This is a genomic window from Azospirillum mesophilum, from assembly GCF_053470405.2.
The window spans coordinates 1-56,887 of the sequence record NZ_JBPXMQ020000002.1; the positions used below are offsets into that span (position 1 = coordinate 1).

Annotated in this window: 50 protein-coding genes and 1 tRNA gene; 31 read left to right on the forward strand and 20 right to left on the reverse strand. The window is 69.3% G+C overall.

Going from position 1 to position 56,887, the window contains the following annotated elements; translation table 11 throughout:
• Positions 1-313 precede the first annotated feature (313 nt).
• The 3 genes from secA (at position 314) to ACSVC7_RS02130 (ending at position 5,394) form a co-directional block, all read left to right on the forward strand.
• Positions 314-3,049, forward strand: coding sequence for a preprotein translocase subunit SecA (secA, locus tag ACSVC7_RS02120; protein ID WP_448202824.1), 2,736 nt, complete (start codon positions 314-316; stop codon positions 3,047-3,049).
• 199 nt (positions 3,050-3,248) lie between these two features.
• A complete protein-coding gene (locus tag ACSVC7_RS02125; protein ID WP_448202823.1) occupies positions 3,249-3,539 on the forward strand; it encodes a hypothetical protein in 291 nt (96 codons plus the stop codon).
• A 349-nt stretch (positions 3,540-3,888) separates the two neighbouring features.
• Positions 3,889-5,394 (forward strand): DEAD/DEAH box helicase, encoded by a 1,506-nt coding sequence (locus ACSVC7_RS02130; RefSeq protein ID WP_448202822.1) that lies wholly within the window; start codon positions 3,889-3,891, stop codon positions 5,392-5,394.
• A gap of 186 nt (positions 5,395-5,580) precedes the next feature.
• Here ACSVC7_RS02130 and ACSVC7_RS02135 read toward each other — a convergent pair whose 3' ends face one another.
• The gene (locus tag ACSVC7_RS02135; protein ID WP_448202821.1) at positions 5,581-6,546 is read right to left on the reverse strand and encodes a cobalamin biosynthesis protein; all 966 of its coding nucleotides are present in this window, start codon (positions 6,544-6,546) and stop codon (positions 5,581-5,583) included.
• 64 nt (positions 6,547-6,610) lie between these two features.
• On the reverse strand, positions 6,611-7,183 hold the full coding sequence (locus tag ACSVC7_RS02140) for an ankyrin repeat domain-containing protein (protein ID WP_448202820.1): 573 nt from the start codon (positions 7,181-7,183) through the stop codon (positions 6,611-6,613).
• A 127-nt stretch (positions 7,184-7,310) separates the two neighbouring features.
• Between ACSVC7_RS02140 and ACSVC7_RS02145 the strand changes: the two genes are divergently transcribed.
• The 3 genes from ACSVC7_RS02145 to ACSVC7_RS02155 all read left to right on the forward strand — a co-directional run bounded on the left by ACSVC7_RS02145 (position 7,311) and on the right by ACSVC7_RS02155 (position 9,164).
• Complete coding sequence (locus ACSVC7_RS02145; protein WP_448202819.1) at positions 7,311-7,460, forward strand: hypothetical protein; 150 nt, start codon at positions 7,311-7,313, stop codon at positions 7,458-7,460.
• A 57-nt stretch (positions 7,461-7,517) separates the two neighbouring features.
• Positions 7,518-8,135: a general stress protein gene (locus tag ACSVC7_RS02150; RefSeq protein WP_448202818.1), complete on the forward strand. Its 618-nt coding sequence runs from the start codon at positions 7,518-7,520 to the stop codon at positions 8,133-8,135.
• Between the two features lie 258 nt (positions 8,136-8,393).
• Entirely contained in the window at positions 8,394-9,164 is a 771-nt protein-coding gene (locus ACSVC7_RS02155; RefSeq protein ID WP_448202817.1) for a sulfite exporter TauE/SafE family protein, read from the forward strand.
• A gap of 136 nt (positions 9,165-9,300) precedes the next feature.
• On the opposite strand, the gene ACSVC7_RS02160 is transcribed toward ACSVC7_RS02155, so the two are convergent.
• Positions 9,301-10,191 carry a methyltransferase domain-containing protein gene (locus tag ACSVC7_RS02160; RefSeq protein ID WP_448202816.1) on the reverse strand — a complete coding sequence of 297 codons (891 nt, stop codon included), beginning with the start codon at positions 10,189-10,191 and terminating at the stop codon, positions 9,301-9,303.
• A gap of 95 nt (positions 10,192-10,286) precedes the next feature.
• Between ACSVC7_RS02160 and ACSVC7_RS02165 the strand changes: the two genes are divergently transcribed.
• The 4 genes from ACSVC7_RS02165 (at position 10,287) to ACSVC7_RS02180 (ending at position 12,488) form a co-directional block, all read left to right on the forward strand.
• Positions 10,287-10,553, forward strand: coding sequence for a flagellar biosynthetic protein FliQ (locus ACSVC7_RS02165; protein ID WP_448202815.1), 267 nt, complete (start codon positions 10,287-10,289; stop codon positions 10,551-10,553).
• Between the two features lie 10 nt (positions 10,554-10,563).
• Positions 10,564-11,301, forward strand: coding sequence for a double zinc ribbon domain-containing protein (locus ACSVC7_RS02170; protein WP_448202814.1), 738 nt, complete (start codon positions 10,564-10,566; stop codon positions 11,299-11,301).
• 90 nt (positions 11,302-11,391) lie between these two features.
• Positions 11,392-11,655, forward strand: a complete 264-nt coding sequence (grxC, locus tag ACSVC7_RS02175) for a glutaredoxin 3 (protein ID WP_448202813.1) — start codon at positions 11,392-11,394, stop codon at positions 11,653-11,655.
• Positions 11,652-12,488 carry a carbon-nitrogen hydrolase family protein gene (locus ACSVC7_RS02180; RefSeq protein ID WP_448202812.1) on the forward strand — a complete coding sequence of 279 codons (837 nt, stop codon included), beginning with the start codon at positions 11,652-11,654 and terminating at the stop codon, positions 12,486-12,488. Before grxC ends, ACSVC7_RS02180 begins: the two co-directional genes overlap by 4 nt.
• A 157-nt stretch (positions 12,489-12,645) precedes the next feature.
• Here ACSVC7_RS02180 and ACSVC7_RS02185 read toward each other — a convergent pair whose 3' ends face one another.
• Positions 12,646-13,251, reverse strand: a complete 606-nt coding sequence (locus ACSVC7_RS02185; protein ID WP_448202811.1) for a class I SAM-dependent methyltransferase — start codon at positions 13,249-13,251, stop codon at positions 12,646-12,648.
• Between the two features lie 153 nt (positions 13,252-13,404).
• Between ACSVC7_RS02185 and ACSVC7_RS02190 the strand changes: the two genes are divergently transcribed.
• From ACSVC7_RS02190 to ACSVC7_RS02210, 5 genes are all read left to right on the forward strand, one after another.
• Entirely contained in the window at positions 13,405-13,938 is a 534-nt protein-coding gene (locus ACSVC7_RS02190; RefSeq protein WP_448202810.1) for a DUF1178 family protein, read from the forward strand.
• Between the two features lie 220 nt (positions 13,939-14,158).
• Positions 14,159-14,461 (forward strand): DUF485 domain-containing protein, encoded by a 303-nt coding sequence (locus tag ACSVC7_RS02195; RefSeq protein ID WP_448202809.1) that lies wholly within the window; start codon positions 14,159-14,161, stop codon positions 14,459-14,461.
• Positions 14,461-16,173: a cation acetate symporter gene (locus ACSVC7_RS02200; RefSeq protein WP_448202808.1), complete on the forward strand. Its 1,713-nt coding sequence runs from the start codon at positions 14,461-14,463 to the stop codon at positions 16,171-16,173. The genes ACSVC7_RS02195 and ACSVC7_RS02200 overlap by 1 nt, the downstream gene beginning before the upstream one ends.
• 121 nt (positions 16,174-16,294) lie before the next feature.
• Complete coding sequence (locus ACSVC7_RS02205) at positions 16,295-18,100, forward strand: putative nucleotidyltransferase substrate binding domain-containing protein (RefSeq protein WP_448202807.1); 1,806 nt, start codon at positions 16,295-16,297, stop codon at positions 18,098-18,100.
• 28 nt (positions 18,101-18,128) lie between these two features.
• Positions 18,129-18,671 carry a 3'-5' exonuclease family protein gene (locus ACSVC7_RS02210; protein WP_448202806.1) on the forward strand — a complete coding sequence of 181 codons (543 nt, stop codon included), beginning with the start codon at positions 18,129-18,131 and terminating at the stop codon, positions 18,669-18,671.
• 19 nt (positions 18,672-18,690) lie between these two features.
• On the opposite strand, the gene ACSVC7_RS02215 is transcribed toward ACSVC7_RS02210, so the two are convergent.
• On the reverse strand, positions 18,691-20,337 hold the full coding sequence (locus ACSVC7_RS02215) for a sensor histidine kinase (RefSeq protein WP_448202805.1): 1,647 nt from the start codon (positions 20,335-20,337) through the stop codon (positions 18,691-18,693).
• Positions 20,338-20,491: 154 nt separating this feature from the next.
• On the opposite strand from ACSVC7_RS02215, the gene mtnA reads away from it, so the two are divergent.
• Positions 20,492-21,595, forward strand: coding sequence for an S-methyl-5-thioribose-1-phosphate isomerase (gene mtnA, locus ACSVC7_RS02220; RefSeq protein ID WP_448202804.1), 1,104 nt, complete (start codon positions 20,492-20,494; stop codon positions 21,593-21,595).
• Between the two features lie 117 nt (positions 21,596-21,712).
• Here mtnA and ACSVC7_RS02225 read toward each other — a convergent pair whose 3' ends face one another.
• Positions 21,713-22,333, reverse strand: a complete 621-nt coding sequence (locus tag ACSVC7_RS02225; RefSeq protein WP_448202803.1) for a 3'-5' exonuclease — start codon at positions 22,331-22,333, stop codon at positions 21,713-21,715.
• A gap of 26 nt (positions 22,334-22,359) precedes the next feature.
• Positions 22,360-22,950, reverse strand: a complete 591-nt coding sequence (locus ACSVC7_RS02230) for an NUDIX domain-containing protein (protein ID WP_448202802.1) — start codon at positions 22,948-22,950, stop codon at positions 22,360-22,362.
• A 308-nt stretch (positions 22,951-23,258) separates the two neighbouring features.
• Here ACSVC7_RS02230 and ACSVC7_RS02235 point away from each other — a divergent pair, with 308 nt between their 5' ends.
• Entirely contained in the window at positions 23,259-24,302 is a 1,044-nt protein-coding gene (locus ACSVC7_RS02235) for a class I SAM-dependent methyltransferase (protein ID WP_448202801.1), read from the forward strand.
• A 51-nt stretch (positions 24,303-24,353) separates the two neighbouring features.
• On the opposite strand, the gene ACSVC7_RS02240 is transcribed toward ACSVC7_RS02235, so the two are convergent.
• Complete coding sequence (locus ACSVC7_RS02240; RefSeq protein ID WP_448202800.1) at positions 24,354-25,691, reverse strand: ABC transporter substrate-binding protein; 1,338 nt, start codon at positions 25,689-25,691, stop codon at positions 24,354-24,356.
• Between the two features lie 222 nt (positions 25,692-25,913).
• Between ACSVC7_RS02240 and acnA the strand changes: the two genes are divergently transcribed.
• From acnA to ACSVC7_RS02255, 3 genes are all read left to right on the forward strand, one after another.
• Positions 25,914-28,604 carry an aconitate hydratase AcnA gene (acnA, locus tag ACSVC7_RS02245; protein ID WP_448202799.1) on the forward strand — a complete coding sequence of 897 codons (2,691 nt, stop codon included), beginning with the start codon at positions 25,914-25,916 and terminating at the stop codon, positions 28,602-28,604.
• Positions 28,605-28,668: 64 nt separating this feature from the next.
• Entirely contained in the window at positions 28,669-28,926 is a 258-nt protein-coding gene (locus ACSVC7_RS02250) for a type II toxin-antitoxin system CcdA family antitoxin (protein WP_448202798.1), read from the forward strand.
• Entirely contained in the window at positions 28,926-29,225 is a 300-nt protein-coding gene (locus tag ACSVC7_RS02255; RefSeq protein WP_448202797.1) for a CcdB family protein, read from the forward strand. The genes ACSVC7_RS02250 and ACSVC7_RS02255 overlap by 1 nt, the downstream gene beginning before the upstream one ends.
• An 11-nt stretch (positions 29,226-29,236) precedes the next feature.
• Here ACSVC7_RS02255 and ACSVC7_RS02260 read toward each other — a convergent pair whose 3' ends face one another.
• The 7 genes from ACSVC7_RS02260 to ACSVC7_RS02290 all read right to left on the reverse strand — a co-directional run bounded on the left by ACSVC7_RS02260 (position 29,237) and on the right by ACSVC7_RS02290 (position 34,356).
• Positions 29,237-30,097, reverse strand: coding sequence for a LytTR family DNA-binding domain-containing protein (locus ACSVC7_RS02260; RefSeq protein WP_448202796.1), 861 nt, complete (start codon positions 30,095-30,097; stop codon positions 29,237-29,239).
• Positions 30,085-30,579 carry a VOC family protein gene (locus tag ACSVC7_RS02265; protein WP_448202795.1) on the reverse strand — a complete coding sequence of 165 codons (495 nt, stop codon included), beginning with the start codon at positions 30,577-30,579 and terminating at the stop codon, positions 30,085-30,087. The genes ACSVC7_RS02260 and ACSVC7_RS02265 overlap by 13 nt, the downstream gene beginning before the upstream one ends.
• A gap of 11 nt (positions 30,580-30,590) precedes the next feature.
• Entirely contained in the window at positions 30,591-31,679 is a 1,089-nt protein-coding gene (locus ACSVC7_RS02270; RefSeq protein ID WP_448202794.1) for a hypothetical protein, read from the reverse strand.
• A 207-nt stretch (positions 31,680-31,886) separates the two neighbouring features.
• The gene (locus ACSVC7_RS02275) at positions 31,887-32,138 is read right to left on the reverse strand and encodes a DUF1150 family protein (RefSeq protein ID WP_448202793.1); all 252 of its coding nucleotides are present in this window, start codon (positions 32,136-32,138) and stop codon (positions 31,887-31,889) included.
• 44 nt (positions 32,139-32,182) lie between these two features.
• A complete protein-coding gene (locus ACSVC7_RS02280; protein WP_448202792.1) occupies positions 32,183-32,662 on the reverse strand; it encodes an Hsp20 family protein in 480 nt (159 codons plus the stop codon).
• Positions 32,663-32,857: 195 nt separating this feature from the next.
• Positions 32,858-33,289 carry a GtrA family protein gene (locus ACSVC7_RS02285; protein WP_448202791.1) on the reverse strand — a complete coding sequence of 144 codons (432 nt, stop codon included), beginning with the start codon at positions 33,287-33,289 and terminating at the stop codon, positions 32,858-32,860.
• Positions 33,286-34,356, reverse strand: a complete 1,071-nt coding sequence (locus ACSVC7_RS02290; protein WP_448202790.1) for a glycosyltransferase family 2 protein — start codon at positions 34,354-34,356, stop codon at positions 33,286-33,288. Before ACSVC7_RS02290 ends, ACSVC7_RS02285 begins: the two co-directional genes overlap by 4 nt.
• Positions 34,357-35,017: 661 nt before the next feature.
• Between ACSVC7_RS02290 and ACSVC7_RS02295 the strand changes: the two genes are divergently transcribed.
• The 5 genes from ACSVC7_RS02295 (at position 35,018) to ACSVC7_RS02315 (ending at position 45,507) form a co-directional block, all read left to right on the forward strand.
• Positions 35,018-37,234: an ATP-binding protein gene (locus ACSVC7_RS02295; RefSeq protein ID WP_448202789.1), complete on the forward strand. Its 2,217-nt coding sequence runs from the start codon at positions 35,018-35,020 to the stop codon at positions 37,232-37,234.
• 162 nt (positions 37,235-37,396) lie between these two features.
• The gene (locus ACSVC7_RS02300; protein ID WP_448202788.1) at positions 37,397-41,158 is read left to right on the forward strand and encodes a response regulator; all 3,762 of its coding nucleotides are present in this window, start codon (positions 37,397-37,399) and stop codon (positions 41,156-41,158) included.
• A gap of 5 nt (positions 41,159-41,163) precedes the next feature.
• Positions 41,164-42,084 (forward strand): diguanylate cyclase, encoded by a 921-nt coding sequence (locus ACSVC7_RS02305; RefSeq protein ID WP_448202787.1) that lies wholly within the window; start codon positions 41,164-41,166, stop codon positions 42,082-42,084.
• Between the two features lie 28 nt (positions 42,085-42,112).
• The gene (locus tag ACSVC7_RS02310; protein WP_448202786.1) at positions 42,113-43,312 is read left to right on the forward strand and encodes a molybdopterin molybdotransferase MoeA; all 1,200 of its coding nucleotides are present in this window, start codon (positions 42,113-42,115) and stop codon (positions 43,310-43,312) included.
• 212 nt (positions 43,313-43,524) lie between these two features.
• The gene (locus ACSVC7_RS02315) at positions 43,525-45,507 is read left to right on the forward strand and encodes a molybdopterin biosynthesis protein (protein WP_448202785.1); all 1,983 of its coding nucleotides are present in this window, start codon (positions 43,525-43,527) and stop codon (positions 45,505-45,507) included.
• A gap of 4 nt (positions 45,508-45,511) precedes the next feature.
• Here the strand turns inward: ACSVC7_RS02315 and ACSVC7_RS02320 are convergent, their stop codons facing one another.
• The 4 genes from ACSVC7_RS02320 to ACSVC7_RS02335 form a co-directional block, all read right to left on the reverse strand.
• Positions 45,512-46,402 (reverse strand): pirin family protein, encoded by an 891-nt coding sequence (locus ACSVC7_RS02320; protein ID WP_448202784.1) that lies wholly within the window; start codon positions 46,400-46,402, stop codon positions 45,512-45,514.
• Positions 46,403-46,478: 76 nt separating this feature from the next.
• Positions 46,479-46,754 (reverse strand): hypothetical protein, encoded by a 276-nt coding sequence (locus ACSVC7_RS02325; protein WP_448202783.1) that lies wholly within the window; start codon positions 46,752-46,754, stop codon positions 46,479-46,481.
• A 178-nt stretch (positions 46,755-46,932) separates the two neighbouring features.
• Positions 46,933-47,008, reverse strand: a tRNA-Ala gene (locus ACSVC7_RS02330).
• A gap of 125 nt (positions 47,009-47,133) precedes the next feature.
• On the reverse strand, positions 47,134-47,529 hold the full coding sequence (locus ACSVC7_RS02335) for a TIGR02300 family protein (RefSeq protein WP_448202782.1): 396 nt from the start codon (positions 47,527-47,529) through the stop codon (positions 47,134-47,136).
• 199 nt (positions 47,530-47,728) lie between these two features.
• Between ACSVC7_RS02335 and ggt the strand changes: the two genes are divergently transcribed.
• From ggt to rpsA, 4 genes are all read left to right on the forward strand, one after another.
• Entirely contained in the window at positions 47,729-49,525 is a 1,797-nt protein-coding gene (gene ggt / locus ACSVC7_RS02340; RefSeq protein ID WP_448202781.1) for a gamma-glutamyltransferase, read from the forward strand.
• A 275-nt stretch (positions 49,526-49,800) separates the two neighbouring features.
• Positions 49,801-51,138 (forward strand): 3-phosphoshikimate 1-carboxyvinyltransferase, encoded by a 1,338-nt coding sequence (gene aroA / locus ACSVC7_RS02345; protein WP_448202780.1) that lies wholly within the window; start codon positions 49,801-49,803, stop codon positions 51,136-51,138.
• Between the two features lie 10 nt (positions 51,139-51,148).
• Positions 51,149-51,805: a (d)CMP kinase gene (cmk, locus tag ACSVC7_RS02350; protein ID WP_448202833.1), complete on the forward strand. Its 657-nt coding sequence runs from the start codon at positions 51,149-51,151 to the stop codon at positions 51,803-51,805.
• A 154-nt stretch (positions 51,806-51,959) separates the two neighbouring features.
• Positions 51,960-53,669 carry a 30S ribosomal protein S1 gene (gene rpsA / locus ACSVC7_RS02355; RefSeq protein WP_264654462.1) on the forward strand — a complete coding sequence of 570 codons (1,710 nt, stop codon included), beginning with the start codon at positions 51,960-51,962 and terminating at the stop codon, positions 53,667-53,669.
• Between the two features lie 310 nt (positions 53,670-53,979).
• Here the strand turns inward: rpsA and ACSVC7_RS02360 are convergent, their stop codons facing one another.
• Positions 53,980-55,671 carry a methyl-accepting chemotaxis protein gene (locus tag ACSVC7_RS02360; protein WP_448202779.1) on the reverse strand — a complete coding sequence of 564 codons (1,692 nt, stop codon included), beginning with the start codon at positions 55,669-55,671 and terminating at the stop codon, positions 53,980-53,982.
• A 264-nt stretch (positions 55,672-55,935) separates the two neighbouring features.
• Between ACSVC7_RS02360 and ihfB the strand changes: the two genes are divergently transcribed.
• Both ihfB and ACSVC7_RS02370 read left to right on the forward strand, forming a co-directional pair.
• Positions 55,936-56,220: an integration host factor subunit beta gene (gene ihfB, locus ACSVC7_RS02365; RefSeq protein WP_448202778.1), complete on the forward strand. Its 285-nt coding sequence runs from the start codon at positions 55,936-55,938 to the stop codon at positions 56,218-56,220.
• Positions 56,221-56,338: 118 nt separating this feature from the next.
• The gene (locus ACSVC7_RS02370; protein ID WP_448202777.1) at positions 56,339-56,719 is read left to right on the forward strand and encodes a lipopolysaccharide assembly protein LapA domain-containing protein; all 381 of its coding nucleotides are present in this window, start codon (positions 56,339-56,341) and stop codon (positions 56,717-56,719) included.
• Positions 56,720-56,887 lie beyond the last annotated feature (168 nt).

The following is a 56,887-nucleotide window of genomic DNA, read 5'->3' on the forward strand; positions in this document are numbered from 1 at the left end:
CGTCATCGCTCCGACTCTCCGGCTCGGTCCCTGCCGATAGCCTTGTGAATCAACTGACGACTCGCGTCACCCGAAATTCATCCACCTTCTCTGAATCGCCCTGACGCTCCGCACCGGCCTTAGCCATCAACCTTCGATGGGCGGCAGCGCGGCGAAACGGTGGAAAAACCGTGGCACGCCACAGCCCCGCGACGCGACCGGCCTTTCGTCGAACCGTTCAAAGGGGCGGGTCTCGTTGACAGAAACTTGCCGCGGGCCTATGTGAGACCGGTCAAAAAGCCGGCTCACACGACGTTCCACCCCCGAGGTTTTCATGTTCGGTGCTCTCGCCCGCAAGATTTTCGGCACCGCCAACTCGCGCACGGTCAAGGCGCTGCACAAGACCGTCCAGCAGATCAACGCGCTGGAGCCCGAGGTTCAGAAGCTCAGCGACGACGAACTGCGCGCCCGCACCGACTGGCTGCGCGGCCGCCTGCAGCAGGGCGAGACGCTGGACGACATCCTGCCCGACGCCTTCGCCACCGTGCGCGAGGCGGGCAAGCGCGTGCTCGGCCAGCGGCACTTCGACGTGCAGCTGATGGGCGGCATGGTGCTGCACCAGGGCAAGATCGCCGAGATGCGCACGGGCGAGGGCAAGACGCTGGTCGCCACGCTGGCCGTCTACCTGAACGCGCTGGAAGGCAAGGGCGTCCACGTCGTGACCGTGAACGACTACCTGGCCTCGCGCGACAGCGGGTGGATGGGCCGCATCTACCGGTTCCTGGGCCTGACCACCGGCTGCATCGTCCACGGGCTGGACGACGACGAGCGCCGCGCCGCCTACGCCGCCGACATCACCTACGGCACGAACAACGAGTTCGGCTTCGACTATCTGCGCGACAACATGAAGTTCCGGCTGGAGGACATGGTCCAGCGGGCCTTCAACTTCGCCATCGTGGACGAGGTCGACTCGATCCTGATCGACGAGGCGCGCACCCCGCTGATCATCTCCGGTCCCTCGACCGATTCGTCGGAAATGTACGTCCAGGTCGACCGCCTGATCCCGATGCTGACGCGGGACGACTACGAACTCGACGAGAAGAACCGCACCGTCAGCCTGTCCGAGGCCGGGCAGGAGCACATCGAGCAGCTTCTGGCCCAGGCGGGGCTGCTGAAGACGGGCGGTCTCTACGACATCCAGAACGTGGCGCTGGTCCACCACGCCCAGCAGGCGCTGCGCGCCCACACGCTGTTCCAGCGCGACAAGGACTACATCGTCAAGGATGACAAGGTCATCATCATCGACGAGTTCACCGGTCGCATGATGGAAGGCCGCCGTTATTCGGAAGGCCTGCATCAGGCGCTGGAGGCGAAGGAGAAGGTGTCGATCCAGCGCGAGAACCAGACGCTGGCCTCCATCACCTTCCAGAACTACTTCCGCCTCTACCCGAAGCTGGCCGGCATGACCGGCACCGCCATGACCGAGGCGGCGGAGTTCGCGGAGATCTACGGCCTGGAGGTCGTGGACATGCCGACGAACCTGCCAGTCCAGCGCAAGGACCACGACGACGAGGTCTATCGGAAGGCCGGCGAGAAGTACAACGCCATCACCGACCTGATCGAGGAGGCGCGCAAGCGCCAGCAGCCGGTGCTGGTCGGCACGACCTCCATCGAGAAGTCGGAGCTGATTTCCGAGCTGCTGAAGAAGCGCGGCATCCCGCACAACGTGCTGAACGCCCGCCACCACGAGCAGGAAGCCTACATCGTCGCCCAGGCCGGCCGTCCGGGCGCCGTCACCGTCGCCACCAACATGGCCGGCCGCGGCACCGACATCCAGCTCGGCGGCAACGTCGAGATGCGCGTGAAGATCGAGCTGGCCGACGTTCCCGAGGGTCCGGAGCGCGACGCCAGGATCAAGCAGATCGAGGCCGAGGTGGCCGAGGCGCGCGAGCTGGTGAAGCAGGCCGGCGGCCTCTACGTCATCGGCACGGAGCGGCACGAGAGCCGCCGCATCGACAACCAGCTGCGCGGCCGTTCGGGCCGCCAGGGCGATCCGGGCGCGTCGAAGTTCTTCCTGTCGCTGGAAGACGACCTGATGCGCATCTTCGGGTCGGAGCGCATGGACGGCATGCTCCAGCGCCTGGGCCTGAAGGACGGGGAGGCGATCATCCACCCCTGGATCAACAAGGCCCTGGAAAAGGCCCAGACCAAGGTCGAGGCGCACCACTTCGAGGTCCGCAAGAACCTGCTGAAATTCGACAACGTCATGAACGACCAGCGCAAGGTCGTCTATGAACAGCGTCGAGAGATCATGGACACCGAGGACATCGCCGACACCGTCCTGGAGATGCGCCATCAGGTGATCTCCAACATGGTCAACAAGGCGATCCCGGCCAACTCCTACGCCGAGGCCTGGGACATCGCCGGCCTGCACGAGGAGGTCAACCGCCTCCTCGGCATGGATCTGCCGGTGGCCGAGTGGGCCAAGGAAGAGGGCATCGCCGAGCCGGAGATCGAGGAGCGCGTGCGCGAGGCCGCCGACCGCAAATACGCGGAGAAGGTCGAGAGCTACGGCGCCGAGACCATGCGGCATGTGGAAAAGAGCCTGCTGCTCCAGATCGTGGATCAGGAGTGGAAGGATCACCTGCTGCAGCTCGACCACCTGCGCCAGGGCATTTCCTTGCGCGCCTACGCGCAGAAGGACCCGCTCAACGAGTACAAGCGCGAGGCGTTCGAGCTGTTTGAGACCATGCTGGGCACGCTGCGCGAGCAGGTGACCGCCGTGCTGATGCACGTCGAGGTCCGCATCGCCCCGCCGCCGGAAGAGCTGTACGCCCGTCCGTTCCAGGAGATGCACGAAGGCCGCGACGACCCGGCGCTGGCTCTCGCGGAGGCCGAGGCCGGCCTGCCGCCCGACGACGCCCCGCTGCCCGCCGGCATGGTCCGCCGCTCCGCCGCCGCGGGCGCCATCGCCGGGGCTGTGGACGAGTGGGCCAACACCCCGCGCAACGCCCCGTGCCCCTGCGGCTCCGGCCAGAAGTTCAAGCACTGCCACGGCAAGGTGGGGTAACCGCTGACGTGTCGTAGTGTCGTAGGTTGGGTTGAGCGCGAGCGAAACCCAACACACGGCGCGTTGCCGACGCGTTGGGTTTCGGCATTGCCTCAACCCAACCTACGCAAGGCGCGCTCCACAAGCGCGCGTTGCGTCATGTGTTCCACTCCCACGCGAACGTGTGCTAACCTCACCCAATCGGGCTCCGAGGTGTGCCATGGACGATCTGGATCGCATAGTCGCCGAGGTTTCCCATCTGGTGGCCCGTGTGAGGGAGGATGCTCCAGTGACGAGGCCTGCCGAACCGGCGCTCAGCCTTGATCAGAAGATCGACCGGATTTACGACGCCATCGGCGGTCTGGTGAACGTCACGGACCGTCTTTTGGCTGAGGTTTCCGACCTGAAGGACCGCGTCACGAAGCTGGAAATCCGGACCGACACCGGCTTCCAGGTGATCGCTGCAAGGCTGGACGAGCAGCGGCAGACCATCAACGCCATGATTCAATAGACTAAGATCCCCACGCGCATCGCCGCGGTTGGCAAGACCGACGCCGCCTAACGTCCACGCACGGCAGCCCTGCCTGTCCGCCATGGACCGCCTGCGAAGAATTCTCTTGGATTGCGGGCCGCAAGGCCCTATGTAAGCCTCCTTGATCGCTGGAGGCTCGCGCGTCTCTTGAGCGAGACGCGCTTTGATTTTGCCGGACGGCCCTCCCAAGGACCCGGTCGTCCGTTGCTTCGGATAGACGCCTCTCCCTCTTCCGACCTCCTCCCGGCGAAAACGCCGGCGTTCCACCGCTCACCATCCTGGTGCGGCGGACGTGCGCCGTCTTGGTCCTGAGGAAAGGTTCCGCTTCTTGTCGTCCACCGAAATCATCGCTGCCGAAATGACCGCTGTCGTCGAAACCACCGTTTCCGACGAAACCCCGGCCACCACTACGTCCACCAACGCCTTTGCGGATCTCGGCGTTCACCCGCTGGTCCTGAAGGCGCTGGAAGCTTTCGAGTACAACACCCCGACCCCGGTCCAGGCCGAGGCCATTCCGCCGGCGCTCGCCGGCCGTGACATCCTTGCCACCGCCGAGACCGGCACCGGCAAGACCGCCGCCTTCATGCTGCCGGCGCTGACCCGCACCGTGGATCTGCCGCGCCTGGGCGTCGCCGCTCCGCGCGTTCTGGTGCTGGCCCCGACCCGCGAGCTTGCCAAGCAGGTCACGGACGCCGCGCGCAAGTACGCGAAGTTCATGAAGTACAACATCGTGGACGTGGTCGGCGGCATGCCGTACCGCGACCAGCTCCGCCTGCTGTCCCGCGCCGTGGACGTGATGGTGGCCACGCCCGGCCGCCTGCTCGACCACGTGTCGCGCAACCGCATCGACCTCAGCGCCGTCGAGGTGCTGATCCTGGACGAGGCGGACCGCATGCTGGACATGGGCTTCCTCGACGACGTCGAGACCATCGCCAAGTGCTGCCCGGACAACCGCCAGACGCTGCTGTTCACCGCCACGCTGGACCGCCGCATGGCCCAGCTGGCCGGCAAGCTGCTGCGTGACCCGGTGCGCGTCGCCGTGGAAAGCTCGACCACCGCGGTGAACGTGGAGCAGCGCCTGCACCACGCCGACGATATGGACCACAAGCGCCGGCTGCTGAAGCACTTCGCGGACCAGCCGGAAGTCGGCAAGGCGATCATCTTCGCCGCCACCAAGCGTGATGCCGACGCCCTGGCCGAGGAGCTGGCCGACGCCGGCCACGCCGCCGCCGCCCTGCACGGCGACATGGACCAGTTCAAGCGCAACCGCACGCTCCAGCGCCTGCGCACCGGCCAGGTGCGTCTGCTGGTGGCGACCGACGTGGCGGCGCGCGGCATCGACGTGCGCGACATCACCCACGTCATCAACTTCGACCTGCCGCGTTCGGCGGAGGACTATGTCCACCGCATTGGCCGCACGGGCCGTGCGGGCGCTTCGGGCGTGGCGATTTCCTTCGCCGCGCGCGCCGACCGCGACGCCTTGTTCCGGATCGAGCGCTACACCGGCACCCGCCTGGACATCCATGTGGTGCCGGGGCTGGAGCCGCAGCGTCCGTTCCAGACTGGCGGCGGCGGTCGTCCGGCTGGCCGTTCGGGCCGTCCGGGCGGCGGCAACGGTGGCGGCTACGGCAACAAGAAGCCGTGGACCCGCAACGCCAACGGCGGCGAGGGCAAGCCGGCCGGCGGCTACCAGGGCCGTCCGAACCGGTCCGAGCATGGCCGCAACGAGCATGCCCCCCGTCCGGCCAACCGCTCGGAGCATGCCCGTCCGGACCACGCCCGCCGCGAGTCCCACGGCGGCAAGCCGGCGCACGCCCGCACGGCCAAGTGGTAAGCTCCGGTCGATGTGACTGAGTAAAGAAGGCGCGGTCCCCTTGGGGGCCGCGCCTTTTTTCTTGGGCTTCCAGTCGAGGGAGCGGAGGAGGGAGGCAAGCCGCGCTTTTCGAGCCGATCCAACGAACCGAGGAAACCAGGAGCCCGGAACCCAGGCGCCAGGATCAGGTGTAACCGAAAGCCGGCGTCAGATCCCTGCCACGCCCCACAGCAGCAGGGCGACCAGCAGGATCAGCATCAGCCCGGCGACGGCGCAGACGGCCAGGGCCCGGCCGATGTCGGCGGCGGTGGCGCGGGCACGGCCATCGCCGATCCAGGGCTCGGTGACCACCACACCGCCGTCGCGGTGCGGCCCGCCGAGCGCGAGGCCCAACGCGCCGGCGAGCGCGGCCGTCGGCCAGCCCATGTTGAAAGACGCGGCCTTGCGGCCGTCCCGCAGCATCGTCCGGAAGGCGCCGCCCAGCTTCGCCCCGGCGAAGGGGGCGGCCAGCGCCAGCAGCAGGGCGGCCAGCCGCGCGGGAATGGCGTTCAGCGCGTCGTCCAGCCGCGCGGCGGTCAGGCCGAAGCGCTCGTGCCGGACGCCGGGGTTGCCCAGCGCGGCGTCGGCCCCGTCCATGGCCGCCCAGACCAGCAGACCCGGCGTGCCCAGCAGGGCGTAGCCGAAGACCGGCGCCACCACCTTGCGTGCGAACGCCTTGGCGGCGGCCTCGATGGCGGCGCGGGCGATGCCGTGCTCGTCCAGGCCGAAGGCGTGGCGGCGGGTGAGGGGGACGATGGCCTCCTGCGCCGCGCCGGCGCCGCCCTTCTCCAGAGCCCGGCGCACCGCGCGCACCCGCGCCCAGGCGGCCCGGCCGCGCAGGGTGGCGAGCAGGACGACCAGTTCCAGCACCCAGCCGCGATTCTGCCCGGCAACCCAGTCCACCAGCAGGCCGGCGCCCACCGCCGCGACCAGAAGCGCCAGCACGACCAGCGCGCCGCGCAACAGCCGCGCGGTCTTGCCGCGCTCCACCCGGTTCAGCCGCTTGTCGGCCCAAGCGCAGAAGCGCCGCGACAGCCCCGCCGGGTCGGGCAGGACGCGGCCGATCCAATCGCCGGCTGCGGCGTCGATGGCCAGCGCCAGCAGGAGCAGGAACAGCGGACCGGGTCCGTTCAAGGCCGATCCAGTCAGGGGATGGGCGCCGAGCGCGGTCCCGACCATGGCGGCGCCGACCCCGCCCTCAGCGCGCGCCGGCCTGGCGCAGCATGGCGAGGACGCGCTGGTTGCGGCCGTCCTGCGCCCAGCTCAGCACCGTGCGGCCGGAAAAGTCGGCACGGTCGGCCTTGGCCCCGGCCTTCAGCAGCTTGTCCACCAGCTCCGGTCGGCCGATGCGCGCGGCGGCCATCAGGGGGGTGAGGCCGTCGCGGTTGTCCTGGTCGACCTTGGCGCCCTTCTTCAGGAGAAGGTCCAGGGTGCCGGGATCGTCGGCCTCCACCGCATAGTGCAGGGCGGTGTTGCCGGCCTTGTCGCCGCGGTTCGGGTTGGCCCCGCCGTCCACCAGCACGCGCACCATCTCCGCGTTGCTGGCGGCGATGGCGAGCTGCAGGGCCGTCTTGCCGTTGAGGTCCGTCTGGTTGGGGTTTTCGCCCTTCAGCATCTGCATGCGCACGGTCGGCAGGTCGTTGCTCGTGACCGCCTTCACCAGCGACGGGCCTTCCAGGATGTTGACCTGGGCGTGCGCGGGCATCGTCAGCGCGGGCACGCCCAGCCCCAGGCCCAAACCCAGCAGACACAGCAACAGCGGCCGTTTCATGGCGCTTCCTCTTGTGCGATCCGTCCTTTGGCCGGGATACTAGCCAGAATGGCACAGGCTTGACCAGTCGCGCCTTTGCGACCCGGCACTGCCGGGACGGCAGGGCACGCCCCCACAGGAGTTTCCCATGACCCGCAACCCGCTCGCCCGCCACATCGCGCTGTTCCTGCTGGTGAAGGTCGCGCTGATCGCGCTGGGCCTCTGGTGGTTCTTCGGTGCAATGCCGGAACCGCGCGGGACCGTCACGCCGGCGCCGGCCGCCTCCGCCCGTCCGTAAGCGCCGCCGGAACCTCTCTCCGCCGTCCGGGTTACTCGGGCAACAGCGGAGAGCATCATGTCTTTCGAAAGCGGTGTGAATTCGAACGGGGTGAATCAAAGCGGTGCGGGTGGCCCGCGCGGCAGGGTGCGGGAGGCGGTCGGCATCTTCTCCAGCCGCGACGCGCTGCAAAAGGCCATCGACGAGCTGTCGCTCGCCGGCTTCCAACGGCACGAGCTGAGCGTGCTCGCCAACGACCAGACCATCCGCGACCATTTGGGCCATGTCCCGGACCGGGTGGAGGACGTGGCGCACGACCCCGCCGCCCCGCGCCAGTCCTACGTCTCGCCGGAGGACACCGGCAGCGCCAAGGGCGTGGCGGTGGGCTTCCCCGCCTATGTGGGCGCGATCCTGGCCACGGGCGCCGTGCTGGCGACCGGCGGTACCGCGCTCGCGGCCGCCGCCGCAGCGGCTGCGGCGGGGGTGGGCGGCGGCGCGCTCGGCTCCGTCATGTCGAATTGGCTGACCGACAAGCGCAACGAGCCGATGCTCCAGCATCTCGACAAGGGCGGCATCCTGCTGTGGGTGAACCTCGCCGACGCGGAGCGCGAGCGGCTGGCCCAGGAGATCATGAACCGCCACGCCGCCCAGCCGGTGGAGGTGCACGAGGTGCCGCAGACGGGGTCGGGGGGCTGACGTTCTGCCCCCTCCCTCCCACGCTTTGCGGGAGAGGGGCGGATTTGCGGAGCGGCGGCAGTCCCCTCTCCCGCGAAGCTCTCGCGCAAACCTTCGGTTTGCGCTGACGCGGCAGGCGGACCTTCGGTCCGCCGAGAGCGGGGGAGGGTTAGGGAGGGGGCAAGCGGCCCCCCCCGGACTCAAGTCCCTTGACTCAAGTCATCGCCAAACACCCACCATCCCCTTATATACGGGCGGACGTCATCCTGGAGATCCGCCGTGGACGCCCATTCGGCCCTGACGCTGCTCGAAACCGGCCTGAACCAGTGCGCCGTGGTCGTCGACCGCGACGGCGGGCTGCTGTTCGCGCTGCTGACCGCGGGGCTGGTCGGGGGCGCCACCCATTGCGCGGGCATGTGCGGCCCCTTCGTGCTGGCGCAGGTCACGGCGCGACTTGAACAGGTGCCGGCCTCAAGGATGAGCGAGTTCCACCGGCTCGCCGGGGCGGCGGTGCTGCCCTACCATCTCGGGCGCGGGACGACCTACGCGCTGATCGGGGCGGTGGCGGCGACCGTGGCGGGCCATGTCGGGGCGCTACCGGGGCTGAAGTGGTTGTCGGTGGCGCTGCTGGCCTTCGCGGCGCTGTTCTTTCTCGGCTATGCGGTCAAAGGGCTGACGGCCTGGGTGCCGAAGCTGGACGGGACCTTCCAGCGCTGGTGGGGCGACCGGGTGTCGCGGCTGGCGCGGCCCCTGTTCGGCAATCCCACGGGCTGGCGCGGCTACGCGCTCGGGCTGGCGCTGGGCTTCATCCCCTGCGGGCTGCTCTACGGCGCGGTGGCCGTCGCGGCGGCGAGCGGCAGCGCGTTGACCGGTGCCATCGGCATGATGGCCTTCGCGCTGGGCACGATCCCCAGCCTGCTCGCGGTCGGCATCGCCGGCCACCTCGCCGGCCGCGCGTGGCGGGCGGCGGTGGCGCGGGCGGCCCCGGTGATCATGGTGGTGAACGCCGGGGTGCTCGGCTGGATGGCGTGGCGGCTCATCGCCACCTGACCCTTGCCTTCACTCGTGTGGCCAGCGCTCGTGTAGGTTGGGTTGAGCGCGAGCGAAACCCAACAGGCCTGTGATGCGGCGTGTGTTGGGTTTCGCGTGCGCTCAACCCAACCTACGGGGCCTGCGGGGCCGCGGATCAGTTGAACGTCTGTCCTTTCAGCGCCTCGGCCAGCGGGATCTGGCCGCAACCGGGCTTCAGCGGCTGCTGCTGGCTTTCGTGCGGCGACCAGCCGGCCATGTACAGGATCTGGAAGGTCGCGTGGATGCGCCCGTCCGGCTCGGCATACTGCTCCGCGTAGCGGCGGGCGGCTTCGAACAGAAGGGCGCGGGTGGCCGGCACCTTGCGGCGGGCGAGCACGGCGTTCGTCTCGCCCATGCCACGAAGGTCGCGCATCAGGCCGAAGGCGTCGGCGTAGGTGACCGTGATCGTGTCGCTGTCCACCACCGGCAACGCGAAGCCGGCGCGCTGCATCAGCCCGCCGACGTCGCGGATCTCCGCGAAGGGGGACACGCGCGGCGACACGCCCCCGGCGACCTCCATCTCCGCCTCGTAGAGGCAGCGGCGCAACTCCAGCAGGGTTTCACCGCCCAGCATGGCGGCGCAGAAGAAGCCGTCGGGCTTCAGCGCCTGCCGCACCTGCACCAGCGCGCCCGGCAGGTCGTTGACCCAGTGGAGGCTGAGGTTGCTGATCACGAGGTCGAAGGTCTCCGGCGCGAAGGGCAGAAGCTCCTCGTCCGCGGCGACGGCCAGCGGCCCGGCCCGGCGGGCGAAGCCCGGCGACAGGTCGCAGGCGAACAGCCGCTCGATCCCCTTGCGGCCCTTCAGGATGCGGCCCATCGTGCCGTCGTGGCTGCCGAGATCCAGGGCGGTGGGGAAGGGGCGGACGACGTCCTCCAGCCGGTCGGCGAGGCGGTCGCCCACCTCCTCGAACAGGAAGGCGTGCTCGGCGAAGGCGGGGACGGCGCGGTCGCGGCGGCGGCGGACGAGCGCGCGGTCGAAGACGGTCATGATGTCGGGCGTGGTCATGTCCGCAATATAGCCCAGCCCCGGAGGGCTACAACCATCGGCGAAAGCGCGGGCTTTGTGCTAGCTTTGCCCGAAACACCGTAGGAGCCTTGCGGATGGGCATCGAGGAAGCCATCGGCGTCAGTTACGAGGCGCTGATCGTCATCATCAAGATCACCACGCCCGCGCTGGTCATCACCACGGTGCTCGGCCTGCTGCTGACCATCTTCCAGCAGGTGACCAACATCAACGAATCGACGCTCCAGCAGGATCTGAAGATCTTCGGCACGCTGGCGATCCTGTTCGTCACCGGGCCGGCGATCTTCATCGCGCTGCGCGAGTACACGCTGCTGATCTTCGAGCGGATCACCGCCCTGCATTAGGAGCCGCCCGGTGGCCGTCCAAGCCCTTTCCCGCATTGCCGTGACCATCCTGGACGCGCTGCTGCCGCCGCGCTGCCTGTGCTGCGGCGGGTCGGTGGACCGGCAGGGCGGCTTGTGCGCGGGTTGCTGGGGCACGCTGACCTTCATCGCGGCCCCCGTCTGCGCCTGCTGCGGCGTGCCCTTCGAGTTCGCGGTGGCCGGGGAGACGCTGTGCGGCGCCTGCATGGCGGAGCCGCCGCCCTTCGGCCGCGCCCGCGCGGTTCTGGTCTACGACGACGGCAGCCGGCCGCTGGTGCTGGGCTTCAAGCACGGCGACCGCATCCACGCCGCCGACGCCTACGGCGCCTGGATGGCGCGGGCGGGGGCGGAGCTGCTGGCCGACGCCGACCTGCTGGCGCCGGTGCCGCTGCACCGCTGGCGGCTGTTCCGGCGCCGCTACAACCAGGCGGCCCTGCTGGCGCGGGCGACGGGGCGGCGCGCGGGCGTGCCGGTGGTGCCGGATCTGCTGCTGCGCCGCCGGGCCACGCCGTCGCAGGGCGGGCTGGATCGCAAGGGGCGCGCGAAGAACGTCAAGGGTGCCTTCCTGCTGCGGCCGGGTGTGAAGGCCCGCGTGGAGGGCAAGCGGGTTGTGCTGGTGGACGACGTGCTGACCACGGGCGCGACGCTGGCGGAATGCGCGCGGGTCCTGCGGCGGGCGGGGGCGGCGCGGGTGGATGTGCTGACGCTGGCGCGGGTGGTGAAGACGTAGGTGGTGAGGACGTGGAGGGGAAGACGTAACGTCTGGCGTGGGTTCGCCGTTGACTCTATAACCATTCCAGACAGACGAGGAGCCCCGCGCATGGCCGAAGTCGTTATCTACACCACGCCGTTCTGCCCCTACTGCTCCCGTGCCAAGCGGCTGCTGGACAGCAAGGGCGTGACCTACGAGGAAATCGACCTCTACATGCAGCCGGGCCGCCGCGACGAGATGGTGCAGCGGGCCGAGGGCCGCACCACCGTGCCGCAGATCTTCATCGACGGCGTGCCGGTCGGCGGGTCCGACGACATTCACGCGCTGGACCGCGCGGGCAAGCTGAACCCGATGCTGGGAATCGCGGGATGACCACCACGCTGAAAGCTGCGTGCGTTCAGGTGAACGCGGGCACGGAGATCCTCCCCAACCTCCAGGCGGCGGGCGACCTCGTCCGCCGCGCGCGCGACGCGGGCGCGGACTTCATCGCCATGCCCGAGAACGTCAGCATGATCGTCCAGGGCCGCGCCAAGGTGATGGAGCGCGTGCGGCCGGAGTCCGACCATCCCGGCGTGCCCTTCTTCGCCGATCTGGCGCGGGAGACGGGGGCCTGGCTGCTCGCCGGGTCGCTGGGCATCCTTCTGGACGAAGGGCGGGTGGCGAACCGCAGCTACCTGTTCGACGACCAGGGCCGGATCGTCGCCACCTACGACAAGATCCACATGTTCGACGTGGATCTGGCGGGTGGGGAGAGCTACCGCGAGTCCGCCACCTTCCGCCCCGGCGAGCGCGCGGTGGTCGCCAACACGCCCTGGGGCGGGATGGGGCTGACCATCTGCTACGACGTGCGCTTCGCCTACCTGCATCGGGCGCTGGCCCAGGCGGGGGCGCGGATCATCACCGTGCCGGCGGCCTTCACCGTGCCGACCGGCCGCGCCCACTGGCATGTGCTGCTGCGCGCCCGCGCCATCGAGACGGGCTGCTTCATCATCGCCCCGGCGCAGGTGGGCACCCACGACCAGGGGCGCCAGACCTACGGCCATTCCCTGATCGTCGCCCCCTGGGGCGAGATCCTGGCGGACGCGGGCGAAGAGGTCGGCATCGTCGTCGCGGACCTCGACATGGCCCGCGTGGACGAGGCGCGCCGCATGGTCCCCGCCCTGACCCACGACCGGCCGTTCGAGGTCGTGAAGGTCGGGTTTTAAGCAGGAACGTTCGGGACCGGGGACGCTTGCCCCCTCCCCAACCCTCCCCCGCCTTTGGCGGTGGAGGGAGCTGCCTCGGCGTCGACCAAGCTCCCTCCACCGCGCAGCGGGGGAGGGTTGGGGAGGGGGCATCCGTTCCCGACCAATGAACTCCTGCCTAACACACCGGCAGCGACCGTGGTTCCGGATCGCCGTCCAGGCCCTCGCCGGCGGCAAGGTCGTTGACGGCGCAGAGCCGCTGCACCACGGCGGCCTTGGGGGAGGCGACCTCGCCATGCTCGTAGGCGACGACCTGCAACCGGCCGCGCGCCACCTCCAGCAACTCGCCGCTGCGCAGCAGGAAGGACGGCGAGGTGGGGCGGCCGAAGCGCGCGTTCCCGATCGCGAAGGTCTCGTAGATCAGCACGCCGCCCGGCGCCAGCGCGCCAAGCAGTGCCGGGAACAGGGGGCGGTGCAGGTAGTTGGTCACCACGATTCCGGCGAAGCGCCGCCCGGCCAGCAGCGGCACCGGGGCGCCGCTTTCCAGGTCGGCCTCCACCAGCTCGACGCCGGGCGTGCCGGCCAGGTCGGACACGCCGCGCAGGTCGCGGTCCAGCCCGACCACCGGGTGGTTGCGGGCGTGGAACAGGCGCAGGTGGCGCCCCGACCCGCAGGCGAGGTCGAGCACCAGCCCCCCGGCCGGGACCAGCGGCGCGAAGCGGGCGACCCAGGGGGACGGCGGGCTCAGGGCGGCGTGCGGTGATTCGGGCGTCGTGTGCGTCACGGGCGGCAACTCCCCCAGGGCGAAAGGCCAACGCAATAGGCCAAATCAAATGGCCGGGACAAAAGGCGGGCGGTGTTTGACGATGACCGCGCGTCGTGCTGAATTAACGACCGACCCATCACCGTTCAACACCTTGGAGCATCCGACGGGGACATGATCCTCTTCGTTCTGAAATGCCCGGCGGACCATCGGTTCGAGGCATGGTTCCGCAACGGCGACGCCTACGAGGCGCAGGCCGCCGCGCATTCCATCGCCTGCCCGGTCTGCGGCGACACCGCCATCACCAAGGCCCCCATGGCGCCGCGCATCGCCAAGGGCCGGTCCAAGGACGCACCCCCGCCGCCGGAAGCCGCCGCGGCGCCCGGTCCGGCCGCGCCCGCACCCGCCGCCCAGGCGGTCATGCCGGCCCCGTCCCAGGCGCCATCTCCGGCCTCCTCTCCATCGGATGAGGCGCGCCAGCGCTTCGCCGCCGAGATGATGCGCGCGCTCACCGAGATGCGCCGGACGGTGGAGGACAACTGCGACTATGTCGGCGACCGCTTCGCCGAGGAAGCGCGGCGAATCCATTACGGCGAGGCCGATCCGCGCGGCATCTACGGCGAGGCGACGGACGCCGACGTGGAGGAATTGCGCGAAGAAGGTGTGGCATTTCAACGCATCCCCTGGCTGCCGCGCACGAATTCGTAAGGGGGTGCTCCGCGGTATTACCAGAACGCCTTTCGCGGGCCGAATTCCGTGGCCTTTTCAGTGGGTTGCCGGGAACGACTCCGCCGAGCTTCGTCAAGCCGCTTTTTCGTGGCTTGGTCGCATCAAAGATGTTGACGGGACAGGACATTACAAAGACCATATGGTCCGAGTGTCTAATATGACCGTCAAAAATCGCTCGGCACTCGCGAGGGGACGCACTATGAAAGAAAACGCTCAGAGGATTCTCGCGAATCCCAAATTCCAGGAGCTGGTGCAGAAGCGCAGCGCGTTCGCGTGGACGCTGTCGATCGCCATGCTCGTCATCTACTACGGCTTCGTCCTGCTGGTCGCGTTCGGCAAGGAGTTCCTCGGGACTCCGATCGGCAGCGGCGTGACCACCTGGGGTATCCCGATCGGCCTCTTCACCATCGTTTCGGCCTTCATTCTCACCGGCATCTACGTGAATCGTGCGAACGGCGAGTTCGACGAGCTGAACCGGCAGATCATGGAGGAGTCGAAGTGATGCGTTCGCTGGTTAATCGTCTGGGCGCCGCGGCCGCCGCGGCCGGTGCGCTCATCCCCGCGTCCGTGTACGCGGCGGCGGTCGAAGGTCAGATTCAGAAGCAGGCGACGAACTACGAAGCGATCGTCATGTTCCTGATCTTCGTGCTCTTGACGCTCGGCATCACCTTCTGGGCCGCGCGTCGCACGAAGTCGGCCAAGGACTTCTACGCCGCCGGCGGCGGCATCACCGGCTTCCAGAACGGCCTCGCCATCGCCGGCGACTACATGTCGGCCGCGTCGTTCCTGGGCATCGCCGGCCTCGTGTACACCTCGGGCTTCGACGGCCTGATCTATTCGGTGGGCTGGCTGGTCGGCTGGCCGATCATCCTGTTCCTGGTCGCGGAACGCCTGCGCAACCTCGGCAAGTACACCTTCGCCGACGTGGCCTCCTACCGCTTCCAGCAGACCCCGATCCGCACGCTGGCCGCCTGCGGCTCGCTGGCCACGGTGACCTTCTACCTGATCGCGCAGATGGTGGGTGCGGGCAAGCTGATCCAGCTGCTGTTCGGCCTGGACTACATCGTCGCGGTCGTGTTGGTCGGCGTGCTGATGATCGCCTACGTGACCTTCGGCGGCATGCTCGCCACCACCTGGGTGCAGATCATCAAGGCCGTGCTGCTGCTCTCCGGCGCCTCCTTCATGGCCTTCGCCGTGCTCGCCAAGTTCGGCTTCAGCCCCGAGGCCCTGTTCACCAAGGCCACGCAGGTCCATGCCAAGGGTCTGGCGATCATGTCGCCGGGCTCGCTGGTCACCGATCCGGTCTCGGCGATTTCGCTGGGCATGGCGCTGATGTTCGGCACCGCCGGCCTGCCGCACATCCTGATGCGCTTCTTCACGGTGTCGGACGCCAAGGAAGCCCGCAAGTCCGTGTTCTACGCGACCGGCTTCATCGGCTACTTCTACATCCTGACCTTCATCATCGGCTTCGGCGCCATCGTGCTGCTGCTGGCCCCGGACGCGAACGGCGCCTATCCGTTCCTGAAGGCGGCTCCGGAAGCCGGCAAGCTGGCCAACCCGGCCAACCTGATCGGCGGTTCCAACATGGCGGCCATCCACACCGCGAACGCGGTGGGCGGCAGCCTGTTCTACGGCTTCATCTCGGCCGTGGCCTTCGCCACCATCCTCGCGGTGGTCGCGGGCCTGACGCTGGCCGGCGCCTCGGCCGTGTCGCACGACCTCTACGCCTCGGTCATCGCCAAGGGCCGCGCCTCGGAGCATGACGAAATCCGCGTGTCGAAGATCACCACCGTGATCATCGGCATCGTCTCGATCTTCCTGGGCATCGCCTTCGAAAACCAGAACGTGGCCTTCATGGTCGGTCTCGCCTTCGTCATCGCGGCCTCGGCGAACTTCCCGATCCTGCTGATGTCGATGTTCTGGGGCAAGATGACCACCCGCGGCGCCGTTCTCGGCGGCTGGATCGGCCTGATCTCCTCGGTCACGCTGCTGGTCCTCGGCCCGACGGTGTGGAAGTCGGTGCTGGGCAACCCGGCCGCCATCTTCCCGTACGACAACCCGGGCATGTTCACCATCCCGCTGTCCTTCATCGCGATCTGGTTCTTCTCGATCACCGACAACAGCCAGACCGCCCAGGACGAGCGCAAGGCGTACGAGGCCCAGTACATCCGTTCCCAGACCGGTCTGGGCGCGGAAGGCGCCTCGGCCCACTAAGACCAACGCGAATGGTCGCACCCGTCTTTCGCGCATAGCGGAGCTGGTGTAATCTTCAGGCGCCCCAGGACACAGTCCTGGGGCGCCTTTTTATGTGTCCTTTTGCTCAGCGGAGCGGGTCTTGTCCGACGCTTTCGATTTCGCCATTCCTCCCTTCGATCGGCTGACCCCGGCCGAACAGCAACGCCTTGAAGCCTCGCTGGATCTTGGCGTCTACGCCAAGGACGGCGTGATCCTGAAGCCTGCGGAGGCGGCCGACTGCCTGTTCGTGGTGCTCCAGGGGCTGGTGCACGAGCGGCGCGGCGGCGAGGTTCTGGCGGTCCATGGCGTCCACGACAGCTTCGACCTTCAGGCGGCCTTCGGGGACGGGCACCCGCGCAGCTTCGTCGCGGCGGAAGACACGATCTGCCACCTGATCCCGCGTCCTGTGCTGCTGGAACTGGCGCGCGCGAACCCGGCCTTTGGGGAGCGCATCCACCAGGACTTCGCGGAAAAGCTCCAGGCGCTCGCCAACGAGCGGTCCAACCGCGAGATGGCCGCGCTGACCATGGCGCGCATCCGGCAGGCCTACCTGCACCCGCCGGTCTTCATGGAGGCGACCGCCACGCTGCGCGACGCCGCCGCCGCCATGAAGCAGAACCAGGCGAGCAGCGTTCTGGTCCGCGACGGCGGGGGCCGGGTCGGCATCCTGACCGGCACGGATCTCCGTGACCTCGTGGTGCTGGACGGGCGCCCGGTGGACAGCCCGGTCGGCCCGCTCGCCCGCTACGAGCTGCTGTCGCTGGACCGCGACGACCTGCTGTTCAACGCGCTGATCCTGATGACCAAGCATTCGGTGCGCCGTCTGGTCATCACCGAGCATGGGCAGGTCGCCGGCCTGCTGGAGCAGACCGACCTGCTGGCCGTGCTGTCCAACCATTCCCAGGTGATCGCGCTCCAGGTCGACCGCGCGACCTCGCCGGAGGACCTGAAGCAGGCCAGCCACGACATCGTCGGGCTGATCCGCACGCTGCACGGTACGGGCGTCAAGGTGCCCTTCATCGCCGACCTCGTGACCGAGCTGAACCGCAAGATCTTCCGCAAGCTGTTCGAACTGCTGGCCCCGCCGGACCTGCTGGCGAATTCCTGCCTGATCGTCATGGGCAGCGAGGGGCGCGGGGAGCAGTTGCTGAAGACCGACCAGGACAACGGCCTGATCCTGCGCGACGGCTACGAATGCCCGACCCTGAACCGGGTGACGGAGGCCTTCACCCGCCATCTGGTGGAGTTCGGCTATCCGCCGTGCCCCGGCAAGATCATGGTGTCGAACCCGGAATGGACGCGCCCGCTGGCCGAATACAAGGACGCGCTGTTCCATTGGATCCACCGGCCGGACGAGACGGCGCAGATGAACCTCGCCATCTTCTACGACGCGGCGGGGGTGGCCGGCGATCCGGAGCTGCTGGCCGAGGCCAAGGGCTACCTGCTCGGCCGGTTGCAGGACAACCAGATGTTCTTCACCGCCTTCGCCCGGCCCGCGCTGGCCTTCGACACGCCGTCGGGCCTGTTCGGCGGCCTGTTCGACCGTCGGCGCAGCGAGGCCGTGGACATCAAGAAGGCCAGCATCTTCCCCATCGTGCACGGCATCCGCGCGCTGGCGCTGGAAAAGCACATGGCGGAGACCAACACGACCGAGCGCATCTGGGCGCTGGCCGACAAGGCCGTGCTCGACCGCGCCTTCGCGGAGGAGCTGTCGGAGGCCTTCACCTTCCTGTCCACGCTGCGGCTGAAGGCGCGGGTGGACACCTCCGCCGCCGGCACGCAGACCGACAACCTCGTCCGGATGGAGGATCTGGGCAAGCTCGACCGCGACCAGTTCAAGGACTGCCTGTCGCTGGTGAAGAAGTTCAAGGAGTTCCTGGCCTACCACTTCCACCTGAACCACTGACAAGAATTCAAAAGGGGGGAATGGGGACATGCCGATCGACTTCACGGCCCGCGGAAAAGGGCAGGGGCTGACCGGCCCCGACTACGCCTTCCTCCTGTCTGGGGAGGACACGGGGGAGCGGGTGGCCATCCATTGCGAGGCGACCTCCTACGACCAGAGCACCGCGGACCTGCGCAGCGTGGCCGCCGTGCACATCCGGGGGGCGCGCATCCTGACCAGTTCGCACCTCGTCCTGTCCTTCTGGCCGACCGAACCGGCGGAACCGGCGCTGGCGCGCTTGCTGCACTTCATCGGCAACCGGCCGCTGGTGGGCTATTACCTGGACTTCACCGTGGCGATGATCGACCGCCTCGTGCAGCCGATGATCGGCATCCCGCTGCCCAACGAGCGGATTGAGGTCTCCAGCCTCTACTACGCTCGCAAATCGAAGATCCCCGGCAAGAACGCGGTCGACCTTCGGCTGGACAGCATCGTCCGCGACCTGGACCTGCCGGCGCGCGGCGGCGACGCCTACGCGACCGCGCTGGCCGCCGCCATGGTGTATCTGCGCCTGGAACCGCCGCAGCCCTGAACGGCAGCCCTAAGGGCGCTTACGCCGCCTTCGAACGGTGGGCGCCGCTGGCGGCGACGCTCAGGGTGAAGACCGTTCCCTGGCCCCGCTCCCCCTGGCCCCGGTCGATGTGCAGGGTGGCGTTGGCCTGCTGCGCCAGCGCCTGGACGAGCACCAGCCCCAACCCGGCGGTGCGGCGTTGCGGGGCGGGGATGCCGGGCGGCAGGCCGACGCCGTCGTCGCGCACGGTCAGCCGGTGCCCCTCCGCGCCCGGCAGCAGCTCCACGGTCACGGTGCCCGGATGGCCGCCGGGGAAGGCGTGCAGCAGGGCGTTGGACACCAGCTCGCTGGCGATCAGGGCGAGCGGGGTCGCCTGGTCCACGTCGATGGTCCAGGATTCCGCCTCCACCGTCAGGCGGGCGCCGGTGGGGTTGGTCGAGCGCACCAGGCCGTCGCAGAGCTGGCGCAGATAGTCGGCAAAGTCGATGTGCGCCGGCTGTTCGGAGCGGTAGAGCAGCTCCTGCATCAGGCTCATGCACTGGATGCGGCGCAGGCTCTCGTCGAAGGCGCGGCGGGCCGTCTCCTCGACGCGGGCGGACTGCAGGCGCAGCAGGCTGCAGATGACCTGAAGGTTGTTCTTCACCCGGTGCTGCACCTCCTTCAGCAGCACCTCCTTGTCGGTCAGCGCGGCTTCCAGCTGGGCGTTGGCCTGCTCCAGCTCGGCGGTGCGCTGGTGCACCCGCTCCTCCAGCGTGTCGTAGGCGTGCTGCAGCGCGTCCTCCGCCTGCCGTTCGCGGCGGGTGCGCTTGATGGCCAGCGCGCCGATCACCACCACCGCCAGCAGCGCCGCCAGCCCGTAGGACCCGTAGGTCCACAGCCGGCCGCGCCAGCGGGCGAGGACGTCCTCCATGGGAATCGCCACCTCCGCCATCAGGCTGGTGCCGTCCACGCGCCGCTCGGCGGCGATCTCCGGGCCGGAGGACGGCGCGCCGTCCGGGCTTTGTGCCTCCCCGGCTTCGCGCAGCAGCAGGGTGCCGTCGTCCTTGCGCAGCGTGATCGTGTGGGCGTAGCCGAGGTCGAAGGCCTTGTAGATGTCCCGGATGTAGCGGGGGGACACGGCCACCGCCGCCACGCCCCGGAACGCGCCCGATTCCGCCGCCACGGGGCGCAGCAGCAGGATCAGCGGTCGCTGGCTGACGCGGTTGGTCTCCAGCGGGGCGATGCCCAGCTCCCCGCCGCCGGTCTTCTGCGCCTGGAAATAGTCGCGGTCGCTGATGTCCAGGGTGGGGGCCGGGAACTCCCGCGTGCTCAGCACCGCCTTGCCGTTGGCGTCGATCAGCCAGACCGACAGCAGATAGGGCGTATTCTTGCCGAGGTCCACGTAACGTTCCCACGTCGCGCGGTCGTCGGGCAGGGGCGCGCCGGGCGGGCCGGCCAGCGCCACCGCCTGCCGCAGGATCAGGTCGCTGGTCTCCACCAGCCGGGCGGCGTGCTCGGCCACCAGAAGGCTGACGTTGGCGGCGACGTCGTGGGCGCGCCGGATCGTCGCCTCGCGGTCGCGCCAGGCGAACATGGCCGACAGCCCCAGCGTCAGCGCCACCGCGAAGGCGCAGATGATCAGCACCAGCGCCGTGCCCGGCAGCCGGTAGAGGAAGGAGGGGTGGGATCGCAGCGCGCGCAAGGGCATGGGGCCGCCATGTTGTGGACCGGTCCGGCGAGCCAACACCCTTGTGCAACGCAAGGTTCCCGGGCGACGGGGGTTGTACGCCGGTTGAACCCGCCCCGTTCCCCCCCTATTGTCGCCGGAACGACCGTGGCACCGAGCGCGAGGAGACGGCCCCATGAAGATCGACGGCGTTCCCTACCGGACCATCTGGCTGGCGAAGGACGGCTGGTCGGTGGAGATCATCGACCAGACCAAGCTGCCGCACGATTTCGCCGTCGCGCGCCTGACCAGCCTGGAGGAGGCCGCCCACGCCATCCGCGCCATGCTGGTGCGCGGCGCCCCGCTGATCGGCGCAACCGCCGCCTACGGCGTGGCGCTCGCCTTGCGGGCCGACGCCTCCGACGCGGCGCTGGAGAAGGCCTGCACGGTTCTGCTCGCCACCCGCCCGACCGCCGTGAACCTGCGCTGGGCGCTGGAGCGCATGCGCCGGCACCTCGCCCCGCTGCCGCCGGCCAAGCGCGTGGAGGCCGCCTACGCCGAGGCCTTGTCCGTCGCCGACGAGGACGTCGCCATCAACCGCAGCATCGGGGAGCATGGCGCTGCGCTGATCCGCGCCGCTGCCGCGAAGAAGAAGCCCGGCGAGACGGTCAATGTGCTGACCCACTGCAACGCCGGCTGGCTCGCCACCGTGGACTGGGGCACCGCGCTCGCCCCGATCTACGTGGCCTTCGAGGAGGGCATCAAGCTCCACGTCTGGGTGGACGAGACGCGTCCGCGCAACCAGGGCGCCAGCCTGACCGCGTGGGAGCTGAACCACCACGGCGTCCCGCACACGGTCGTCGTGGACAACGTCGGTGGCCACCTGATGCAGCACGGCATGGTGGACCTGTGCATCGTCGGCACCGACCGCACCACCGCGACCGGCGACGTCTGCAACAAGATCGGCACCTACCTGAAGGCGCTGGCCGCCCACGACAACGGCGTTCCCTTCTACGTCGCGCTGCCCTCGCCGACCATCGACTGGGGCATGGCCGACGGCGTGAAGGAAATCCCCATCGAGGAGCGCGACGCCCGCGAGGTGACCGACCTGACCGGCATCACGGCGGACGGCCGCATCGAGACGATCCGCGTCACCCCCGCCGGCAGCCCGGCCGCCAACTACGGCTTCGACGTGACCCCGGCGCGGCTGGTGAGCGGTCTGGTGACGGAGCGCGGCGTCTGCCCGGCGACGCGCGACGGCCTGCTGGGGCTGTTCCCGGAGCAGAAGGCCGTCGCTTAGCGCGCTGCGGCCCCCTCCCCAACCCTCCCCCTCTTCGAGGTGGAGGGGGCTTTCGCGAAGCGGCGGCAGTCCCCTCTCCCGCGAGAGCGGGGGAGGGTTAGGGAGGGGGCAAAGAACTTACACCACCGGCACCAGCCGCCTCCGCCGCGGCGGGTTGCCGCCCTTGCAGGGGGTATAGCCGTCGGGCGTCAGTTGGCCGAACGTGATCCCCGTTGCCCCCGCGATGTCGGCCAAGCGCTTCAGCCCCAGGGCGCGGGCGGCGGCCAGCGCGATGCGGCCGCAGGCCTCGGCGTCGCTGCCGGCACGGTGGTGGTCCAGCGCGATGCCCAGGAAGTCGGCCAGCACGTTCAGCTTGTGCGCCGACAGGTCCGGCCACGCCTTGCGCGCCAGCACCACCGTGCAGAGATAGCTGCAGGCCGGCCAGGCCAGCCCGTAGTCGGCCAGCGTGTGGCGCAGGACGCTGAGGTCGAAGGAGGCGTTGTGGGCCAGCACCAGCCGCCCGTCCAGCCGCCGGCCGAAGCGCGCCCAGATCTCCGGGAATTCCGGCGCGTCGGCGACGTCCTCCGGACGGATGCCGTGGACGGCGGTGTTGAAGGGGTTGAAGCGCATCTCCCGCGGGCGGATCAGATGCTCCTCCGTGCCGACCACCCGGCCGTTCTCGATCCAGGCGATGCCGATGGAGCAGGCGCTGGTGCGGGTCTCGTTGGCGGTCTCGAAGTCGATGGCGACGGCGTGCATGGGAGCTTTCACGTAAGTCCGGGGATTCAGCCCAGGATCAACCGGGTCACGTCCTCGGGCAACTCCCCTTCCAGGGCGAGCAGGCGGACCTTCATCAGGCAGGCGACGGCGATGGCGTCGGTGATGGTCCCGCGCCGGACCATATCATAGGCCTCCGCGAAGGGAACACGGCGGAGTTGCAGCACCTCCGTGTCGTCGGGATCCGCGGTGCCCTGTTCGAGCCCCCAGGCCAGGAAGCCGTAGGCGACCTCGTCGGTGATGCTGTTGGACAGCGACATGTGCAGGATCGGAAGCCAGTGGCGCGCCATCTGCCCCGTCTCCTCCTCCAGTTCGCGCTGGGCCGAAATCAGCGGGTCGACATCCTTCCTGCCGCCGCCCTCCGGAATTTCCCAGCTGTACTGGTGCAGGGCGAAGCGGTACTGGCCGACCAGGATCACGCAGCCGTCGTCGTCGATGGGCACGATCCCGGTCGCGACGCTTTTGGTGTGCATGACGCCGTAGATGCCGGGCTTCCCGTTCGGCTTCAGCACGTCGTACTCGACGACCTTCATCCAGGGGTTTTCGTACATCGGCTTGGTGGTCAGGACGGTCCAGGGATTGCCGGTATCGTGCGGCACGCCGAAGCTCCTCGCGGTGTGGGTTCCAGAACTATAGGGAGCGGGGATGGACGCTGCAATGCGGTGACGGATGCGCTTCCTCCCGCCGCTGCTGCCAAGGTGAAGTCGGCGGGCGCCGGCGAAGTCCTGAGGCAATGAAGAAAAATTTACGCAATTATTTCAGGAAATGCAGGGCATTTCGGTTAAGAATAGGTTTCTTGACACCTGCGTGTCTGTTGGATACCTCTATATTTCGAGTAGTCGATGTAATCCTTCGGTCCGTATCAGTATTTGCATAAAATACGACCGAAGTGCCGGGGAGCCTCGACGTGGACCTTCGGGAGCGGGAGCGCTGGCGGAATCCGGATTGGCGGACGAAGGTCGTCGCCTGGTGGGAAGGCTATGACCTGACCGCCCTGGCGACCGCGCCGCGCCCGTCCACCGCCACGTGGCGCCCGCAGGCCGGCCCGGTGAACAGCTTTGGGGCCGCCCCCGTCCTGCCGCCGGTGGTCACGTCCGCCCCGGACGGCTTGGCGTCGCCGCTTCCGAACCCCAGCACCAACCCGGAGCTGGACCGGCTGGAGAGCCTTCAGCTCGACCGGCACGGGGAACCCGTCTGGTCGGTGGCCCGGACGGAGGGCGCGCAGATGCTGTGGGGCGACGACTGCCTCGGCCCCTGCGACGCGCCCTGGATGGTGGACGCCGTGCGCTCCTTCGGGCTGAACCCGGCCAAGAGCGTGCTGGACCTGTCGGCGGGGCTCGGCGGGACGGCGCGGGGCATCGTCAACGGCTACGACACCTGGGTCACGGGGCTGGAGCCCTCGCCGCTGCTGGCCAAGCTGGGCATGGACCGGTCCAAGGCGCTGGGCGTGTCGAAGAAGGCGCCGATCACCCACTACGATCCGGACCATTTCAACCAGGGCGGCTCCTTCGACCTCGTGCTGGCCGACCGCATCATGCATCGGGTGCGCGACAAGGAGGTGTTCCTCGACCGCATCTGCGAGTGCGTCAAGCCGAAGGGCGGCGTGCTGCTGTTCGACTATGTGATCGAGGGCACGCCCGGCTCCTGGGACAGTTGGAACGGCTGGCGCGACGCCGAGCCGATGGAGGTCTATCCCTGGTCCTCCACCCGCATGGCGGACGAGCTGACCCAGCGCAACCTGGACCTCCGCATCACCGAGGACTTGACGCAACAGCACCGCCGTCAGGTGATCGACCGCGTCCGCCGCCTGGGCGAAGCGCTGAAGACCGCCGTGCCCGACGGCCGCGTCCTCAACGCGCTGGCGCGGGAACTGGCGCTCTGGTGGGCGCGCCTGCGCGTCCTGGGCAGCGGGCTGCGCTTCTGCCGCTACGTCGCCATGCGCCCGGCGTGATTTGCAACCAATTCCCCTCTCCCAGCGGAGCTGGGAGAGGGGAAACAGCCCTTACGAACAACTCCTCGGCTTGATCTTCTTGTCCGCGGCGAACTTGCGGGCGGAGTCCTCGACCATGCCGCGGATCAGGGCGCGGCGGGGTTCGATCCAGTCGGACACGAAGGTCCAGCGCCGGCCGTCCCACTGCTGAACGCGCAGCGGCGTCATGCCCTCGTGGTCGGCGCAGGTGGTGCGCAGGGGCTGCATGAAGCCCTCCAGCCCCAGCGCGGCCAGACGCTCCGCGGTCAGGTCCAGATGGTCGAAGCCCCAGGCGACCTGCTCGCCGGTCAGGGGCCGGATGCCGTGCTTCTCCTGGGCGGTGCGGATGGCCTCCACCAGCACGGCGGCGTTGAAGACGCCCCGGTTGTAGAGCACCGTGCCGACCTGCGCCGGATCGCCGGTGCCGAGCCCGCGGGCGTGGACATGCTCCCGGATGGCGCGGATGACGGCGTGGTCGGCGCCCGGCGCGTGGAAGGCCAGCGCCTTGTAGCCCTTCGCGGCGGCCCCGACGGAGACCACGTCCTGCTCCGACCCCGACCACCAGACGCCGATCATCCGGTCCACGGGATAGCCGGCCGCCGCCGCCTCGCGGATGGCGGTGGAGTTCTGTCCGCCCCAGCCCCACAGGATCGTGTAGTCGGGCCGGTGCTGGCGGGCGATCTGCATCCACAGGCCCTTCTGGTCCAGGCCCGGCGGCGCGACGGGGTAGGTGCGCATCTCAAAGCCGAACCGGGCGCGGAGCACCTCCAGCATCGGCAGCGGTTCCTTCCCGAAGGCGCTGTCGTGGTAGACGTAGGCGATCTTCCGGCCCCGCAGCCGCTCCGGCCCGCCCAACTGCTGCGCGATGTAGGTGACGGCGGCGTCGATGCCCGTCCAATAGCTGGCCGGCGCGTTGATGGCGTAGGGGAACACCCGCCCGTCCGAGGCGTCGGCCCGCCCGTAGCCGGAGGAGAAGACGGGGATGCGGTCGATGGCGCTGCGCTCGATCAGGGCGTAGGTGATGCCGGTGGACAGCGGCAGGACGGCGGCGGCCCCGGTCGGCCCCCTGGCCTTCAGCCGCTCGTAGCAGTCCACGCCCCGGTCGGTGTTGTAGCCGGTGTCGCACTCCTCGTAGCGGATGGGAACGCCGTTGATCCCGCCGTCGCGCTGGTTGATCAGCGCGATGTAGTCGGCCACCCCGTCCGCGAAGGGGATGCCGTTCGGCGCGTAAGGGCCGGTGCGGTAGACCAGATGCGGGAAGAACTGCGCGTTCGCCGGCTCCTCGGCCAGCGCGGGCGTGGCGAGCGCCTGGAGAGCCAGCAGCAGCCCGGCCACCCACACCCCGATCGAACGGCGCGCGCGCCTTGCCATCCTGATCCTCCCGCGCTGGTTTTCCCGGGGCGTTCCGGTGCCCTTTTGCCGGACAGTCTAATACGGATGGAGCATGGCCGCACCAGTCCGATCCCCGTGGTTTGAACGGCTTGGACACAGCACTACATCAGGCGGTTGAGACACGCGGTTTCCGACGGCCGCCGCCCGGTCGCCGCCGCCCAAACGAACCAAGTGCCAATAACGAGCCATGGAGGGGTAGCCGTGACGACGTTCACCGGTCAGGACACGCTGAAGACCCGCCGGTCGCTGTCCGTGGGGGGCAAGAGCTACGATTACTTCAGCATCAAGGCCGCGGAGGACTCCGGCCTCGGCGATCTGTCCCGCCTTCCCTATTCGATGAAGGTGCTGCTGGAAAACCTGCTGCGCTTCGAGGACGGGCGCACCGTCTCGGTCGACGACGTGAAGGCGGTGGCCCAGTGGCTTCAGGACAAGCGCTCGACCCGCGAGATCGCCTACCGCCCGGCGCGCGTGCTGATGCAGGACTTCACCGGCGTGCCCGCCGTCTGCGACCTCGCCGCGATGCGCGAGGCGATGGCGGCGCTGGGCGGCGACCCGAAGAAGATCAACCCGCTGGTGCCGGTCGATCTGGTCATCGACCATTCCGTGATGGTGGACTACTTCGGCAACCCCACGGCCTTCGAGAAGAACGTGGAGCTGGAGTTCGAACGCAACCTGGAGCGCTACGCCTTCCTGCGCTGGGGCCAGAAGGCCTTCGACAATTTCCGCGTCGTGCCGCCGGGCACCGGCATCTGCCATCAGGTGAACGTCGAATACTTGGCGCAGGGCGTGTGGACCGACACCGACCCGTCCGGCAAGCTGGTCGCCTATCCCGACACGCTGGTCGGCACCGACAGCCACACCACCATGGTCAATGGGCTGGGCGTGCTGGGCTGGGGCGTCGGCGGCATCGAGGCGGAGGCGGCGATGCTGGGCCAGCCCATCTCCATGCTGATCCCGGAGGTCATCGGCTTCAAGCTGACCGGCCGGCTGAAGGAGGGCACCACCGCGACCGACCTCGTGCTGACCGTCACGCAGATGCTGCGCAAGAAGGGCGTGGTCGGCAAGTTCGTGGAGTTCTACGGGCCGGGCCTGGACGGGCTGACGCTGGCCGACCGTGCCACCATCGGCAACATGGCCCCGGAATACGGTGCGACCTGCGGCATCTTCCCCATCGATGCGGAGACCATCAAGTACCTGACCTTCACCGGCCGCGACGCCGACCGCGTGGCGCTGGTGGAGGCCTACGCGCGGGCGCAGGGCATGTGGCGCGACAGCAACTCGCCCGACCCGGTCTTCAGCGACACGCTGGAACTGGACATCTCCACGGTCGAACCGTCGCTGGCCGGGCCGAAGCGCCCGCAGGACCGCGTGCCCCTGTCGCAAGCCGCGCAGAGCTTCACCAAGGACCTGACGGAGGCCTTCAAGGCCGACGACGCCAACCGCTCCGTCCCCGTGAAGGGTGCGGGCTACGGCCTGGACCAGGGGGCGGTGGTGATCGCCGCCATCACCTCCTGCACCAACACCTCCAACCCCGCCGTGCTGCTGGCCGCCGGCCTGCTGGCGCGCAAGGCGGTGGAGAAGGGGCTGACGACCAAGCCGTGGGTCAAGACCTCGCTGGCCCCCGGCTCCCAGGTGGTGACCGACTATCTGGCGAAGGCGGGCCTGCAGACCTACCTGGACCAGCTTGGCTTCAACATCGTCGGCTACGGCTGCACCACCTGCATCGGCAACAGCGGCCCGCTGCCCGACCCCATCGCCGCGGCGGTGGAGGAGGGCAACCTCGTGGTCGCCGCCGTGCTGTCGGGCAACCGCAACTTCGAAGGCCGCGTGAACCCGCACACGCGGGCGAACTATCTGGCTTCCCCGCCGCTGTGCGTCGCCTACGCGCTGGCAGGCAACATGAAGATCGACCTGACCAAGGACCCGATCGGCACCGGCAAGGACGGGCAGCCCGTGTACCTGCGCGACATCTGGCCGTCGAACCAGGAGGTGCAGGACGCCATCAACGCCAGCCTCTCGCCGGAGATGTTCCGCAGCCGCTACGGCAACGTGTTCGAGGGGCCGGCCCAGTGGCGCTCCATCGCCACGGCGGAGGGCCAGACCTACCAGTGGCAGGCCGGTTCGACCTACGTGAAGCTGCCGCCCTTCTTCTCCGACATGCCGAAGCAGCCCTTCCCGGTCAGCGACGTGACGGGCGCCAGGGCGCTGGCCGTGCTGGGCGACAGCATCACCACCGACCACATCTCCCCCGCCGGCTCCATCAAGCGGACGGCGCCGGCCGGCGAGTATCTGCTGAGCCATCAGGTGCGCCCGCAGGACTTCAACAGCTACGGCGCGCGGCGCGGCAATCACGAGGTGATGATGCGCGGCACCTTTGCCAACATCCGCATCCGGAACGAAATGCTGCCGGGCGTGGAAGGCGGCGAGACCAAGCACTTCCCCTCCGGCGAGCGCCTGCCGATCTACACCGCCGCCATGCGCTACGCCCAGGAAGGCGTGCCGCTGGTGGTGATCGCCGGCAAGGAATACGGCACCGGTTCCAGCCGCGACTGGGCCGCCAAGGGCACCAAGCTGCTGGGCATCCGCGCCGTCATCGCCGAAAGCTTCGAGCGCATCCACCGGTCCAATCTGGTCGGGATGGGCATCCTGCCGCTCCAGTTCAAGGACGGCATGACCCGCAACGACCTGAAGCTCGACGGTACGGAAACCTTCGACATCGCCGGCATCGAACAGGATCTGCGCCCGCGCAAGGACGTGACCCTGACCATCAAGCGCGCGAGCGGCGAAACGCGGGAGGTGCCGCTTCTGCTGAGAATCGATACGGTGGACGAGGTGGAATATTACAAGAACGGCGGCGTGCTGAACTATGTGCTGAGGAATTTGGCGGCGTAATCGCCGCTTGCCGGCTCAAACCGTATGCGCATATCTTATGCGCATACGGTTTGGAGGCAGCGTCATGCACCAAGGCTCTTTTCACCACGATGGGTCGTCCGCTCCGAAAAAGGCGACAAACGTTTCCCTGAACAGCGCGTTGCTGGAGGAAGCGAAAAGCCTTGGCGTGAACGTCTCTCGCGCTTGTGAGCGTGGGCTGGCCTTGCAAATTGCCGAAGTCCGCGCGCAACGCTGGTTGGAAGAGAATAAGGACGCGCTTGAGTCGTCCAACGCCTACGTTGAAAGGAACGGTCTTCCTTTGGCGCAATACCGCCAATTCTGATGGCAAAGTTCGACGTCTACAGGCGCACGAATGGTCCCGGCTATCTGCTGGACCTCCAAGCCAACATCCTGAGTGGGTTGAACACTCGCTTCGTCGCTCCGCTGCTGCCGCCAAGCCATGCGCCAATTCCAGCGGCCCGCTTGAACCCAATGTTCGATGTGATGGGGGAAAGGTGCGTGATGGTCACGCAGTTCGTGGGTGCCGTGCCGGTGAACGAGTTGGGGCCGTGTGTGGGCTCGCTGATGTCCGAGGATACGGCAGTTACCGGCGCGCTCGATATGCTCACCGGCGGGTATTAAACCAGTAACTCTCACACCCCCGCCTTCTCCACCCACCCTTTCGCCCGCACTTCCGCCGCATAACTCCGGCTGACCGGCACCCGTAGCCCGTTGCGGAGGATCAGCGTCAGCTTGCCGTCCGGTTTGCGTTCCACGCCGGTGACGGCGCTGGCGGCGACCCAGTGGGAGCGGTGGACTTGCAGTCCGTCGAGGCCGGACAGTTCGGCGATGGCGTCTCGCAGGCGCATCAGGATCAGGTCGCTGCCCTCGGCCGTGTGGACGCGGACGTAGTGGTCCTCCATCTCCAGCGCCAGCAGGTCGCGGCCGAGGCGGGCCGGGATGCGGGCGAGGAAGGCGGGCTCGCGCGGGGCTTCCGGGGCGGGTTCGGGCGCCGGCTCCGGAACCGGGGCGGGGGAGGGCGGGGAAAGCAGGCCGAGGTCGCGCAGTTCCAGCCACAGCGGTACGGCGGAGACCAGGGCGGTGATGACCGCGACGTAGACGAACAGCTCGGCGATGCCCAGCGGGTGCAGGAAGTCGCGGTCGCGCAGTGAGCGCTCCAGCAGGGCGACGATTGCCGTTTCCAGCACCGTCACTGTCAGCCCCACACCCGCCAGCATGGGCCGCCACGCGCTGGCCCGCTCCTTCAGCAGGCGGACGGAGGCGTGCATCAGCAGTTCGAAGGCGAGAAAGCCGAAGCCGATCAGGCCGCCCCAGTAGGCCAGCCGTTGCGGCAGGGGCAGCGCCTCGAAGGTGCCGAAGGGGCCGAGCACGGTCAGCACCGCGATTGTGGCCAGGAGCACCGGCAGGCGCTTGCGAAGCGCCCGGCGGCGGTAGGCGATGGGGGTCTGCCCGGCTCCGGGCTGTACCTGGGCCTCGCGGATCAGGGACAGCATGCCGCGGGTTCCGTGGGGCCGGTGTCGAGCTTCTGCGCCAGCTCCATCAGGATGCCGTCGGGGTCGCGCAGGTAGCACATCAGCTTGCCCTTCGGCAGGATGGAGCGGGGCACCTCCACCACATCCCCCATTGGCGTGGCGCCGCCGCGGATGGCGCGCTCCCGCACCGCGTGGATGTCGTCCACGGTGACGGCGAAATGGCCGATGCCGATGTCGTCCATGCCGTGCGGACCGGGCTGAGGATTGGCGGGCGTTCCGGGAAAGCACAGCATCTCCAGGCGCAGGCTGTGGTTCCCGTTGACCAGGATGGCGCAGTCGGCCACCGCGTCCTTTGTCCCGCGAATCGCGTTGAACCAGTCGCCGGACAGCGTCTTGCGCATCAGCAGCGTCAGGCCGAAGGTCTCGCCGTAGAAGCGGATCGCGCGGTCCAGGTCGCGGACGCTGATGTTCACATGGTCCAAAGTGGGATCGAAACCGGGCACGGGCGGCGTCCTCAGGCGGCGTTGGTGCGGGCGGACTGTTCCAGCGACTTGATGTGGGACAGGCCGGGCAGGATTTCGGACTTCACGAACTCCATGCGGCGGTTGGGGCCGCCGCCGCCGCGCGCGAAGCGGGCCTTCCACAGGTCCATCTTCACCGCCAGACCGCACAGCACGCCGCCGATGGTGACGTGGTGCGAGGCGATCAGCTCGCGAATCGACCGGAACGTGTCCGCGTTGATGTCCCGCCAGAAGTCCTTGGTGCGGTTGTCGAAGCTTTCGAACCGGCCGGTGATGGAGGTGGAGATGTCCGTCAGGTCGCGGTTGATCTCGTCCAGCATCTTGATCTGCCGGAAGTCGCGCTTGACCTCGGTGGAGTTGCGGATCTCGCCCATCCAGGTCAGGAACTTCTGGATTTCCGGAACGATGTCGTCCAGGCACTTGCGGAAATAGGCCAGCGATAGGAAGATGTCGCCGTATTCCTCCAGGAACTTCGGGATCTCGGTCAGCTCGATGTCCAGCCGGTCGGCCATCATGCGCAGGTTGCGCAGCGCCTCGTCCCGGTTGGGGTTGGCGAACATGCCGATGATGTCGTTCACGTCCTGGACCTGCATGTCCTCGGTCCCATAGACGTATTCGACCAGCGGGCGCGTGAAGACGCGCATGTAGTTGGTCAGTTCCTGCTTCTTGCGGTCGGACAGGGACAGCGACTGGACGTTGTTGACGTCGATGTTCAGCCGGCGCAGCTCGATGCGCGAGGTGTAGACGTCGAAGCTGGAGGCGGCGGCGATCTTCTCGATCTTAACCAGATCGCGCTCGACCTCGTCCTTGTAGGACTCGAAATAGGCGGCGACGTGGCGGGGGGCGACCTGTCCGCTGCCGGTCTGCACGTCGTGGAACATCTCGATGACGGTCTGCAGCCGGACGTTCTTGATCAGGCGCGCGTGCTGCAGGCCCGGCGTTTCCAGGGGAATGGCCGACAGCGGCATGATGTGCAGGGCGTCGCGGGCCTCGTCCTCCCACGCCTTGCGCTTGGCCGCGCCGCCTTTGGAACCGGCGGCCTTCTCCGCCCCAGCCTCGTCCGCCTCACGCCCCTCGTCCAAATCCCGTCTCCCCGAACCCGCCGTCCCGGCAAGCTAACCCTTTTGAGTGTCCCACCAACATAATTTCTTCGCTGGGCATGGCAAGGATGCAGGCGGGCTTCGGTGCGCTTGTCACGCAACGCAGAGTTTCGGAGGCTCGGGAAACGGAAAAGGGCCGGCCCACCGTCGGCGAACCGGCCCCTTCGGGCAACGTTCGGAGAGAGTGACTCAGTGGACGCTGAGCGGCTCCATGTCGTTCTGGCGGACGGTGGCGAAGGCCACGTCGCGTTCGGCCAGGACGGTCAGCGGGGTGCCGTCGGCGGCGTGCACCGAAAAGGCCGGGTTGCCGTCCACTTCGACGGGGCGGACATAGGCGACGTGGTCGACGCCGAAGGCCGCGAAGTCCTGGGGCGAGAGGAGGCGCAGGACCGCCGCCGCGTCGTTCAGGGTGGTGATCTTGCTGCTGCCGGGGGTGTTCATGGCTGTGTCCCTTCGGACGAAATGGTCAAAAAGCGGAAGTCGGATCAGCCCTCGAAGCGGTCGGGTGCGACGTCGATCGTCTGCGGCCCCGTGGTTCCGCTGGCGGACTGGGTGGGCTGTTCGATCTTGATGGTGCGGACCTTCGGTTCCGGCATCGGGCGCTTCAGGTCGATGTTGAGCAGCCCATTGTCGAGCGAGGCGCCCACCACCTCGATCCCCTCGGCCAGGACGAAGCTGCGCTGGAACTGGCGCGCGGCGATGCCGCGGTGCAGGTACATGCGTGACTTGTCGTCGGTCTGACGGCCGCGGATGACGAGCTGGTTGTCCTCGATCTGCACGGACAGGTCTTCGGAGGTGAAGCCGGCCACGGCGAGCGTGATGCGCAGTCCTTCGTCGCCGATCTGCTCGATGTTGTAGGGCGGGTAGCCTTCGGCGGAGTTCTTGGCGATGCGGTCCAGGGTGCGCTCGAACTGGTCGAAACCCAGGAGCAGCGGGCTGTTGAAGAGGGACAGGCGAGTGGTCACGGCGCATCCTCCTCGTGACGCGAGCGAGTTGCACATTGGGCCCGTTTCCGGCGCCCGGCTGCGAGGGCGGCCCGAGGGTGGTTCGGCGCCGCCTCTGCATAGATTGGGGTATGGGGCGCGGCGGTCAAGGTACCGCGTTGCGGCAAAGCGCCATGGTCCCCTCCGATGGGACGCGAAAGCGGTCAGGGGAAGCGGTCAGGCGGCGGGGGTGCTGGAGGCCGGGGTGGTGAAGACGAATCGGCGGCTCGACCAGTAGTTCCAGGCGAAGGTCGCCCCCGTGGCGGCGACCTTGGCGGCGAGCGGCGGCACGGTGGGGACCAGCAGCCCCACCACGAGGCTGGACAGCGCCAGCCCCACCAGATTGAAGGCCAGGAACACCGGCAGGCGGCGCGCCATCGGCGCCTCGTCCCGGCGGACGCGGAAGGTCCAGCTGCGGTTCAGAAGGAAGCTGGACAGCACGCCCACACCATAGCCGCAGGCATTGGCCAGCAGCACCGGCGTGCCGGGCACGGCCATCAGCGCCAGGAACACCGCGAAGTCCACGCCGGTGTTCAGCAGGCCCACCAGCCCGAATCGGACGGCCGTCCAGGGAAACGCCCGCCCGGCGCTCATCCGCCCGTTGCTCATCCGTTGGCCTCGATCCGCGAGAAGGCCCCGGCCGCGGCGGCGATGCCGGTGCCGAGTTCGGTGTCCGCCGGAGCCGGGGCGGCCACCGGCGCGTTGGCCGGGATCTCAGCGGCGGCCAGCGGGTGGCGGGCGACACTGTCCACGATGAAGAGCGGGCGGTGCTTGGTCTCCATGTAGAGCCGGCCGAGATACTCGCCCAGCACGCCCAGGATCAGCAGCTGCGTGCTGCCCAGCACCAGCGTGACGACCATGACGCTGGTCCAGCCGGGGACCGTCTCGTGCTGCGCCCAGCTGTAGAGCGCGTAGCCCAGCGCCGCCACGGCGCACAGCGCGAAGAAGAAGCCGATGTAGGAGGCGGCGCGCAGCGGCTTGATGGAAAAGCTGGTGATCGCGTCCACCGCGAAGCGCACCATCTTGCCGAGCGGATATTTGGTGGTGCCGGTCAGGCGCGCCTGGCGGTCGTAGGGCAGGGGCTCCTGCTTCAGGCCGATCCAGCTGACCATGCCGCGGATGAAGCGGTGCTGCTCCGGCATGGCGTTCAGCACTTCCAGCGCGCGGCGGCTCATCAGGCGGAAGTCGCCGGTGTCCTTGGGGATCTCGATGTCCACCAGCCGGTCGAGCAGGCGGTAGAACAGCGCCGCCGTGCCCTTTTTGAACCAGGTCTCGCCGTCGCGGGCCATGCGCGTGCCGTAGACGACGTCGGCGCCCGCGTCCATCCGGGCCATCATGGTGCCCAGCAGTTCCGGCGGATCCTGCAGGTCGGCGTCGATGATCAGGATGCGCTCGCCCCGGCATACGTGCAGGCCGGCGGTCAGGGCCAGCTGGTGCCCGTGGTTGCGCGACAGGCGCACCCCGGTCACGGCCGGATCGTCCCGCACCAGCGCGGCGATGCGGTTCCAGGTCTCGTCCCGCGATCCGTCGTCCACCAGGACCAGTTCGTAATCGCCGCCCACCTCGGCGCGGCAGGCCGCGCTGACGCGGCGGTGCAGTTCGGGGATCCCGTCGGCTTCGTTGTAGCAGGGAACCACGACGGACAGTCGCGGACCCCCGGCAACGGCGTGCTGCATGTCTGTCTCCCGTCGGCTCCTCCGGAATGCGGAGGGCGCATCGTTGGACGACGCCGGCGCGGTACCGCCGGCATGCTGTCTTCGCAACGGGATTTCCGGCCCTTTTGCCACGCCAGAATTCCGGAGTAACCCGGTCAACGGCCGCCGGCTCCCCGATCCGGCTGAGCGGATTTCCCCTTGCGTGTGCGTCCTGGGGAGCCAAGGAAAGTTGAGTGAAGTATTTAGGGCTAAATTTAGGCTTTTCGTCATTCCCGCGAAGGCGGGAATCCAGCGAGAGCCGCGATAGCGGCGACATGAGTCAAAGTTTGACTCATGTGACGCCCAGACGGGCGTCTGGATCCCCGCCTGCGCGGGGATGACGGAAAACACATAAATATCAACAACTTACCGCAAGCGCGAAATGTGTGCATCCCGTAGCGCCTTTGGGGATGACGATGGTCCTAAAATCTGAAAAGAGGCGCTTCGTTCGTTTGCCTTGGGGCAGAACGGCGCGGGCCTTGCACTGCCCCTTGCGCACGGCGGGTGCGGGCGGGCGAGGACCGGTTTCGGTCAAGGGACTCTCCATCCGCCGCCGTGAAAATGCGATGCAGGATGCAAACGGCCTCATGCGCGCGTGCAGATTGCTAGGGAGCGGCGGCATCGCCGAAAAGGTGCGATGGACATGCTCACCCGTGACGTCCTGATCGGACTGGCGCAGAACATCGGCCTGTTCGCGGTCGTCGTCATGACCTTCCTGCACATCCGCGCGCGCGCGCCGTTGCTGGCGCCGCCCCTGACGCAGGCACTGACGCAAGCCCTGCTCGGCCTGCTGTTCGCCGGGGCGGCGATCCTCGGCATGGTCGACCCCGTGCGGGTGGCGCCGGGCCTGTTCATCGACCCGCGCAACGTGATGATGGCGCTGGCCGCTCCCTTCGCCGGGCCGGTCGGCGGCGTCACGGCGGCGCTGGTCGCCGGCGGCTACCGCTGGTCGCTGGGCGGGGCCGGGGCGGCGGCCGGGGTCGCCTCCCTGGTTGCCGCGGCGCTGCTGGGCATCGGTGTGCAGCGGATCGCGCGCCGCGACAAAGGGTTGGGGGGCGGGATCGGCAGCGGGCATGTGCTGGCGCTGGCCGTCGGGGTGACGGTGGCCTCCCCCTTCAGTTTCGTTCTGCTGCCGCCCGACCTCGCCCGGCAGCTGCTGGCGACGGGGCTGGTGCCGATGTCGCTGGGGCACTTCCTCGGCACGCTGATTCTCGGCACCATGCTGCGCAAGGAGCAGCAGCGCCAGGACCTCGCCCAGGCCCTGGCCGAGAGCCAGCGCCGCTTCGCCGCGACCGCCGCCAACCTGCCGGGCGGTGTGTACCAGCGGGTGCTCACGCCCGACGGGCGGCTGCTGTTCCCTTATTGCAGCCCCGGCTTCTTCCAGGTCATGGGCCTGCCCGAGGGCGACGGCGTCACGCTGGAACGGCTGGACGCGATCATCCACCCCGACGACCGCGCGGCCATCGCCGCGTCGGTGCTCGCCTCGGCCGAAACGCTGGAGCCCTGGACGCACGAGTTCCGCGTCATCCGGCCGAGCGACGGGGCCGAACGCTGGCTGCGCGCGACCAGCCGCGCGGCGCGGCGCGAGACGGGCGCGGTGGTGTGGGACGGCATCGTCATCGACGTGACCGAGAGCAAGCGCAACGAACGGGCGCTGATCCAGGCGCGCATCGACGCCGAGGCGGCCGGCCGCGCCAAGGCCGAGTTCCTGGCGACCATGAGCCACGAGATCCGCACCCCCCTGAACGGCATCCTGGGCTTCACGCAGCTTCTGCTGGACAGCGCGCTGACCCCCGAACAGCGTCGCTGCGCGACCCATGTGCGGGACGCCGGGCGGTCGTTGCTGACGGTCATCGACGACGTGCTCGACTTCTCCCGGATCGAGGCGGAACGGCTGGAGCTGCGCCCTGCCGACTTTTCCATCCGCGAGCTGGTGTCCGGCTGCGCGGCGCTGGTGCGGCTCGACGCCGAGGCGAAGGGCCTGACGCTCCACGTCGCGGTGGCGCCGGACGTGCCGGCGCTGTTGCACGGCGACCCCGACCGGCTGCGGCAGGTGATCCTCAACCTGCTGGGCAACGCGGTGAAGTTCACCGACCACGGCAGCGTCGCCCTTTCCATTCTGAAAAAATCCGGCGTCAAAACCGGCGTCAAAAACGAACCCGGCGGGCCGGACGGGGCGCGCATCACGGTCAGCGTCGAGGACACCGGCATCGGCATCCCGCGGGACCGGCTCGGGCAGCTCTTCCAGCGCTTCAGCCAGATCGACCGCTCGCGCGGCGGGACCGGTCTCGGCCTTGCCATCAGCCGGCGGCTGGTGGAGCGGATGGGCGGGGAGGTCGGGGTGCAGAGCCATCCCGGCGTCGGCTCCACCTTCTGGTTCTCCGTCCCGCTGCCGGAAGCGGAGCCGGGCGCCGGCCCAGCGGAGGTCGGCCCGGCCGCGCCGCCGGCGCCGAAGCGCGCCGCCCGCATCCTGCTGGTCGAGGACTTGGCGATGAATCGTGAACTGGCCGTCACCATGCTGACCAGGGTCGGCCACCGGGTGGACACCGCCGCCGACGGGCGGGAGGCGGTGGAGGCCGTGCGGCGCAACGCCTACGATCTGGTGCTGATGGACGTGCAGATGCCGGTAATGGACGGGCTGGAGGCGACGGAGGCGATCCGGGCGCTGCCGCCCCCCGCCGGGCGCGTGCCCATCCTGGCGATGAGCGCCAGCGCCCTGCCGGCCGAGGTCGCCCGCTGCTACGCGGCTGGCATGGACGGGCATGTGCCGAAGCCCGTCGACCGCGCGGCCCTGCTGGCGGCCATCGACCGCAGCCTGTCGCGCGACGACGCCTTGCAAGGAACGCTCGCGGCGTCCTGAGGCCCGGCGGTGGCCCGGCGGTGACACTGTCGGGCGGGAACAGGGGGCGGCGATCAAGTCACTTGCGGTTGCGGGGGGCGGGACTCCATACTCCGGAACGGCGGCAACCCCTTTCCTTCCGGCAATCGCCGGGCCCGACGGACTTCGGCACGGACATCGGCAATGGATGATGCGATCCCGACAGCGGCGGACACGACCGCGCCGCCATCCCGGCTGCGGCCGCTGTTGGGGACCATCGTCGGCATGATCCTGACCTTCGGGATCGGATTCTGGGGCGTGGTGACCTGGTCCGATCACGAGGACACGCTGCGCCACGCCCGCGAGAAGACCGAAAGCTCCACCCGCCTGATGCAGGAGCATGTCCGCCGCACCATCGCCACCAGCGACCTCGTGCTGCAGCGCGTGCTCGACCGCGTGCGCCAGCGCGGCGCCGAGGGCCGCGGGATCGAGGGGCTGGGCCGCGACCGCGCGCTGTGGCAGGAAATGCGGACGATGGCCGACGACATGCCGGAAATCGCCTCCATCTGGATCCACGACGCCCTGGGGACGACCCAGCTCAGCACGCGCCAGTTTCCGGCTCCCGCCTCCAACAGCGCCGACCGCTCCTTCTTCAAGGCGCACCGCGACGGGGCCGACTTCGCGGTGGGCGAGCTGATCCAGGGGCGCTTCACCGGCAAGGCGACTTTCACGGTCAGCCGCCGCATCGGCGCGCCGGATCAGTTCCAGGGCGTCAGCCACGTCGCCGTGGACATGGACTATTTCCGCGGCTTCTTCGAAAGCCTGGACATCGGGCGGCTGGGCAGCATCGCCCTGTTCCGCGACGACGGCACGCTGGTCGTGCGCTTTCCGGAGGTGGACCGCGACCGGCTGGCCGGCCCGCTGGAGGTGCTGGGCCGCGTCCGGCAGGCGCCGTCCGGAACCTACGAGGCGGTGTCGGGCATCGACGGGCGGCAGCGCATCGTCTCCTATCAGCGGGTGCCGTCGCTGCCGCTGTTCGTGCTGGTCAGCATGGCCAAGGACGAGGTGCTGGAGGAATGGCGGGAACGCGCCATCCGCAGCGGCCTGTTCGTGCTGCTGGCGCTGGCCACCTGCATCGGGCTCGCCTGGGCGGCGGCGCGCAGCCTGTCGCGCGAGGAGGTCGGGCGCCGCCGGCTGGCCGGGGCGAACGCCGACCTGGACGCCACCGCGCGCAGCCTGGAGCAGGCCAACCGCGCCTTCGCCGGGGCGAACCGCCGGCTGAACCTGATCCTGCAATCGGCGTCGGAGGGCATCTGCGGCGTGGACCGGGACGAGCGGATCACCTTCGCCAACCCCGCCGCCTGCGCGATGACCGGCTACACCAACGAGGAGATGCTGGGCCGCAGCCTGCATGTGCTGCTGCACCACACCAGGGCCGACGGGACGCCGGCGCCGATGATCGACTGCCCGGTGTTCGAGGTGCTGCGCACGGGCGAGGCGCGCGGCGGGCTGGACGACATCTACTGGCGCAAGGACGGCACCAGCTTCCCGGTGGAGTTCGCCGCCTCCCCCATGCTGGGGGACGGCCGGGTGGAGGGCGCGGTGGTCGTCTTCCACGAGATCGCCGAGCGCAAGCGCGCCGAGGAGGCGCTGCGCCAGGCCAAGACCGTGGCCGAGGCGGCGAGCCGCGCCAAGAGCGCCTTCCTCGCCAACATGAGCCACGAGATCCGCACGCCGATGAACGCGATCCTCGGGCTCGTCCACCTGCTCCAGCAGACCGACCTGTCGGCGCGCCAGCGCGACTACGCGCAGAAGATCCGCGTGTCGGCGCAGTCCCTGCTGGGCATCCTGAACGACATCCTGGACTTCTCCAAGGTCGAGGCCGGCAAGCTGGAGCTGGAACAGGTGGACTTCCGCCTGGACGACCTGCTCCAGAACCTCGCCGTCATCGTCGGCACCGCCGCCCAGGACAAGGACATCGAGGTGCTGTTCTCGGTCGGGCCGGAGGTGCCGCTGGACCTCGTCGGCGACCCGCTGCGGCTTCAGCAGGTTCTGATCAACCTCGCCGGCAACGCCATCAAGTTCACCGACGCGGGCGAGGTCGTGGTCTCCGTCCGCGCGGTGGAGGTGGCGGAGGACCGGGCCGTTCTGACCTTCTCCATCCGCGACACCGGCATCGGCATCGAGCCGGAGCAGAAGGAGCGCCTGTTCCAGGCCTTCAGCCAGGCCGACAGCTCCACCACGCGGCGCTACGGCGGCACCGGGCTGGGGCTGGCGATCTGCACCCGGCTGGTGACGCTGATGGGTGGCACCATGGACGTGGAGAGCGAGCCGGGGCGGGGCAGCGACTTCCACTTCACCGCCGTGTTCGGACGCGCGGTCCGCGCGGCGGAGCGCCCGGCCCGCAGCCGCCCGGTGCCGCGCGACCTGTCGGTTCTGGTGGTGGACGACAACGCCACCGCGCGGGACGTGCTGGGCGAGCTGGTCGCCAGCTTCGGCTGGCGCGCGCGGCCCTGCCAGTCCGGCGCCGAGGCCATCGGGGAGCTGGAGCGCGCCACCGCCGCCGGCAGTCCCTACGACATCGTCCTGATGGACTGGAAGATGCCGGGCATGGACGGCATCGAGACGACCCGCCGCATCCGCGCCGACGGTCTGGTGAGGGCGCCGGTCATCATCGTGGTCTCCGCCTTCGGGCGGGAGCGGGTGGGCGGCCTGTCGGAGAATCTCGGGCTCGGCTCCTCGCTGGTGAAGCCGGTGACGGCGTCCGCCCTGCTCGACGCCGTGACCGACGCCTATGCCCGCACCGGCGGGTCCGACGACGCGGACGCGCCCAAGCACCCCGTCCGGACCCGCCAGGGCCGTCCGCTGGCCGGGCGGCGCCTGCTGCTGGTCGAGGACAACAACATCAGCCAGGAGGTCGCCCGCGAGATCCTGGAGCGCGCGGGCGCCCGCGTGACGCCGGCCGGCAACGGGCGCGAGGCCATCGCGCGCGTGGAGGAGGCCGACCCGCCCTTCGACGCCGTGCTGATGGACGTGCAGATGCCGGAGATGGACGGCTTCGAGGCCACCCGCCGTCTGCGCGCGCGGCCGGCGGGGATCGGCCTGCCGATCATCGCCATGACCGCCAGCGCCCTGCCGGCCGACAAGCAGCGCTGCCTGGACGGCGGCATGGACGACCACATCGCAAAGCCCATCGACGTGGACGAGCTGTTCGCCGTGCTCGCCCGCTGGCTGGGCCGGCCGGTGCCGGCGCCAGTTCCCCCCATGACCGCTGCCGTGCCCGCCGCCCGTTCCGTTCCAACCACTGTGCCGGTGTCCGCCGCCATGTCCGTCCCATCTCCCGCGCCCGGCCCGTTGCCGACCGACCTGCCGGGCATCGACGTGAACGACGCCCTGAACCGCCTGGATGACGTGGACCTGTTCCGCAAGTTCGTCGGTGACTTCGCCCAGACCTACGGCGGCACGGTGGACTCCATCGCCGCGGCGCTGGCCGACGGCGACCTTCCCCGTGCCAAGGCCCTGGGACACGAGCTGAAGAGTCTCGCCGGCAACATCGGCGCGCGGGGCCTGTCCCAGGCGGCCGACGCCCTGCAGATCGCCGCCTACCACGGCGACGCGGGCGCGGCGGAGGCCCAGCTTCCCGTGCTGCGCGCGGAGATGGCCGACGTGCTGCGCTCCGCCGCCCTCCTGGCGGAGAAGACTCCGGAAACCCCCGCCGCCCCAGCCCGGACCCTGGACCGCGAGGCGCTGGAGCCGTTGCTCGACCGTCTGGGCCAGCTTCTGCGCGACAGCAACTTCGCCGCGGCGGAGGAATTCGCGGCGCTGGCGCCGTCGCTTGCCGAATGGATCGACCCCGCCACCATGAAATCCCTGTCGGCGGCGGTGGACAGCCTCGATTTCCCGAAGGCCTACGGCATCCTGCGGCGGGTCGCGGGCGATCTCGGCCTGTCCTTAGGGGCCTCCTGACCGCCATGACCGAACCGCGCTCCAAGATCCTCGTCGTAGACGACATCCCGTCCAACGTTCATGTGCTGAGCCGCATCCTGAAGGACGACCACGACATCTATTTCGCCACCGATGGGACCAAGGCGCTGGATCTCGTGCAGGCGCGCCTGCCGGACCTCGTGCTGCTGGACATCATGATGCCGGGCATGGACGGCTACGAGGTCTGCAAGCGCATCAAGGCCGATCCGACCACCCGCGACATCCCGGTCATCTTCATTTCCGCCAAGAGCGAGGTGGAGGACGAGACCTATGGGCTGGAGGCCGGCGCCATCGACTTCATCACCAAGCCGATCAGCCCGCCCATCGTGAAGGCGCGCGTGCGCAACCACCTGCTGCTGAAGCGGCAGACGGACACGCTGCGCGCCCTGTCCTTCATCGACGGGCTGACGGGCATCGCCAACCGCCGCCGCTTCGACGAGGCGCTGCTGCGCGAATGGCGGCGCTGCTCCCGCTCGCACCTGCCGCTGTCGCTCATCATGCTCGATGTGGACCATTTCAAGGCCTACAACGACCATTACGGCCATCAGGCCGGCGACGAGTGCCTGCGCGCCGTGGCGGCCCTGCTGGCCGAGCAGGTGAAGCGCCCCGGCGACCTCGTCGCCCGCTACGGCGGGGAGGAGTTTGTCTGCCTGCTGCCGGAGACCGATGCGGAGGGCGCCGTCCGCGTCGCCGAACGGCTGCGCGAGGCGGTTGCGGAGCAGCGGCTGCCGCACGCGGTGTCGCCGGTCGCCCCGCACGTCACCATCAGCCTCGGCGTGGCGAGCGCGACTCCGGTGGCCGACGCGCCGCCGGACAGCCTGACCCAGCTCGCCGACCGTCTGCTCTACGACGCGAAGCGCGCCGGCCGGAACCGCGTGTGCAGTGGCGGGGTCGAGGCCGCGGCCTAAATGGAAGTTCGTTGCGCGTGAGCAGGGCATGACCGACCAATCCGCCTTTCCGCCGCCGACCGACGTCCGCGGGCGGGGTTTCGCCGCGCGCGCCTCCCTGAGCGCCGCGGAGCGCTGGATCGACGCGCGGGTCGTCCCGCCGGCCTCATGCACAGTCCATCTGGGCGCGGTCCCGCTGGCCGAGGCGGCCGGCCGCGTTCTGGCCGGCGCCGTGACCGCGCCGGGCGACTGGCCCCCCGCCGACCGCGCCGCCCGCGACGGCGTGGCGGTGGCCTCCGCCGACACGCTGGGGGCGGGATCCTACAACCCGATTCCGCTTTTGGGCGCCGCGTTCGTTTCGGCTGGCGAACCATTGCCGCCGGGCACCGACGCGGTGCTGCCGGTGGAGGCCGTGCAGCGCGACGCCGGCTTCATCGAGGCGCTGGGCTCCGTCGCCCCCGGCGAAGGGGTGGAGCGGCGAGGGGAGGGCGCCCGCGCCGGCACGCCGCTGCTGGAGGCCGGGCGGAGCCTGCGCCCGCAGGACCTGGGCCTGCTTGCCGCGCTGGGCGTCACGTCGGTGACTGTCGCCGCCCGGCCGCGCGTGCGCATCGTGCTGGCCGGCGGGCCTCGTTCCGGTGCCGAAACGCTGGGCGCGATGCTGGCGGCGCTGGTCGCCCGCGACGGCGGGGCGGTGGAGTTGGTCGGGCCGCTGCCGGCCGAGCGCGGCGCGCTTGCCGAAGCCTATCGCGCTCCCGGCGCCGACCTGCTGCTGTCCGCCGGCCGCACCGGCGTGGGGGAGGACGACGTGGCGCCGCTGGCGCTCGCCGACGCGGGTCTGCTGCTGGTGCATGGCGTGGCGATGCGGCCCGGCGACACGGCGGGGCTGGGGCTCGCGGCCGGCGTTCCGGCGGTGCTGCTGCCCGGCGAGCCGATGGCCTGTCTGGCCGCCTACGAACTGCTGGGCGGCCGTGCCGTGCACCGCATGGCCGGGCGCGCCGCCGCGCTGCCCCACCGCGTGGCCCAGGCCGTGACCGCGCGCAAGCTGGTGTCGGAGATCGGCTGCGCGGACCTCTACCGCGTGCGCCTGACCCCCGACGGACTGGCCGAGCCCCTGGCCTCCCCGGCGGTGCCGGGCCTGGCCGGGGCGGTGCGCGCCGACGGCTTCGTCCTGATCCCGGCGGAAAGCGAAGGCATCCCAGCCGGGTCATCCGTGACCGTTCACTGTTTTGACGGTACGATCGGGGGATAGTGGCCGGTTGCCCCCACCCTTCCCATGCTTCGCATGGGCTCCTTCCCTCCCCCGCTCTCGGCGGACCGAAGGTCCGCCTGCCGCGTCAGCGCAAGCTTCGCTTGCGCGAGAGCTTCGCAGGAGAGGGAGCTTAATCCCCTCTCCCGCGCAGCGGGGGAGGGTTAGGGAGGGGGCAAAACGGCGCAACGACAGCACTTAGGGAGAGCACAGGCGTGTCCAACCAGGACATCCGGCGATTCGTCGCCCAGGCGGCCCGGCAGGAGCAGTTTCTGGAGGTCGTCGGCCGCGACGAGGCCGAGGCGCGCTTCCGCCGCCATCTCGACCTGACGCCCAAGGGGGCGGAAACGGTGCCGCTGGCCGAGGCGCTCGGCCGTGTGCTGGCCGCCGACGTGGTGGCGGAGGTGGACGTTCCGGGCTTCGACCGCTCCTCCGTCGACGGCTTCGCCGTGCGCGCCGCCGACACCCAGGGGGCGGGGGAGGACACGCCCGTCGTCCTGCGCCTGAACGAGGAGGTTCTGTCGGCCGGGCGCGTGCCCGCGATCACGGTCGCCCCCGGCACCGCCACGGTGATCGCCACCGGCGGCATGCTGCCGCGCGGCGCCGACGCCGTGGTGATGGTGGAGAACACCGAGTCGCACGAGGATGGCGGTGCCCTGCTGGTGGAAATCCGCAAGCCGCTCGTCCCCGGCGCCTTCGTGGCCGCCGCCGGCTCCGACATCGGGCGGGGGGAGGCTGTGCTGCGCGCCGGGCAGGTGCTGACCTCCCGCGAGATCGGCGTGATCGCCGCCATCGGCTGGGCGGAGGTGTCGGTGGTGCGCCGCCCGCGCGTCGCAATCCTGTCCACCGGCGATGAGATCGTCGCCCCCGGCGAGCCGATCCGCCCCGGCGCCGTCTACGACTCGAACGGCGCCATCCTCGCCGCCGCCGTGGAGGAACTGGGCTGCGAGCCCGTCCGCCTGGGCATCGCCCGCGACGAGGAGAGCACGCTGGCCCGGCTGGTGGAGCAGGGGCTGGCCTGCGACGCGCTGCTGCTGTCCGGCGGCACGTCCAAGGGGGCGGGGGACCTGTCCTACCGCATCGTCAGCCGGCTGACCGATCCCGGCGTCGTCGCCCATGGCGTGGCGCTGAAGCCCGGCAAGCCTCTTTGCCTTGCCGTAACGAAGGGCAAGCCGGTGGTCATCCTGCCGGGCTTCCCGACTTCCGCCATGTTCACCTTCCACGAGTTCGTGGCCCCGGTGCTGCGCGCGCTGGCCGGCCTGCCGCCCGCCGCGAAGGAGGCCGTGCCCGCGACCGTGCCGGTGCGGCTGGGATCGGAACGGGGCCGAACCGAATATGTGATGGTCTCGCTGGTGCGCAGTGCCGACGGTCTGGCGGCCTATCCGCTGTCCAAGGGTTCCGGCGCCGTGACCGCCTTCAGCGCCGCCGACGGCTTCATCGCCATCGACGCCCAGGCGGAGGCGGTGGAGGCGGGAACGCCGGTCTCCGTGCAGCGCATCGGCCGCGACACCGCCCCCGCCGACTTGATCGTGATCGGCAGCCATTGCGTCGGGCTGGACGTCCTCCTCGGCCGCCTGATCGGGGAGGGGCTGTCGGTCAAGGCGCTGAACGTCGGTTCCATGGGCGGTCTCGCCGCCGCCCGGCGCGGGGAATGCGACATCGCCGCCGTCCACCTGATGGACCCGAAGACCGGGGAGTACAACCGGCCCTTCCTGACCCCCGCGCTGGACCTCGTGCCCGGCTACCGCCGTTTGCAGGGCATCGTCTTCCGCAAGGGCGACGCTCGTTTCGACGGCAAAACGGCCGAGGACGCGGGGCTGGCTGCCGCTGCCGATCCCGACTGCATCCTGGTGAACCGCAACACCGGCAGCGGCACGCGCATTCTCACCGACCGGCTGCTGGGCGCCGCGCGCCCGACCGGCTACTGGTCGCAGGCCAAGTCGCACAACGCCGTGGCGGTGGCCGTCGCGCAGGGCCGCGCCGACTGGGGCGTGGCCATCGAAAGCGTCGCCACGCTCTACGGCCTGGGCTTCCTGCCCTTGCAGGAGGAGCACTACGACTTCGTGATCCCCCACGCCCGCCGCGACCGCCCGGCCGTCCAGCGCTTCCTGGCGGCGCTGGAGGACGCGGGGGTGAAGAATCGTCTGAAGGATTTGGGTTTCACTCCCTCTCCCAGCGGGGCTGGGAGAGGGGAATGATGAGTTACCGGTCCGGAAGCGGAATGAACTCCGTCTCTCCGGGGACCACGCTGAACCGCCCCGACTTCCAGTCGGCCTTGGCCTGTTCGATGCGGTCCGGGGAACTGGAGACGAAATTCCACCAGATGTGGCGCGGGCCGTCCATGGCGGCCCCGCCCAGCAGGATCAGGCGGGCGTCGGTCTCGGCCTCCACGGTCGCCGGCTCGCCCGGCCGCAGGACCAGCAGGCGCCCGGCCTCGAACCGGTCGCCGAAGATCGTTACGGTGCCGCTCGCGATGTAGAGCGCGCGCTCTTCCGTGTCCGCGTCGATCGGCAGGCGCGCGCCCGCGTCCAGGGCGGCGTCCACATACAGCGTCTCCCACAAGGGCTTCATGGGGGAGCGGGCGCCGTAGGCCTCGCCCGCGACGACGCGCAGGCGCTTGCCTTCGCCCTCAATCACCGGCAGCTCATCCGACCCCAGATGGACGAAGCCGGGCTCCGTCTCCTCATGCGACTTGGGCAGGGCGACCCAGGACTGGATGCCGGACAGCAGGCGGTCCCGCCCGCGCTCGTCGGTGGCGGAGCGTTCCGAATGGGCGATGCCGCGCCCGGCGGTCATCCAGTTCACCTCGCCCGGCCGGATCGGCAGGGCGGTGCCCAGGCTGTCACGATGGAAGATTTCGCCTTCGAACAGGTAGGTGACGGTGGCGAGCCCGATGTGCGGGTGCGGGCGCACGTCGATGCCCGTGCCCGCCTTCAGGATCGCCGGCCCCATCTGGTCGAAGAAGACGAAGGGGCCGACCATCCGCTTGTGGACGGAGGGCAGGGCGCGCCGCACCTCGAACCCGCCGATGTCGCTGGTGCGCGGGACGACCACCGTTTCCAGCCAGCCGTCCGGAGATGCCTGCACGGACATGAATCCCCCTTCCCTCAACGCCGATTGTTGCGCTTCGGGAATGGTAAGCCGCGACCGTGGAGAGGGCGAGTGGCCGTTAGTGGTGGGTATGCCCGCCGCCCCCGCAGGAGCAGCCGCATCCGCCGGCCGGGGCCGTGACGTGGATCGCGCCGCGCGCGGTCGCCAGGATGACGTCCAGCGGGATGCCGGTGGCCTTCGCCAAGTCACCCAGGCTCGCGCTGTCCGGCACGCCGACGCCGGGGTTGAAGACGGGGTGGATCTGCGCCAGACGGCCCAGCGCTTCCGAATCCCAGGCGGTCAGCGCGGCGAGCGTGGTGTCGGCGGTAAGTTCGGCAATCGTTTCGGCGGCCATGGCGAATCCGGGAAAAAGAAGGAAGCGGTGCACGAACGTGCCGGGCGACGAAAGAGGGTTCCTTGACGCCTGTCAAGGGTATGGGGAAGGGGCGCCGCGGGGATCTCAAGCGGAGATATCGAATCGACCCCGAAACGACGAAGGGCTCGTGCAGCGATGCACGAGCCCTTGTCTGATTTGGTGGAGCCAAGGAGGATCGAACTCCTGACCTCTACAATGCCATTGTAGCGCTCTCCCAGCTGAGCTATGGCCCCGAAACTCTGGGTCGCTGGCCGTTCGGCCGGCGTCGGTGGAGCGGGATATTGGTCAGGACGGGGGTCCGATGCAAGAGAAAAATTCGCCCCCGTCCCACTTTTTTCCGCCCCCCGAGGGGAGGCTTTTAACGCTCCTCCTCGTCCTCGCCTTCGACGTCGACGACCTCGTCCATGTCGTCCTCGCCCAGTTCCGAGGTGTCCTCGATCAGGACGTCGTCCTCGTCCTCGGCGGGCTCCTCGGCCTCCTCGATGTCCTCGACCGAGACGTCGTCCTCGACCTCGTCGAGTTCCGCCGCCTCTTCGTCTTCGACCTCGGTCTCGACGTCCTCGTCCTCGGTGACCACCGGGGCCTTCTTCACGTCGTCGACCGGCGCCGGGCGCGCCTTGCGGGACTTCAGCAACGCCTCGGGATCGAACTGCGCCCCGCAGGTCGGGCACACCGGCGGGTCCTTGCGCAGATCGTAATAGCGCGCGCCACAGCTCGGGCAGATGCGCTTGACGCCCCATTCGGGTTTGGCCACGCCTCGTCCTCCGTCACGTTCCTAGGGAATGTCCAGTCTCGAATATCAAGCCGCGCCCTTTGCCACGCCCGCGTGCGCTTGTCAAAAAAAAGTTCGTTGCAGCCCTGGCGGGGTGGCGGTGCGTCCCATAAGCTTTCCGCCTCCGGCCGCGTGAAACGCCGGGGATGAAAGGGATCGGAAGAATTATAGGGGGGACTTCGTGCTCAACACGCTTTCGCCGCGCTGGCGCGCCGCGCTGTGCGCCGGACTGGTGGCGGCGCTGCCGCTGTCGGTGGCCGGCCAGGGACTCGCCCAGACCACTACGCCGCCCGCCGCACCATCCGCCACCACCGACATCGCGCCCGAACGGGGCACCGGGCGCACCACGCGCAGCGTGGACGTGGCGACGAAACACATGGTCGCCGCCGCCAACCCGCTGGCAGCCGAAGCGGGGCGGGAGATCCTGCGCGCTGGCGGCAGCGCGGTGGACGCCGCCATCGCCGTGCAGCTCGTGCTGAACCTCGTGGAGCCGCAAAGCTCCGGGATCGGCGGCGGTGCGTTCCTGCTGCATTACGACGCGGGGACCAAGGCGGTCGCCTCCTACGACGGGCGCGAGACGGCGCCGGCCGCCGCGAAGCCGGAACGCTTCCTGGGCGCCGACGGCAAGCCGATGTCCTTCTACGACGCGGTGGTCGGCGGCCGGTCCGTCGGCGTGCCCGGCACGGTGAAGCTGCTGGAGCACGCCCACCGCCTGCACGGCAAGCTGCCCTGGCCGCGCCTGTTCGCGCCGGCCATCGCGCTGGCCGAGAACGGCTTCACCGTCAGCCCGCGCCTGAACGGTCAGCTGGCGATGGAGAAGTACCTGCCCGCCAACCCCACGGCGCGGGCCTATTTCTACCAGCCGGACGGCACGCCCTGGCCGGTCGGCCACGTCCTGAAGAACCCGGAGTTCGCGGCGACTCTGCGCGCCATCGCGGACAAGGGCTCCAGCGCCTTCTACGAGGGTCCCATCGCCGCCGACATCGTGAAGGCGGTGACCGGCCACCCCACCAACCCCGGTGACCTGACCGAGGCCGACCTGAAGGCCTACGAGGTGAAGGAGCGCGCGCCGGTCTGCGGCAGCTACCGCGTCTACACGCTGTGCGGGATGGGGCCGCCCAGCTCCGGCGGGGTGGCGGTGCTGCAGATGCTGACCATGCTGGAGCGCAAGGACATCGGGGCCAGGCGCAACGACCCGGCGCAGGTGGCGCACTGGTTCGCGGAGGCCGGGCGCCTCGCCTACGCCGACCGCGCGCTGTATCTGGGCGACCCGGACTTCGTGAAGGTGCCGGTGAAGGGGCTGCTCGACCGCGGCTACCTGATGAGCCGCGCCGCGCTGATCGGCGAAACCTCCATGGGCAAGGCCCAGCCCGGCGAGCCGCCCTACAAGGAGAGCCGCGACTGGGGCTTCGCCGAGGCGCAGGAGCACGGAACCAGCCACATCTCCGTCATCGACGGGGCGGGCAACGCCGTTGCCATGACCACCACCATCGAGGACGGCTTCGGCTCCCGCCAGATGGTGCGCGGCTTCCTGCTGAACAACGAGCTGACCGACTTCGCCTTCGCCCCGTCGGACGGCGACAAGCCCGTCGCCAACCGCGTGGAGCCGGGCAAGCGCCCGCGCAGCTCCATGGCGCCGACGCTGGTTTTCCTCCGCGACGGCTCGCTGGCCGCCTCGGTCGGGTCGCCGGGCGGCAGCGCGATCATCAACTACGTCGGCAAGACGCTGATCACGCTGCTGGATTGGGGCTTCGACCCGCAGCAGGCGGTGGACTACCCCAACTTCGGCAGCCGCAACGGCCCGACCGAGCTGGAGCAGGGCACCGAGGCGGAGGGCTGGAAGGCGGCGCTGGAGGCCAAGGGTCACACGGTCAAGGCGATCGAGCTGACCTCCGGCACGCAGGCGCTGGTGGTGACGCCGAACGGCCTGTCCGGCGGCGCCGACACCCGGCGGGAGGGCGTGGCCGTCGGCGACTGAAGACGGACGCCAAGGAGGAGGTATACCCCCAGGACAGGGGTGGTCTTTACGCGCTGTTAACCATAATCGCTATACACATCGGCCACACGCAATGCATTCCTGCAAGGTTGATCCTGCTGGTCGGCCCTGATGGTTGGCGTTGGGTTCTCCTCCCTGAAAAAACTTGGGCCGCCCCTGGGGCGGCCCGTTTTATTTTCGGGCTGGCCCCCTCGCATCGCTCTGCCCTCTGTGCTAGCTAGTCCGGCCAAGTCCATTCCGAATTGGGGAGCCTTCCCATGATGCAGGCGAAGCCGCTGCGCTCGTCCTCCACCGGCGCGCTGGCCGGCACCGTCCGGGTGCCGGGCGACAAGTCCATCTCGCACCGGTCGCTGATGCTGGGCGCGGTCGCCGTGGGCGAGACCGTCATCCATGGCCTGCTGGAAGGGGAGGACGTTCTGCACACCGCCGCCGCGATGCGCCTGCTGGGCGCGCAGGCCGAGCGCGGTGCGGACGGCGTGTGGCGCGTGCGCGGCGTCGGCATCGGCGGGCTGGCGGAGCCGGCGCAGGTGCTGGACATGGGCAACAGCGGCACCGCGGCGCGCCTGCTGATCGGCCTCGTCGCCTCACACCCGATCACCTGCGTCTTCACCGGCGACGCCTCGCTGAACAAGCGCCCGATGGCCCGCGTGACCAACCCGCTGGAGCAGATGGGCGCGCGCTTCGTCGGGCGGTCCGGCGGGCGGCTGCCGCTGACCGTCATCGGCACCGACCAGACCGTTCCGATGGCCTACCGCCTGCCGGTGGCATCGGCCCAGGTGAAGTCGGCGATCATCCTCTGCGGCCTGAACACCGCCGGTGTCACCACCGTGATCGAGGCGGAGCCGACCCGCGACCACACCGAACTGATGCTGCGCCACTTCGGCGCCACCGTGACGACCGAGGAGATGGAGGACGGCGCGCTCGCCGTCTCCGTCGTCGGCCAGCCGGAGCTGACCGGCCGCGAGATTTTCGTGCCCGCCGACCCCAGCTCCGCCGCCTTCCCGGTGGTTGCGGCGCTGCTGCGTCCCGGCTCCGAACTCGTGCTGCCCGACGTCGGCATGAACCCCCGCCGCACCGGCCTCTTCGACACGCTGGTGGAGATGGGCGCCGACATCGCCTTCGAGAACCGGCGCGATCAGGCGGGCGAGCCGGTTGCCGATCTGCGCGTGAAGCACAGTTCGTTGAAGGGCGTCGTGGTCCCGGCCGAGCGCGCCCCGAGCATGATCGACGAGTACCCGGTCCTGGCCGCCGCCGCGGCCTGTGCCGAGGGCACCACGGTCATGCTCGGCCTGAAGGAATTGCGCGTGAAGGAGAGCGACCGCCTCGCCATGGTGGCGGATGGCCTGACCAAATGCGGCGTGAAGGTGGAGGTCGGGGCCGACGACAGCCTGACCGTCCACGGCACCGGCAAGCCGCCGCAGGGCGGCGCCACGGTCGCCACCGCCATGGACCACCGCATCGCCATGAGCTTCCTGGTGCTGGGCATGGCGTCGGCCGACCCGATCCAGGTGGACGACGGCGCCTTCATCGACACGAGTTTCCCGGGCTTCGTCGGTTTGATGAATGGTCTCGGCGCCAAAATCGCAGAGGTGTGACGTGATGGGTTTGGTGATCGCCATCGACGGCCCGGCCGCTTCCGGCAAGGGCACGCTGGCCAAGCGCGTGGCGAAGGCCTTCGGCTTCGCGCATCTGGACACCGGCGCGCTCTACCGCGCGGTCGGCGTCAGCGTGATCCGCGCCGGGGGCGACCCGGCGGACGCCGAGGCGGCCACGCGCGCCGCGCTGGACCTGCACCCGGAGGACGGCATCCTGGCCGACCCGGCGCTCCGCACCGACGAGGCGGCGCAGGCGGCCTCCAAGGTCGCGGTGGTGCCGGCGGTGCGCGAGGCGCTGCTGGATTTCCAGCGCCGCTTCGCCGAAAGGCCGCCGGGCGGGGCGCCGGGATCGGTGCTGGACGGACGGGATATCGGGACCGTCGTATGCCCCAGCGCCGATGCCAAGCTGTTCGTTACCGCTTCGGTAGAGGTGAGGGCGGACCGGCGACTCAAGGAGTTGCGGGCACGTGGGATTCCGGCTATACCCTCCGACGTCCTGGAGGACATGAAGGCTCGTGACGCGCGCGACAGCCAGAGAGCGGTGGCCCCGCTCCGGCCGGCTGGCGACGCTTTTGTGCTTGATACCTCCGCCATGAGCGCCGACCAGGCGTTCGACGCGGCGATTGCCTACATCGGATCGAAGACCGGTCTCGGCCCCAAGGCTTGAGCGGCGCGGTTCGGGCTCTCGGTTCTCCACGGAAAACTTTTCAACCAAGTCGCCGGGCGTGGTGCCCGGCGCGGCGGTCCCATCAGGGTTCCCCCCGTTTTGCCGCGGGGGAGGGCCGGGTCGGGAGCGCTTTCGGCCAACCTTAGGAGTTTCAATGGCACAAGCTATGGCCCGGACCGGCGAAAAGGAAAGCTTCGCGGCGCTTCTCGAGGAGTCGCTCGGCACGGCCGAGTCCCTCGAAGGCTCGGTCGTCAAGGGGCGCGTCGTCTCCGTCGAGAACGACATGGTCACCATCGACGTCGGCCTGAAGTCGGAAGGCCGCGTCGCGCTGAAGGAATTCGCCGTTGCCGGCCAGCCGCCCGAGCTGAAGGCGGGCGACACCGTCGAGGTGTACCTGGAGCGTATGGAAGACAAGAACGGCGAAGCCGTTCTGTCGCGTGAGAAGGCGAAGCGCGAAGAGGCCTGGGCCCTGCTGGAGAAGTCCTTCCAGGACCAGACCCGCGTCACCGGCGTCATCTTCGGCCGCGTCAAGGGCGGCTTCACCGTCGACCTGTCGGGCGCCGTGGCGTTCCTGCCGGGTTCGCAGGTGGACATCCGTCCGGTCCGCGACATCTCCCCGCTGCTGGGCACCCCGCAGCCGTTCCAGATCCTGAAGATGGACCGCTCGCGCGGCAACATCGTCGTGTCGCGTCGCGCCGTGCTCGAAGAGTCGCGCGCCGAGGCCCGTTCGGAACTGGTGGCCAACCTCAAGGAAGGCCAGGTTCTCCAGGGTGTGGTCAAGAACATCACCGACTACGGCGCGTTCGTGGATCTGGGTGGCGTCGACGGCCTGCTGCACGTCACCGACATCGCGTGGCGCCGCATCAACCACCCGTCCGAGGCCCTGCAGATCGGCCAGACCGTCACGGTCCAGGTCATCCGCTTCAACCCGGAAACCCAGCGCATCAGCCTCGGCATGAAGCAGCTTGAGGCCGATCCGTGGGAGGGCGTGGAAGCCAAGTACCCGGTGGGCGCCAAGTTCAAGGGCCGCGTCACCAACATCACCGACTACGGCGCCTTCGTGGAGCTGGAGCCGGGCATCGAGGGTCTGGTGCACGTCTCGGAGATGTCCTGGACGAAGAAGAACGTCCACCCGGGCAAGATCGTGTCGACTTCGCAGGAAGTCGAGGTCATGGTCCTGGACGTCGATCCGCAGAAGCGCCGCATCAGCCTCGGCCTGAAGCAGTGCCTGGACAACCCGTGGGAGACCTTCCTCGACAAGTTCGGCCCGGGCACGGAGCTGGAAGGCGAGGTCAAGAACATCACCGAATTCGGTCTGTTCGTTGGTCTGCCGGGCGACATCGACGGCATGGTCCACATGTCCGACCTCGACTGGAACAAGTCGGGTGAGGAGGCCATCGCCGAGTACAAGAAGGGCGACCGCGTCAAGGTCAAGGTCCTGGACGTGGACGTCGAGAAGGAGCGCATCTCCCTCGGCATCAAGCAGCTCGCGAACGATCCGTTCGAGGCTGCCACGGCCGGCCTGAAGAAGAACGACGTCGTCACCTGCACCGTCACCCAGGTCACCGATGGTGGCATCGAGGTTGCGGTCGGCGAGGGCTACACCGGCTTCATCCGCAAGTCGGACCTGTCCCGCGACCGTTCGGAGCAGCGCCCGGACCGCTTCGCCGTCGGCGAAAAGGTCGACGCGAAGGTCACCCAGATCGACCGCGGCTCCCGCCGCATCTCGCTGTCCATCAAGGCCCGCGAGATGGAGGAGGAGAAGCAGGCGATGGCCGAGTACGGTTCGTCCGACTCGGGCGCCTCGCTGGGCGACATCCTGGGCGCCGCCCTGAAGCGCAAGCAGCAGACGGGCGAGGAGTAAGGCACTTCCCCATCCCCCTCTCCCGCGCCAGCGGGGGAGGGTCGGGGAGGGGCACCGGCTCCAGCACTGGTACGAAAAGGCCGCCGTGGGCAACCACGGCGGCCTTTTTCTTTACGCGCTCTTCAGGCCCCTCGCCCGCCCAAGGGCTATCACGTTTAATTCCCTCTCCCCTCTGGGGAGAGGGTTAGGGTGAGGGGGTTGCGCTTTTGCCGGACCTGCCGCCATGCGCAACCCCCTCACCGGCCCTCCGGGCCACCCTCTCCCCAGAGGGGAGAGGGCTAAGGAAGCGGGCGAGGGGCTCTCACCCTCCTCACGCCGCCCGAATCCCGCTCAGGAAATTGCGGACCTCGCGCCGCAGGGAGTCGGCCTGCTCGTTCAGGGCTCCGGCGGCGGACAGCACCTGTTCGGCGGCGGCGCCGGCGGTGGCCGTGGCGTGGCTCACCTCGCTCACATCCGTCGAGGCGCGCTGGGAACCGACGGCGGCCTCCTGGACGTTGCGGGAGATCTCATTCGTGGCCGCGCCCTGCTGATCGACGGCCGAGGCGATGGTGCCGCTGATCTCGTGGATGGTGCCGATGGTCTCGCCGATGGCCTGAATGGCTTGCACGGCACTCGACGCCGCGGTCTGCATGGCGGTGATCTGGGCGGAAATGTCCTCGGTGGCCTTGGCCGTCTGGTTGGCGAGGCTCTTGACCTCCTGCGCCACCACGGCGAAGCCCTTGCCGGCCTCCCCGGCGCGGGCGGCCTCGATGGTGGCGTTCAGGGCCAGAAGATTGGTCTGGCTGGCGATGGACTGGATCAGGTCCACCACCTCGCCGATGCGCGTGGCCGAATCGGCGAGGCTGGCGACGGTCGCGTCGGTCTCCCGCGCCTGGGCGGTGGCGGAGGTGGCGATGCGCGAGCTGTCGGACACCTGCCGGGCGATCTCCCGCACCGAGGCGGCCATCTCCTCGGTCGCGGCGGCGACGGTCTGCACGCTGGCCGAGGTCTGCTCCGTGGCGCTGGCCGCGCTGGCCGCGCGCTGGCTGGTCTCGCTGGTCGTTTCGCTGAGCGCCGAGGCGCTGGCGCGCAACTGCGTCGCGGAGGAGGCGACCGTCTCCACCACGCTCTGCACCGCCTGCTCGAACCGGGCGGCCAGCCGCTCCATGTCGGCCTTGCGGGTGCGCTCCGCCTCCTCGCGCGTGCGGGCAGCGTCGGCCTGAAGGCGCTGCATCTCCTCGCCGTTGCGCTTGAACACCTCCGCCGCGCGGGCGAGCGCGCCGATCTCGTCGCGCTTGTCCACGCCGGGGATGGTCAGGCCCAGTTCGCCTTGGGCCAGTCGGGCGATGACGTCGGTGATGGCCTGCAGCGGACCGGTGATGGAGCGGCGGACCACCACCCAGGCCAGGGCCACGACCGCCAGGATGCCCACGGCCGCAAGCGCGCTGAAGGCCAGCCGCATCCGCGCGTAGAAATCGTCCAGATCCTGGACGACGGTGTCGATGTAGCGGTTGTTGCGCTCGGCCAGGGCTTCGATGGCGCGGTTCAGGGCCTGCCGGTTGGCGCGGTTGGCGTCGTTGTCGCCATAGGCGCGGGCGGCCGGCGGGCCTTCGCTGCGGCCGAGGTCGACGAGGCGGGCGCGGACGGCGATGAACTGGCCCGCGTGCTCCTTCACCTGGGAGAACTCCGCCCGCTGGTCGGCCGGGGTCAGCCGGTCCCAGCGCTCCAGCAGCGTGCGCATCCGCTCAAGCCCGGCGAGCAGCGGCTTGGCGAAGGGCTCCGTCTCAGCCCGGGTCTCCGCCAGATAGATGCCGCGCGAATCCATGACCACGGACAGCACGGCGGCGTTCACGCGCTCGCCCACGATGGCGCTTTCCGACGCCGCCTCGATGCGCGCAACCTTGGTCTGATAGACGCTGAGGGCGTACCAAGCCAACATCGCGATGGCCACCGCGACCATGGCAAGAAGGCCGACGAGGGCATAGACCCGCGATGCGATGCTGGTTGCGCGTGCTCCGACCATGCTGCGCTCCTCCTGCTGTGGCGTCCGAACGGGGTGCCCGGTCCAATTGGTGTGACCATTTTGGAGCGCATTTAGAAGAAATCAAAGGAAGCTTTTGTGCAACGCAGCATCCGCAACAACGCAGAGGGATTTTGCGCAGGAATCGCGCGTTTGCGGAAAACAATGGCGCCATAACGGCTTAGCTTGACGGTGCGGGCCTCGGATGGCACGCTTCGGCGCAGAGCGCGCGAGCCAACGCGCCCAAACCGGGGGAAACGGAACGCCATGACCAAATCAGAGCTGATCCAACGGCTCGCGGAGCGCAATCCGCACCTGTACCAGCGCGACATCGAAAAGATCGTCGGCACCATCTTCGACGAGATCTCCGACGCCCTGGCCCGCGGCGACCGGGTGGAACTGCGCGGCTTCGGCGCCTTTTCGGTGAAGCGGCGCGACGCGCGCACGGGACGCAACCCGCGCACGGGCGAAGCCGTGGAGGTCGGGGAGAAGGCGATCCCCTTCTTCAAGACCGGCAAGCAGCTGCGCGAACGCCTCAACACCGATGAATAAAGGCACCGACGAATAGCCGCACCGATGAACAGCCGCGCCGACGCCTAGAACGTTGTCATCACCGCCGGCCGGGCCTTCCGGCGGGCCGCCCCCGATTCCCGACACGAGGACACAGCCCGTGCGCTTTCTCGCCCTGATCATCACCGTTCCCATCGCGGTCGCCGCAGTGCTGTTCGCGATCTCCAACCGCGACCTTGTGACGCTGTCCCTGTGGCCGCTACCCTTCACGCTGCAGGCGCCGCTCTACCTCGCCACGCTGCTGGCGCTGGTGGTCGGCTTCGTGGCGGGTGGCATCGTCGCCTGGAACGCCCAGCGCCGCCACCGCCGCCGCGCGCGCCGCGCCTCCGACCGCGTGTCCTTCCTGGAGCGCGAGCTGAAGGAGACCCAGGCCCGCGCCGCCGCCGCGGAAAAGCGCCTGGCCGAGCAGAACCGCCCGGTCTCCGGCCCCGCCCTGCCGGCGGTGACGGCTCCGGCGAGCACGGCCCCGACGGTTCACTGAGGCTTCCCCCGACGCTCCCCCTCCCTAACCCTCCCCCGCTACGCGGTGGAGGGGACTGCCGCCGCTTTGTCGCCGCTTTGTCATGGATCCCCTCTCCCGCGAAGCGGGGGAGGGTTAGGGAGGGGGCAAACGCAGCATCCCGATCCTAAATCTCTGGTCCACACCTTC

Bases quoted from the DNA above. Each gene is read 5' to 3' on its own strand.
- ACSVC7_RS02240 (WP_448202800.1), bottom strand. From the start codon at position 25,691: ATGGCAAGGCGCGCGCGCCGTTCGATCGGGGTGTGGGTGGCCGGGCTG.
- ACSVC7_RS02320 (WP_448202784.1), bottom strand. From the start codon at position 46,402: ATGTCCGTGCAGGCATCTCCGGACGGCTGGCTGGAAACGGTGGTCGTC.
- mtnA (WP_448202804.1), top strand. From the start codon at position 20,492: ATGAAGATCGACGGCGTTCCCTACCGGACCATCTGGCTGGCGAAGGAC.
- ACSVC7_RS02160 (WP_448202816.1), bottom strand. From the start codon at position 10,191: ATGACCACGCCCGACATCATGACCGTCTTCGACCGCGCGCTCGTCCGC.
- ACSVC7_RS02290 (WP_448202790.1), bottom strand. From the start codon at position 34,356: ATGCAGCACGCCGTTGCCGGGGGTCCGCGACTGTCCGTCGTGGTTCCC.
- grxC (WP_448202813.1), top strand. From the start codon at position 11,392: ATGGCCGAAGTCGTTATCTACACCACGCCGTTCTGCCCCTACTGCTCC.
- ACSVC7_RS02295 (WP_448202789.1), top strand. From the start codon at position 35,018: ATGCTCACCCGTGACGTCCTGATCGGACTGGCGCAGAACATCGGCCTG.
- ACSVC7_RS02210 (WP_448202806.1), top strand. From the start codon at position 18,129: ATGCCGATCGACTTCACGGCCCGCGGAAAAGGGCAGGGGCTGACCGGC.
- ACSVC7_RS02325 (WP_448202783.1), bottom strand. From the start codon at position 46,754: ATGGCCGCCGAAACGATTGCCGAACTTACCGCCGACACCACGCTCGCC.
- ACSVC7_RS02275 (WP_448202793.1), bottom strand. From the start codon at position 32,138: ATGAACACCCCCGGCAGCAGCAAGATCACCACCCTGAACGACGCGGCG.
- aroA (WP_448202780.1), top strand. From the start codon at position 49,801: ATGATGCAGGCGAAGCCGCTGCGCTCGTCCTCCACCGGCGCGCTGGCC.
- ACSVC7_RS02300 (WP_448202788.1), top strand. From the start codon at position 37,397: ATGGATGATGCGATCCCGACAGCGGCGGACACGACCGCGCCGCCATCC.
- ACSVC7_RS02310 (WP_448202786.1), top strand. From the start codon at position 42,113: ATGACCGACCAATCCGCCTTTCCGCCGCCGACCGACGTCCGCGGGCGG.
- ACSVC7_RS02150 (WP_448202818.1), top strand. From the start codon at position 7,518: ATGTCTTTCGAAAGCGGTGTGAATTCGAACGGGGTGAATCAAAGCGGT.
- ACSVC7_RS02190 (WP_448202810.1), top strand. From the start codon at position 13,405: ATGATCCTCTTCGTTCTGAAATGCCCGGCGGACCATCGGTTCGAGGCA.
- ACSVC7_RS02200 (WP_448202808.1), top strand. From the start codon at position 14,461: ATGCGTTCGCTGGTTAATCGTCTGGGCGCCGCGGCCGCCGCGGCCGGT.
- ACSVC7_RS02195 (WP_448202809.1), top strand. From the start codon at position 14,159: ATGAAAGAAAACGCTCAGAGGATTCTCGCGAATCCCAAATTCCAGGAG.
- ACSVC7_RS02140 (WP_448202820.1), bottom strand. From the start codon at position 7,183: ATGAAACGGCCGCTGTTGCTGTGTCTGCTGGGTTTGGGCCTGGGGCTG.
- ACSVC7_RS02285 (WP_448202791.1), bottom strand. From the start codon at position 33,289: ATGAGCAACGGGCGGATGAGCGCCGGGCGGGCGTTTCCCTGGACGGCC.
- ihfB (WP_448202778.1), top strand. From the start codon at position 55,936: ATGACCAAATCAGAGCTGATCCAACGGCTCGCGGAGCGCAATCCGCAC.
- ACSVC7_RS02260 (WP_448202796.1), bottom strand. From the start codon at position 30,097: ATGCTGTCCCTGATCCGCGAGGCCCAGGTACAGCCCGGAGCCGGGCAG.
- ACSVC7_RS02250 (WP_448202798.1), top strand. From the start codon at position 28,669: ATGCACCAAGGCTCTTTTCACCACGATGGGTCGTCCGCTCCGAAAAAG.
- ACSVC7_RS02225 (WP_448202803.1), bottom strand. From the start codon at position 22,333: ATGCACGCCGTCGCCATCGACTTCGAGACCGCCAACGAGACCCGCACC.
- rpsA (WP_264654462.1), top strand. From the start codon at position 51,960: ATGGCACAAGCTATGGCCCGGACCGGCGAAAAGGAAAGCTTCGCGGCG.
- ACSVC7_RS02255 (WP_448202797.1), top strand. From the start codon at position 28,926: ATGGCAAAGTTCGACGTCTACAGGCGCACGAATGGTCCCGGCTATCTG.
- ACSVC7_RS02165 (WP_448202815.1), top strand. From the start codon at position 10,287: ATGGGCATCGAGGAAGCCATCGGCGTCAGTTACGAGGCGCTGATCGTC.
- ACSVC7_RS02145 (WP_448202819.1), top strand. From the start codon at position 7,311: ATGACCCGCAACCCGCTCGCCCGCCACATCGCGCTGTTCCTGCTGGTG.
- ACSVC7_RS02125 (WP_448202823.1), top strand. From the start codon at position 3,249: ATGGACGATCTGGATCGCATAGTCGCCGAGGTTTCCCATCTGGTGGCC.
- ACSVC7_RS02360 (WP_448202779.1), bottom strand. From the start codon at position 55,671: ATGGTCGGAGCACGCGCAACCAGCATCGCATCGCGGGTCTATGCCCTC.
- ACSVC7_RS02215 (WP_448202805.1), bottom strand. From the start codon at position 20,337: ATGCCCTTGCGCGCGCTGCGATCCCACCCCTCCTTCCTCTACCGGCTG.
- secA (WP_448202824.1), top strand. From the start codon at position 314: ATGTTCGGTGCTCTCGCCCGCAAGATTTTCGGCACCGCCAACTCGCGC.
- ACSVC7_RS02180 (WP_448202812.1), top strand. From the start codon at position 11,652: ATGACCACCACGCTGAAAGCTGCGTGCGTTCAGGTGAACGCGGGCACG.
- ACSVC7_RS02305 (WP_448202787.1), top strand. From the start codon at position 41,164: ATGACCGAACCGCGCTCCAAGATCCTCGTCGTAGACGACATCCCGTCC.